This window comes from Paraburkholderia sp. RL17-347-BIC-D, from assembly GCF_046027915.1.
GTDB lineage: Bacteria > Pseudomonadota > Gammaproteobacteria > Burkholderiales > Burkholderiaceae > Paraburkholderia.
The window spans coordinates 1-57671 of sequence record NZ_JARESS010000046.1 but is presented as its reverse complement, the minus strand read 5'-3'; the positions used below and the strand labels follow the sequence as shown (position 1 = coordinate 57671).

General features: G+C 59.8%; 53 protein-coding genes and 2 pseudogenes (1 of these 55 running past the window's edge). 45 read left to right on the top strand and 10 right to left on the bottom strand.

What is annotated here, in order from left to right; translation table 11 throughout:
- From P0D96_RS37700 to P0D96_RS37675, 6 genes are all read left to right on the top strand, one after another.
- Positions 1 to 544: the 3' portion of an aromatic ring-hydroxylating oxygenase subunit alpha gene (locus P0D96_RS37700; protein ID WP_408318805.1), read on the top strand. It extends 779 nt beyond the left edge of the window; only the last 544 of its 1323 coding nucleotides appear in the window; the start codon falls outside the window, past its left edge; the stop codon is at positions 542 to 544.
- A complete protein-coding gene (locus tag P0D96_RS37695; protein WP_408318804.1) occupies positions 541 to 1017 on the top strand; it encodes an aromatic-ring-hydroxylating dioxygenase subunit beta in 477 nt (158 codons plus the stop codon). The genes P0D96_RS37700 and P0D96_RS37695 overlap by 4 nt, the downstream gene beginning before the upstream one ends.
- Positions 1018 to 1039: 22 nt before the next feature.
- Positions 1040 to 2284 carry an NAD(P)/FAD-dependent oxidoreductase gene (locus P0D96_RS37690; protein ID WP_408318802.1) on the top strand — a complete coding sequence of 415 codons (1245 nt, stop codon included), beginning with the start codon at positions 1040 to 1042 and terminating at the stop codon, positions 2282 to 2284.
- A gap of 24 nt (positions 2285 to 2308) precedes the next feature.
- Positions 2309 to 2632: a 2Fe-2S iron-sulfur cluster-binding protein gene (locus P0D96_RS37685; protein WP_408318800.1), complete on the top strand. Its 324-nt coding sequence runs from the start codon at positions 2309 to 2311 to the stop codon at positions 2630 to 2632.
- Between the two features lie 141 nt (positions 2633 to 2773).
- Positions 2774 to 3922, top strand: a complete 1149-nt coding sequence (locus tag P0D96_RS37680) for a porin (protein ID WP_408318798.1) — start codon at positions 2774 to 2776, stop codon at positions 3920 to 3922.
- Between the two features lie 177 nt (positions 3923 to 4099).
- The gene (locus P0D96_RS37675; RefSeq protein ID WP_408318796.1) at positions 4100 to 5572 is read left to right on the top strand and encodes a benzaldehyde dehydrogenase; all 1473 of its coding nucleotides are present in this window, start codon (positions 4100 to 4102) and stop codon (positions 5570 to 5572) included.
- Between the two features lie 81 nt (positions 5573 to 5653).
- Here P0D96_RS37675 and P0D96_RS37670 read toward each other — a convergent pair whose 3' ends face one another.
- Positions 5654 to 6472 (bottom strand): class I SAM-dependent methyltransferase, encoded by an 819-nt coding sequence (locus tag P0D96_RS37670; RefSeq protein WP_408318794.1) that lies wholly within the window; start codon positions 6470 to 6472, stop codon positions 5654 to 5656.
- Positions 6473 to 6583: 111 nt separating this feature from the next.
- Positions 6584 to 7414 (bottom strand): SDR family oxidoreductase, encoded by an 831-nt coding sequence (locus tag P0D96_RS37665; protein WP_408318792.1) that lies wholly within the window; start codon positions 7412 to 7414, stop codon positions 6584 to 6586.
- 98 nt (positions 7415 to 7512) lie between these two features.
- Between P0D96_RS37665 and P0D96_RS37660 the strand changes: the two genes are divergently transcribed.
- The 7 genes from P0D96_RS37660 to P0D96_RS37630 all read left to right on the top strand — a co-directional run bounded on the left by P0D96_RS37660 (position 7513) and on the right by P0D96_RS37630 (position 14384).
- Positions 7513 to 8442, top strand: coding sequence for a LysR family transcriptional regulator (locus tag P0D96_RS37660; protein WP_408318790.1), 930 nt, complete (start codon positions 7513 to 7515; stop codon positions 8440 to 8442).
- Positions 8443 to 8595: 153 nt separating this feature from the next.
- Positions 8596 to 9405 (top strand): helix-turn-helix transcriptional regulator, encoded by an 810-nt coding sequence (locus P0D96_RS37655; RefSeq protein WP_408318788.1) that lies wholly within the window; start codon positions 8596 to 8598, stop codon positions 9403 to 9405.
- 108 nt (positions 9406 to 9513) lie between these two features.
- Positions 9514 to 10551 (top strand): threonine aldolase family protein, encoded by a 1038-nt coding sequence (locus tag P0D96_RS37650; protein ID WP_408318786.1) that lies wholly within the window; start codon positions 9514 to 9516, stop codon positions 10549 to 10551.
- 148 nt (positions 10552 to 10699) lie between these two features.
- Positions 10700 to 11305, top strand: coding sequence for an FMN-dependent NADH-azoreductase (locus tag P0D96_RS37645; RefSeq protein WP_408318784.1), 606 nt, complete (start codon positions 10700 to 10702; stop codon positions 11303 to 11305).
- Positions 11306 to 11525: 220 nt separating this feature from the next.
- The gene (locus tag P0D96_RS37640; RefSeq protein WP_408318782.1) at positions 11526 to 13028 is read left to right on the top strand and encodes a DHA2 family efflux MFS transporter permease subunit; all 1503 of its coding nucleotides are present in this window, start codon (positions 11526 to 11528) and stop codon (positions 13026 to 13028) included.
- 412 nt (positions 13029 to 13440) lie between these two features.
- Positions 13441 to 13971: a helix-turn-helix domain-containing protein gene (locus P0D96_RS37635; RefSeq protein ID WP_408318812.1), complete on the top strand. Its 531-nt coding sequence runs from the start codon at positions 13441 to 13443 to the stop codon at positions 13969 to 13971.
- The gene (locus P0D96_RS37630; protein WP_408318780.1) at positions 13968 to 14384 is read left to right on the top strand and encodes a VOC family protein; all 417 of its coding nucleotides are present in this window, start codon (positions 13968 to 13970) and stop codon (positions 14382 to 14384) included. Before P0D96_RS37635 ends, P0D96_RS37630 begins: the two co-directional genes overlap by 4 nt.
- Before the next feature lie 44 nt (positions 14385 to 14428).
- Here the strand turns inward: P0D96_RS37630 and P0D96_RS37625 are convergent, their stop codons facing one another.
- Entirely contained in the window at positions 14429 to 14746 is a 318-nt protein-coding gene (locus P0D96_RS37625) for a LysR family transcriptional regulator (protein WP_408318778.1), read from the bottom strand.
- A gap of 157 nt (positions 14747 to 14903) precedes the next feature.
- Entirely contained in the window at positions 14904 to 15992 is a 1089-nt protein-coding gene (locus P0D96_RS37620) for an alkene reductase (RefSeq protein WP_408318776.1), read from the bottom strand.
- 104 nt (positions 15993 to 16096) lie between these two features.
- Between P0D96_RS37620 and P0D96_RS37615 the strand changes: the two genes are divergently transcribed.
- The 4 genes from P0D96_RS37615 (at position 16097) to P0D96_RS37600 (ending at position 18727) form a co-directional block, all read left to right on the top strand.
- Complete coding sequence (locus P0D96_RS37615; protein ID WP_408318774.1) at positions 16097 to 17008, top strand: LysR family transcriptional regulator; 912 nt, start codon at positions 16097 to 16099, stop codon at positions 17006 to 17008.
- Between the two features lie 204 nt (positions 17009 to 17212).
- On the top strand, positions 17213 to 17602 hold the full coding sequence (locus tag P0D96_RS37610) for a MarR family winged helix-turn-helix transcriptional regulator (protein WP_408179343.1): 390 nt from the start codon (positions 17213 to 17215) through the stop codon (positions 17600 to 17602).
- A 107-nt stretch (positions 17603 to 17709) separates the two neighbouring features.
- Positions 17710 to 18210, top strand: a complete 501-nt coding sequence (locus P0D96_RS37605) for a Cif family virulence factor (RefSeq protein WP_408179345.1) — start codon at positions 17710 to 17712, stop codon at positions 18208 to 18210.
- A 13-nt stretch (positions 18211 to 18223) separates the two neighbouring features.
- Positions 18224 to 18727: a YybH family protein gene (locus P0D96_RS37600; RefSeq protein ID WP_408283184.1), complete on the top strand. Its 504-nt coding sequence runs from the start codon at positions 18224 to 18226 to the stop codon at positions 18725 to 18727.
- A 419-nt stretch (positions 18728 to 19146) separates the two neighbouring features.
- Here P0D96_RS37600 and P0D96_RS37595 read toward each other — a convergent pair whose 3' ends face one another.
- Positions 19147 to 19746, bottom strand: coding sequence for a TetR/AcrR family transcriptional regulator (locus P0D96_RS37595; RefSeq protein WP_408318772.1), 600 nt, complete (start codon positions 19744 to 19746; stop codon positions 19147 to 19149).
- Between the two features lie 223 nt (positions 19747 to 19969).
- Between P0D96_RS37595 and P0D96_RS37590 the strand changes: the two genes are divergently transcribed.
- Positions 19970 to 21211, top strand: a complete 1242-nt coding sequence (locus tag P0D96_RS37590; RefSeq protein ID WP_408318770.1) for an NADH:flavin oxidoreductase/NADH oxidase family protein — start codon at positions 19970 to 19972, stop codon at positions 21209 to 21211.
- Positions 21212 to 21368: 157 nt separating this feature from the next.
- Here the strand turns inward: P0D96_RS37590 and P0D96_RS37585 are convergent, their stop codons facing one another.
- Positions 21369 to 21704, bottom strand: a complete 336-nt coding sequence (locus P0D96_RS37585; RefSeq protein WP_408318768.1) for a cupin domain-containing protein — start codon at positions 21702 to 21704, stop codon at positions 21369 to 21371.
- 284 nt (positions 21705 to 21988) lie between these two features.
- On the opposite strand from P0D96_RS37585, the gene P0D96_RS37580 reads away from it, so the two are divergent.
- From P0D96_RS37580 to groL, 3 genes are all read left to right on the top strand, one after another.
- Positions 21989 to 22843 (top strand): helix-turn-helix transcriptional regulator, encoded by an 855-nt coding sequence (locus tag P0D96_RS37580; RefSeq protein WP_408318766.1) that lies wholly within the window; start codon positions 21989 to 21991, stop codon positions 22841 to 22843.
- Positions 22844 to 23332: 489 nt separating this feature from the next.
- A complete protein-coding gene (groES, locus tag P0D96_RS37575) occupies positions 23333 to 23623 on the top strand; it encodes a co-chaperone GroES (RefSeq protein WP_007178996.1) in 291 nt (96 codons plus the stop codon).
- Positions 23624 to 23677: 54 nt separating this feature from the next.
- On the top strand, positions 23678 to 25318 hold the full coding sequence (groL, locus tag P0D96_RS37570) for a chaperonin GroEL (protein WP_132375877.1): 1641 nt from the start codon (positions 23678 to 23680) through the stop codon (positions 25316 to 25318).
- 162 nt (positions 25319 to 25480) lie between these two features.
- Here the strand turns inward: groL and P0D96_RS37565 are convergent, their stop codons facing one another.
- Positions 25481 to 26341 (bottom strand): hydroxymethylpyrimidine/phosphomethylpyrimidine kinase, encoded by an 861-nt coding sequence (locus P0D96_RS37565; RefSeq protein WP_132375876.1) that lies wholly within the window; start codon positions 26339 to 26341, stop codon positions 25481 to 25483.
- 290 nt (positions 26342 to 26631) lie between these two features.
- Between P0D96_RS37565 and P0D96_RS37560 the strand changes: the two genes are divergently transcribed.
- The 9 genes from P0D96_RS37560 to P0D96_RS37520 all read left to right on the top strand — a co-directional run bounded on the left by P0D96_RS37560 (position 26632) and on the right by P0D96_RS37520 (position 35337).
- On the top strand, positions 26632 to 26802 hold the full coding sequence (locus P0D96_RS37560; protein ID WP_006047743.1) for a rubredoxin: 171 nt from the start codon (positions 26632 to 26634) through the stop codon (positions 26800 to 26802).
- A 268-nt stretch (positions 26803 to 27070) separates the two neighbouring features.
- A complete protein-coding gene (locus P0D96_RS37555) occupies positions 27071 to 28483 on the top strand; it encodes a FimL-related protein (protein ID WP_408318764.1) in 1413 nt (470 codons plus the stop codon).
- A gap of 252 nt (positions 28484 to 28735) precedes the next feature.
- Complete coding sequence (locus P0D96_RS37550) at positions 28736 to 29314, top strand: YqgE/AlgH family protein (protein ID WP_007178990.1); 579 nt, start codon at positions 28736 to 28738, stop codon at positions 29312 to 29314.
- Positions 29311 to 29796 carry a Holliday junction resolvase RuvX gene (gene ruvX / locus P0D96_RS37545; protein ID WP_408318762.1) on the top strand — a complete coding sequence of 162 codons (486 nt, stop codon included), beginning with the start codon at positions 29311 to 29313 and terminating at the stop codon, positions 29794 to 29796. The genes P0D96_RS37550 and ruvX overlap by 4 nt, the downstream gene beginning before the upstream one ends.
- A gap of 224 nt (positions 29797 to 30020) precedes the next feature.
- Positions 30021 to 31148, top strand: a complete 1128-nt coding sequence (gene iscB / locus P0D96_RS37540; RefSeq protein WP_408318760.1) for an RNA-guided endonuclease IscB — start codon at positions 30021 to 30023, stop codon at positions 31146 to 31148.
- Between the two features lie 269 nt (positions 31149 to 31417).
- Positions 31418 to 31951: a bifunctional pyr operon transcriptional regulator/uracil phosphoribosyltransferase PyrR gene (pyrR, locus tag P0D96_RS37535; protein WP_408318811.1), complete on the top strand. Its 534-nt coding sequence runs from the start codon at positions 31418 to 31420 to the stop codon at positions 31949 to 31951.
- A 36-nt stretch (positions 31952 to 31987) separates the two neighbouring features.
- Positions 31988 to 33013: an aspartate carbamoyltransferase catalytic subunit gene (locus tag P0D96_RS37530; RefSeq protein ID WP_408318758.1), complete on the top strand. Its 1026-nt coding sequence runs from the start codon at positions 31988 to 31990 to the stop codon at positions 33011 to 33013.
- A 125-nt stretch (positions 33014 to 33138) separates the two neighbouring features.
- Positions 33139 to 34419, top strand: a complete 1281-nt coding sequence (locus P0D96_RS37525; protein ID WP_408318756.1) for a dihydroorotase — start codon at positions 33139 to 33141, stop codon at positions 34417 to 34419.
- Positions 34420 to 34491: 72 nt separating this feature from the next.
- Positions 34492 to 35337, top strand: a complete 846-nt coding sequence (locus P0D96_RS37520; protein ID WP_408318754.1) for a lysophospholipid acyltransferase family protein — start codon at positions 34492 to 34494, stop codon at positions 35335 to 35337.
- 49 nt (positions 35338 to 35386) lie between these two features.
- On the opposite strand, the gene P0D96_RS37515 is transcribed toward P0D96_RS37520, so the two are convergent.
- Positions 35387 to 36265, bottom strand: a complete 879-nt coding sequence (locus P0D96_RS37515) for a symmetrical bis(5'-nucleosyl)-tetraphosphatase (protein WP_408318752.1) — start codon at positions 36263 to 36265, stop codon at positions 35387 to 35389.
- A gap of 192 nt (positions 36266 to 36457) precedes the next feature.
- Here P0D96_RS37515 and P0D96_RS37510 point away from each other — a divergent pair, with 192 nt between their 5' ends.
- The 7 genes from P0D96_RS37510 (at position 36458) to P0D96_RS37480 (ending at position 44392) form a co-directional block, all read left to right on the top strand.
- Entirely contained in the window at positions 36458 to 37369 is a 912-nt protein-coding gene (locus P0D96_RS37510) for a GDP-mannose 4,6-dehydratase (RefSeq protein WP_408318750.1), read from the top strand.
- 465 nt (positions 37370 to 37834) lie between these two features.
- Entirely contained in the window at positions 37835 to 38896 is a 1062-nt protein-coding gene (gene rfbB, locus P0D96_RS37505) for a dTDP-glucose 4,6-dehydratase (protein ID WP_408318748.1), read from the top strand.
- A 10-nt stretch (positions 38897 to 38906) separates the two neighbouring features.
- Positions 38907 to 39800 (top strand): glucose-1-phosphate thymidylyltransferase RfbA, encoded by an 894-nt coding sequence (rfbA, locus tag P0D96_RS37500; protein WP_408318746.1) that lies wholly within the window; start codon positions 38907 to 38909, stop codon positions 39798 to 39800.
- Entirely contained in the window at positions 39785 to 40336 is a 552-nt protein-coding gene (rfbC, locus tag P0D96_RS37495; RefSeq protein ID WP_408318744.1) for a dTDP-4-dehydrorhamnose 3,5-epimerase, read from the top strand. Before rfbA ends, rfbC begins: the two co-directional genes overlap by 16 nt.
- Before the next feature lie 11 nt (positions 40337 to 40347).
- On the top strand, positions 40348 to 41244 hold the full coding sequence (rfbD, locus tag P0D96_RS37490; RefSeq protein WP_408318742.1) for a dTDP-4-dehydrorhamnose reductase: 897 nt from the start codon (positions 40348 to 40350) through the stop codon (positions 41242 to 41244).
- The gene (locus P0D96_RS37485) at positions 41241 to 42137 is read left to right on the top strand and encodes a glycosyltransferase family 2 protein (RefSeq protein WP_408318740.1); all 897 of its coding nucleotides are present in this window, start codon (positions 41241 to 41243) and stop codon (positions 42135 to 42137) included. The genes rfbD and P0D96_RS37485 overlap by 4 nt, the downstream gene beginning before the upstream one ends.
- Before the next feature lie 83 nt (positions 42138 to 42220).
- The gene (locus P0D96_RS37480) at positions 42221 to 44392 is read left to right on the top strand and encodes a glycosyltransferase family 2 protein (protein ID WP_408318738.1); all 2172 of its coding nucleotides are present in this window, start codon (positions 42221 to 42223) and stop codon (positions 44390 to 44392) included.
- Positions 44393 to 44851: 459 nt separating this feature from the next.
- On the opposite strand, the pseudogene P0D96_RS37475 reads toward P0D96_RS37480, so the two are convergent.
- Positions 44852 to 45839, bottom strand: a pseudogene (locus P0D96_RS37475) (IS110 family transposase).
- A 224-nt stretch (positions 45840 to 46063) separates the two neighbouring features.
- On the opposite strand from P0D96_RS37475, the pseudogene P0D96_RS37470 reads away from it, so the two are divergent.
- The 8 genes and pseudogenes from P0D96_RS37470 to P0D96_RS37435 form a co-directional block, all read left to right on the top strand.
- A pseudogene (locus tag P0D96_RS37470) lies at positions 46064 to 46831 on the top strand (IS110 family RNA-guided transposase); the annotation flags it as partial.
- Between the two features lie 314 nt (positions 46832 to 47145).
- Positions 47146 to 48342, top strand: coding sequence for an acyltransferase family protein (locus tag P0D96_RS37465; protein WP_408318736.1), 1197 nt, complete (start codon positions 47146 to 47148; stop codon positions 48340 to 48342).
- An 876-nt stretch (positions 48343 to 49218) separates the two neighbouring features.
- Positions 49219 to 50790, top strand: a complete 1572-nt coding sequence (locus P0D96_RS37460; protein ID WP_408318735.1) for a GT99 family glycosyltransferase N-terminal domain-containing protein — start codon at positions 49219 to 49221, stop codon at positions 50788 to 50790.
- A gap of 16 nt (positions 50791 to 50806) precedes the next feature.
- Entirely contained in the window at positions 50807 to 51055 is a 249-nt protein-coding gene (locus P0D96_RS37455) for a hypothetical protein (RefSeq protein WP_408318733.1), read from the top strand.
- A gap of 706 nt (positions 51056 to 51761) precedes the next feature.
- A complete protein-coding gene (locus P0D96_RS37450) occupies positions 51762 to 52811 on the top strand; it encodes an NAD-dependent epimerase/dehydratase family protein (protein WP_408318731.1) in 1050 nt (349 codons plus the stop codon).
- A 1-nt stretch (position 52812) separates the two neighbouring features.
- Positions 52813 to 53745: a glycosyltransferase family 2 protein gene (locus P0D96_RS37445; protein ID WP_408318729.1), complete on the top strand. Its 933-nt coding sequence runs from the start codon at positions 52813 to 52815 to the stop codon at positions 53743 to 53745.
- A 136-nt stretch (positions 53746 to 53881) separates the two neighbouring features.
- A complete protein-coding gene (locus tag P0D96_RS37440) occupies positions 53882 to 55741 on the top strand; it encodes a methyltransferase domain-containing protein (protein ID WP_408318727.1) in 1860 nt (619 codons plus the stop codon).
- Between the two features lie 239 nt (positions 55742 to 55980).
- On the top strand, positions 55981 to 57027 hold the full coding sequence (locus P0D96_RS37435; protein ID WP_408318725.1) for an acyltransferase family protein: 1047 nt from the start codon (positions 55981 to 55983) through the stop codon (positions 57025 to 57027).
- Positions 57028 to 57384: 357 nt separating this feature from the next.
- On the opposite strand, the gene P0D96_RS37430 is transcribed toward P0D96_RS37435, so the two are convergent.
- The coding region (locus P0D96_RS37430) for a transposase domain-containing protein (RefSeq protein ID WP_408318723.1) at positions 57385 to 57671 on the bottom strand (287 nt) is incomplete at its 5' end.

Here is a 57671-nt window from a genome sequence, read left to right as displayed (position 1 = left end):
CGAAGACGACCATCTCAAGCGTTCGGCCCTCTCCGACGACTACGACGAACTCGGCAAGTGGCAAAAAGACCTCAAGATGCACGACCCATCGATGCTCGAAGTGCCACTCGACCTGAACGACAACTACAAGACGACGATCCTCTCGATGTTCCCGACATTGATCATCGGACAAGTCGACAACACGTATGCAATTCGCCAACTCCGGCCTAAAGGTCCGAATGCAGTGGAACTGCATATCACGTACTTGGGGTTTGAAGATGATACGCCGGAGCAATTGCATAACCGCATGCTGTCTGTGAATCTGATCGGCCCAGGCGGCTACATTTCGCTGGAAGACGGCGAAGCGTTAAGGCGTGTGCAGGAAGGCGTCGTGTCGCGCAGGGGTGAGCATTCGGTGCTCGCGATGGGTGGGATCGGTGAATTGCGCGATACGGATCACCTGATTCAGGAAATCTCCATCCGTGGCTTCTGGAAACACTATCACAAGCTGATGAAGTTCCCCGAAGCGGGACAACAGCAGAACGACAAGAGGGGTGCGCAATGAGCGCGGAACTTCAACAGCGGGTCGAGCGCCTTTTTTTCGACTATGCGGACACACTCGATCAGAAGCGATTCTCCGATTGGCCCGTGTTTTTCACGCCAGAGGCGTGCGACTACCGCATCGTTTCTCGTGAGAACTTCGATGCCAACCTGCCCGCTCCGCTGATGGGTTGTTATACACATGGCATGGTCAAGGATCGGGTCGCGATGCTGATCGCCGACTCGCTCACGTATCAGAAGACCAACCAGCGCCGCTACGTTTCCAATGTGCGGGTCGATCGCCGCGACGATGGAACGATAGAGGCTCGCTCGAACCTTCTCGTCATGCAGTGCGATTTCGAGGGCAACCTCTCCACTTATATGGTGGGGCGTTGCGAGGATGTCATCGTTGAACGGGGGGAGGGGCTGACGTTCAATCGGCGCACGGTAATCGTCGACTCGTTCAGCATCGACAACGTGCTCGCCGTTCCGCTGTAACACGTTGAATAGGAGAGACAAGATGTCAGCCGGAGTCGTTATCGTCGGAGCCGGGCTCGCGGGGGCTGAAACAGCGCTCGCATTGCGCCAGTTCGGCTACATGGGAAAGGTTTGCGTAATAGGACGCGAGCCGTGGCTTCCATACGAGCGGCCGCCGCTGTCGAAGGCCTTTCTGAAGGACGCTCAGCGTTCCCCGCAAAGCCTTTTTATCCGGCCGCAGACTGTGTACGACGAGCATGCGATCGATATTAGGACGAGCGTGGAAGTCCTTTCGATCGATCGACAAGCCAAGCGCTTGTCGCTGTCGCATGGGAATAGCATCGACTACGAGAAGCTCGTGCTGGCGACAGGTGGCGAGGCGCGCATGGTCGATGTGCCGGGCGCCACACTCGCTGGTGTGCACACGCTCAAGTCGATCGACGACGTCGTTGCGCTATCGCCTCAGCTCCGTGCAGGAAGGAAAGTCGCGATTGTTGGGGGCGGATTCGTCGGTATGGAGTTTGCCGCAACCGCACGGTCTTTCGGGTGTCCAGTCACAGTGCTTGAGGCCCAGGATCGGGTGCTCGCCAGATCTCTATCGCCAGTCATTTCTCGTCACCTGGAATCCGTCCACGTTAGCCACGGCGTTTTTCTGCGCACCGGTGTCACCTTGCAGCGGATCGAGGGACGTGATCGCGTTAGCGGCGTGGTGCTCGGCGACGGTACGACGCTTGAGGCCGATCTTGTACTCGTGAGCGTGGGCAATCAACCCTGTGCTGAGCTCGGACCATTGCAAGACATTGTGCAGGGAGGCGGCGTCCTCGTCGATGCAGACGGATGTACATCGGACCCCGATGTGTACGCCGTTGGCGATTGCTGCGCGTCGATACGTGAAGGTTTCGATGTGCCGATTCGCCTCGAATCAGTTCAACAGGCCGTCGCTCAAGCGAAACGGGTCGCCGCGGGGATTGCGCGATATCCACGTCCGCCGGACGAGGTTCCATGGTTCTGGTCGGATCAGTACGACGTCAAGCTGCAAATGGCGGGACTGCCGACGAGAGGCACCCGCGAGATTGTTCGTGGTGAAACCAAATCCGGCAAATTCAGCGTGGTCTTCCTTGCGGGAAATCGGATGACATCGATTCAATGCGTCAATTCACCTGGCGACTTTGTCTGGGGGAGACGCTTAATCGGATTGCGACAGCCTCTTGCGCTCGAAGTGATGAAGGACGCGTCAAAGAGTCTGAAGCAGATTTACGCCGACATGCACGAACGTGTCGGGCAATAAGCCACTGAGTAGAAGGAGGTTGTGGTGTCCAACGTAAAAGTATCTGTCACGGACAGAATAGGTCAGGTCGTTCCGATCGAGGCGTCGGCGGGCACGACGTTGATGCAGGCCATGAAGGATCGTGGTTTGCCTGTCGCTGCTATTTGTGGCGGGGCGAAATCGTGTGCGACATGCCACGTGTTCGTGGAGGAGGGGTTGAGTCGCGTGGGTGTTCCCGACGAAGACGAAAGCGATCTCCTTTCGGAATCGTCGCACTACCGGGTGGGAGCGTCGCGTCTGAGCTGCCAGATCGAACTGCGCGAGGATCTGGAGGGGATAGCCGTGCAACTGGCGCCGGAAGAACGCTAATGGTTGCAATGCAATAGGCGTGGCGCACGGATCAGTCAGGTAGAACAGTGCAGTGAACGAACAGAGAATCACTGATTATTAAATTAGGATAACAAATAAAGTGGCTGCGCACGTTTGAAAAGGCTAGGCAAAGGAGGAGACATGTTTAGGGAAAACGCATCCGTCGCGCTCGTGACGGCCGGCATCTGTTATGCGTCGATTTCTGCTGTGCACGCTCAGAGCATGACGCTGTACGGAATTGTTGATACCGGTGTTGAATACATTAACCACGCCAACGCGGGCGGCAGATCTACTCTCCGAATGCCTGCTCTGACAGGTGAAATGCCTTCGCGCTGGGGCATCAAGGGCAACGAGCCGCTTGGTGGCGGATACGCTGCGATCTTCACACTCGAGAGTGGCTTTACGACCGGCACTGGCACGTTGAGTCAAGGAGGGCGTCTGTTTGGAAGACAAGCGTGGGTCGGCATCGATAGTCCGTACGGGACCGTCACGTTTGGACGGCAGTATTCGATGCTCTTATGGGCCTCATTGATCGCCGACCTATTCGGCCCCAACATTTATGCGACGAGTTCGCTCGACACATGGTTGGCGGCGCCGCGAAGCGACAACAGTCTTGCCTATAAGAAGACATTCAACGGTTTCACCATTGGCGCGAGTTACTCTTTTGGCCGCGACGCGTCACCGAATAATGGCTCGAATACGCCGGGCGAAGGCAATTGCGCCGGCAGCGTTCCCGGCAACGCGACGGCATGCCGGGAATGGTCGGCGATGTTCGAATACGATTCGAGTCACTGGGGGACGGCTGTGGCCTACGACCGGCAGAACGGCGGTCCGGGCTCAGCGGTCAGCCTGTTCAACGGCTTGACGCCGCTTCCATTTGCGAACAGCGGCGACCGCGACTCGCGATTACTGCTGGACGCGTACGTCAAATTCGACAAGTTTCTCGCCGGTCTGCTCTGGGTGAATCGCAATATCACGGTGAATTCGCCCACGGCGCGGACGATCGTTTCGAATCAGCTAGCGCTCGAAGCCCAATATCGGATAACGCCGGCGCTTTCATTGGAAGGCATGGCCCAGTACATCACCGCTCGTCCTCAGGGTACGCACGCTTTCATGGAGAACATCCGGATGACATACGCGGTGTCAGTGCGCACTGCCGTGTACGCGCAACTGGCATTTTTGCAGAACAGTCGAAACGCGGCATTCGATGTTAGCAGCGCCGGCGGGGCGACGCCGGGCAAGGGCATGAATCAGGCGGCTGCGATGTTGGGGGTGAAGCATAACTTCTGATCGTGTCGGGAGAAACTCATCGACTTCCGACTGCGCCGGAACCCGAACAGGTTTGCCGCGGCGACGTTCATTCGGCGGCCGTCTGCGGGCTGTGAGGATGTACTTATTTTTCGCGGGTGCGTTGATACCTATGCTCGGCGACGACCCGCCCAAACGAGCTTACGACTAGGAGTTGACATGAATGACAGTACTTCAGTGCAACTGATGGCCAGCGATGTCTGGCGCGCTCGGCTCTTCACCGGTGGCTGGTGCGCCGGCACCTCGGAAATCGACGTGAACGAGCCCGCCACGGGCAATCGGCTCGGTCGTATAGGCATGGCCGACGCGTCGCTTGTTGCGGCGTCCTGTACTTCTGCATATGAAGCCCAGCCGAACTGGGCAAGTCTGCCCTATGAGGAGCGCGCCGCGGTCATGCGCCGCGCTGCGGGACTGGCTGAAGCTCACCACGACGAGATAGTGGCGTGGATTGTGCGCGAAAGCGGCTCGACTCGCGCAAAAGCGTCGGCCGAAGTTTCGATCGCGGTCAAGACGCTGCACGAAGCCGCTGGTTTGCCGTCGCGTTCAGCGGGTGAGATTCTTCCGTCGGTACCGGGAAGGCTTTCGCTGGCGCGGCGTCGTCCGCTTGGCGTTGTCGGCGTGATCTCGCCGTTCAATGGCCCCTTGTTCCTTGCGATCCGTGCGGTCGCGCCAGCGCTCGCGCTAGGAAACGCCGTCGTACTCAAACCGGATCCGCGTACCGCGGTCTGTGGAGGTGTCGTGATTGCACGGCTGTTCGAACTGGCCGGATTACCTGCGGGTGTGCTTCACATGCTGCCCGGCGATGGTGCCACGGGGGCCGCGCTGACCAGTGACCCGCATATCGCGATGATCCAGTTCACTGGTTCCACGGCTGCGGGACGCAAGGTGGGCGAGGCGGCCGGGCGTCATCTCAAGAAAGTGAGCCTGGAGCTTGGCGGCAAGAACTCGCTAATCGTGCTCGACGACGCCGATCTTGACATCGCAGTGTCGAACGCCGCATGGGGTGCCTATCTGCATCAGGGCCAGGTCTGCATGGCGGCTGGCCGTTTGCTCGTCCAACGGGGTATCCACGATCGGTTTGTTCAGAAGCTGGTTGCGAAGTCCACCAGCCTGACGGTCGGCGACCCGGCCGAAGGCGATGTTGCCCTCGGGCCGCTGATTGACACCGTGCAGCGAGATCACGTCGCTCGCGTGGTTGCCGACGCTCTGCACGCCGGTGCCAAGCTCGAAGCCGGTGGCGGCTATCGCGATCTGTTCTTCGAACCGACCGTGCTGAGCGGCGTTACGCCAGACAATCCGGCGTTCAATGAAGAGATCTTCGGACCCGTAGCCGTCGTCGTGCCGTTCGATAGCGATGATGAGGCGATCGCGCTCGCCAACCGCACCGAGTACGGGTTGTCGATGGGTGTCGTGACGGCGAACGTCGGGCGCGCACTGCGGATCGGCGAGCGGTTGCGCACGGGGCTTCTGCACATCAATGATCAGACGGTTGGCGACGACGTCGTCAATCCGTTCGGAGGCGTCGGCGCGTCGGGCAATGGCACCAGCATCGGCGGTCCGGCAAACTGGGAAGAGTTCACGCAGTGGCAATGGATGACCATCAAGGGCGAAGCACCGCTCTATCCCTTGTAGTCCATGCAGCGAAGACTTCAGGTTTGACAGGTCGCTTCGGCCCGATCACAGCCATCAGACACCGCAGCAATGCCGGGCCTCTCAGCGCTGAGCGATGACCACGTGCGCCTGGATCTTTCCGTCGACCGGTCCCGTGCCGAATCGCTCGGCGATCGCAGTGGCGCACGCGGAGGTAGCGTTGTCCACACCGCCGCCAGAACGGGCCTCGATCTCACTGCGCAGAGGCGTTCCCTGGCAAAGGCCGACGGCTGGCACGCGGGCCGATGTCGCACGGCTACGCGCCGCAATCGTCTCGAAGTGCGGCGCCGCGCTGAAGCCCGCATCCGCGAGGTCGCGTGAGATCAGTTCCGTGTCGAAATAGCCGTGCGGCGTGCGCCTCATGAAAAGTGGAGGATCCGCGGGGAAGAGACCGGCAAGCGTTGCCGTGACGGTATTGGCAAAGTCGTTTTCCTCGATGCGATCCCAGACGTTGAACAACAGCACGCCACCGTTCCGAAGTACGCGCCGAGCTTCGGAAAACGCACGCGCTTTGTCCGGAAAGAACATGACCCCGAACTGGCAGACGACGACGTCGAAACTCGCGTCGTCGAACGGCAGCCGGGTCGCGTCTGCCTGTTGCCACTTGATCGGCCTTGGGGTGCCGATGGCCGCCGCACGATCCAGCATCGGCTGATTCAGGTCGGTCGCAACCAGTTCGACATTCAGGGGTAATGCATGCGCCATCGCGCGGGTCACTGCGCCAGTGCCGGCGGCGGTCTCAAGCACGCGTGACGGATGACGCCCGGCAACCCTGTTCGCGAGATCTGCGGCGTAAGGTTCGAAGAGCAGCGGAACAAGGTGGCTCTCATAGAGCTCGGGGATCGAGCCCATAAAGCGAGTATCGGTACCGAAGCTGTCCATACGCCTCCCTACTGCTATTGCGGTAATGGTAGGCGCAGCCGGACATATTGAACAGTCGTGATGCATCGCCTTCGCATCGCTCGCCTGTGCGGCCAGGATGCTTGCTGCGTTCTAAAACTGCTCCATGACTGACAACGCGACGTCCTTTTGCGATTCCAGTACCCTCAATCGGCCGAGGAGCGCCTCGCGTACCGAGTGGTAAGCGGACTGGCCCAAAGCCAGGCGCAACGGCGGATTCGGGCTGTCAATCGCGACGATCATCGCGTCCACCGTCTTCCCAGCGTCTCCGTAGCTGGCGAAGTTCCCCGACGCAATCGCATTCCGAATCTCGCCGGCGGGCGTAGGGTCATAGCAACTCAGCGGCGTCGCGCGATCGAGACCAGCGCCGAAATTTGTCCGCGTCGGACCGGGTTCCACGATCAGAAAATCGATGCCGAAAGATGAGACCTCCTTTGCAACCGCTTCGACAAAGCCCTCGATCCCCCATTTGGTCGCGTGATAAAGGCTGAAACTCGGATACGCAATTTGACCTCCTTCCGACGACACCTGAACAATGCGGCCACCGCCCTGATTCCGCAGGGACGGAATGGCCGCACGAATCACCTGAATCGAGCCGGTCAGATTGGTCGCGATCTGACGGTCGATCTGCGCGTCCGTCAGTTCCTCCGCGGCACCGAATAACCCGTAAGCCGCGTTGCTGACAACGACATCGAGCCGTCCCATGACTTCGAACGCCTCGGCGACAGTGGCCCTGACCGCGTTCACGTTGGTCACGTCGCACTCCACCACATGCAAACGCTCGCGATGCCGCGCCTGCAAATCGTCCAGCGCCCCTTCTTTGCGTATTGTCGCGACGACTCGGTCACCGCGCGGCAGCAGCCGCTCGGCGAGTTCGCGCCCAAGCCCGCTCGATGCGCCGGTAATCAACCAGTTCTTTGTCATGCTCAGCTCCTGTTGAGTTCTTGCCATTCATACTAGAGCGGTATGATTGTGATGAGAACCACCTTCAATTTGCACGATGAGGTGAGGAATTTTCACCAATGAACAAGCCGACTCTGGCCGACCTCCAGGCGTTCATGGAGGTCGCCGCAAGGCGCAGTTTCCGGCAGGCCGCCGACCAGCTGGGCGTGTCCCGCTCGGCTCTGAGCCACGCCATGCGCGGATTGGAAAACGACCTGGGTGTGCGTCTTCTGCATCGGACCACGCGCAGCGTCTCGTTGACCGACGCGGGCGAGCGTTTCCTGAAACGTCTCAATCCGGTGCTGGGCGATCTCGATGAAGTGCTGGAGGACGTCGCGCGCACCGATGGACAAGTGAGCGGAACGCTCAGAATCAACGGCAGTGAAGGGGCGATCAGGTTACTGTTGCAGGCGGTCGTGCCGCGCTTTCTTGCGCTCTATCCGGCGATGGAACTCGACCTCGTCGCCGACGGACGTCTAGTCGACATCGTTGAAGGTGGATTCGATGCGGGCGTCCGGCTTGGCGAGGCGCTGCACAAGGACATGATTGCAGTGCGATTCGGCGACGACATGCGCTTTCTGACGGTCGCGTCGCCGGGCTACCTTCGCCAACAAGGAAAGCCGGTCACGCCAGAAGATCTTCTTCGGCACCGGTGTATCCGGCAGCGTTTGCCGAGTGGCAAACGGTATCGTTGGGAGTTCTCGCGGCACGGACAGGAATTCACGATCGACCCGCCCGGTGCGCTGACACTGGATAGCAATGCGTTGACGATCGAGGCTGCGATCGACGGGCTCGGGATCGCCTACGTGCCCGAGATGTACGCACGCGCTGCGCTTGCCCGCAAGCGCCTCGTTACCGTGCTGGACGAGTGGTGTCCGCTCGTACCCGGTCTGTTCCTGTACTTTCCTGGCAATCGCCATATTCCCGCAGGGCTGCGGGCATTGATCGCTTTGTTGAAGGAGTCGACGGGAGGCACTTCCAAGGAGAAGCCTGCAATCGGATTACGCTAACGAATCGGCTAATCAACTCGGTCGGGAGATCACATGAAAGCGCGAAATCTGACAGCGTAAGTGCAGACCAAAGGAAGCTGGGATAATCAAGGCCTCACAGCGCAACTTTCGGGGCTAGTCTCCAAGGTGTCGGCGGCGAACCGGAGGTGAGTCATGCCCGAAGAAGTCCAATACAGTCACTCAGCCGACATCCCCGGTTTGATCCTCAGCACGGCTCGGTTTGCCGAGTTTCGCTTTGAGCCGCACTATCATCTCGACAGCCATATCGCACTCATTGCCAGCGGCGTGCAGCGTCAATCGTTCCGTGGGGAATCGCTGTTGCTCACGCGTGGCACCATTCAGCTCATGCCTCCGGGCGAGGTTCACGACGGAGTGGCCGATGCGGACGAGTCGTACACGCTTCAGACATTTCGACTATCGCCTGCGCTGCTGAATGGCTTCGGGGAGGAAATCACGGGCAAGCACTATTTCCCCTCGCAGGCCGCAGTGGTGCTGCAAGATAGCCGCCTCGCAGACCAGTTGCTCAAGATGCATTCAACCCTTCGGCAGGGGATAAACGATCCGATCATGAACGAGACCTACGTTCTGGAATTGCTGGAGTCGCTGTTCGCCCGTTTGAAGCAACCATCCCCCCAAACTATCGCTGGCGCTCTGTCGTCTCAGCAACTGCGACTTGTTCGGGAATTCGTCGAGGCGCATCTTGCCGACAAAATCGTTCTGGAAGATCTATCTCTTCTTGTTGGCCTCGCTCGATTCCGGTTCTTGAAACTGTTTAAACGCACTGTAGGCATGACGCCCCACGCCTGGTTACTGCGCATGCGGCTGGAAAAGGCGATGGCGTTGATCAACGCGAATAGGAACATGCCGATCACCGAAATCGCGCACGCCGTTGGTTTCTGTGATCAAAGCCATTTCACGCGGGCGTTTCGCGAGGCGTACGGCGTGACTCCCGCTCGCTTCTGACGGCGGGGCAGCAATTTTTTACAAGGCGTTTTGCAGACGGACCGGTAGCCTTCGGTTTTTGGCCTCGCGCCCATCTTGGGCGGCCTCCATTCAAGGCAGAAACACCGAATGACTACTTTCAGCTTTCTTGACGACTACAGCGAAGGCGCACATCCCGACATTCTCCGTGCCCTGACTGACTCCAACTACATCCAACAGGCACCTTACGGGGAAGACTCGTACTCTGCCGAGGCGACGACCCGGATCAAGGCTCGCCTGGGGGACACGTTCGACGGAGCGATCCACTATGTCGCAAGCGGGACCATGGCCAACATCGTTTCGATATCCAGCTGCCTGCGTCCGCACGAAGCCGTCATTGCAGTGAGCTCGGGACATATCGTAGTCAGGGAGGCCGGTGCCATTGAGGCAACTGGCCACAAGCTCATCGTCGTTCCCGCTGTAGACGGGAAGCTCACGCCCGCCAATATCGAGGCCGCGCTTGCCAGCAATGCTCATTTTCCGCACATGGCAAAGCCTCGACTTATCTATCTGTCGAATGCAACCGAAACAGGCACCGTCTACTCCCTCGAGGAACTGCGGCAGATCTCGGCGCTAGCAAAGCAGCGAGGCCTCATTCTATTTCTCGATGGCGCGCGCTTGGGCGCGGCGTTGGCGTCAAACAAGAGCGACGCGACATTGGCCGATATTGCTTCCCTCGTCGACATTTTCTGGATCGGTGGAACCAAGGTAGGGGCGCTTTTGGGTGAAGCCATTGTTGTTTGCAATCCGGCGTTGACGGAGGATTTTGCTTTCCACCTCAAGCAACGCGGCGGCATGTTAGCCAAAGGGCGGCTATTAGGCATCCAGTTTCAGGAGTTATTTGGCGTCAAGAATCTTTTCATCGAAAATGCAAAACACGCCAATGCAATGGCGGCCAAGCTCGCCTCAGGGATCGTGTCTGGCGGTTACGCGCTCGGCGCGGAAACGGCTACGAATCAAGTATTTCCAATCTTGCCCGATTCTGTCATTTCGGCTTTGACGCAGCACTTTGCTTTTTACGTTTGGAGAAAGTCGGATAACGATCATTCGGTGATTCGCCTGGTAACGTCCTGGGCCACGCAAGAACACCAGGTCGACGCCTTTTTGGCTCGGCTCGCCCAACATTGAAGGCACACTCAGCCTGCGTCACTCAGTGAGGTGGGTATCTACCAGAGCGATGGGTTTCATCTAGAAATATAGGCTATCCAGATCGAAGGTCAGAGCCTATCGTGCGGGTTTCCGGCATACGCATCGTCTGCCACTTCGGAGATTTCGCATGAAACTGCTACACGTAGATTCCAGCATCCTTGGGCAAGGCTCGGTCAGTCGTGATCTGTCGGCGGAGGTGGCCGCAACCTTCCGGGCCCGCCATTCCGACCTTGCTGTCACTCATCTCGACCTGGCCGTCACACCGATCGGCCATCTGACGGCCGCACACCTCGCGGCCGCGCAAGGCGCGCCGGTCGACGAGGCATTGAAGTCCGACGTCGCTGCGGGCCAGCTCGCGCTCGAGGACTTCCTCGCCGCCGACATCGTGGTCATCGGCGCACCGATGTACAACCTTGGCGTGCCTTCTCAACTGAAGGCCTGGATCGATCGCATCTCTGTCGCCGGGAAGACGTTCAGCTACGGGGAGCATGGCCCGGTCGGACTATGCGTCGGCAAGAAGCTGATCATCGCCTCGTCGCGCGGCGGCGTTTACAGCGAAGGCTCGCCTGCAGCCTTCTTCGATCACCAGGAAACCTATCTGAAGGCGGCCTTCGGTTTTCTGGGCATCACGGATATCACCTTCATTCGCGCGGAAGGCGTGGCGATGGGTGAGGAGGCACGCAATGGGGCCATTGCCTCGGCGAAGAAAGAGACCGCCGCGCTTGCTGCATGACGTAGCACCGCCATGTCCGTTCCACACTTGCCTACCTGCTTCCTGGGTCACGGTTCGGGTTCGTGGTCCTACATGGCGGACGCGTTGCGCCAGCAGTTTGCGATGCTCAGCAAGCGTTGATCGATACCGGAAGGGAACCGGTCATGCCGATGCCTTCTGGTGGTATCGGCATGGCCGGCATCCGCTTGCAGTTGTCTGACCAAGGCAAAGGAGTCTCTACATGACCCATTCCATCCACGGCAATAAACGCTGGCTAGCGCTGATCGTTCTGTGCCTCGGCGTGCTCATGATCGTGCTCGATACGACGATCGTGAACGTTGCATTGCCGTCGATCGCCGCGGACCTCGGCTTTACCGAAACCTCGCTGGTGTGGGTGGTCAACGCGTACATGCTGACCTTCGGCGGCTGCCTGCTGCTTGGCGGGCGGCTGGGCGATCTTTACGGCCACCGCAAGCTGTTCCTCGGCGGCATTACGCTGTTCACGCTGGCGTCGCTCGCATGCGGCATGGCTAATTCGCAAATCCTGCTGGTATGCGCGCGTGCCGTGCAGGGTTTGGGCGGTGCGGTCGTCTCCGCTGTTTCGCTGTCGCTCATCATGAACCTGTTCACTGAACCCGGCGAGCGTGCCAAAGCGATGGGCGTGTATGGCTTTGTTTGCGCGGGAGGCGGCAGCATCGGCGTACTGCTCGGCGGGTTGTTGACCAATCTGCTGAGTTGGCACTGGATCTTTCTCGTCAACTTGCCCATTGGCATCGCCGTCTATTCGCTGTGCGTCGCGCTCTTGCCGTCGGCACGCGGTCATGCGCATGGCGAACGGCTAGACGTGGCCGGCGCGGTGACGGTAACTGCTTCGCTGATGCTCGCCGTGTACGCAGTCGTGAACGGCAATGAAGCGGGTTGGACCTCGGCGCAGACGCTGGGCCTGCTGCTTGCCGCGCTGGCGCTGTTTGCCGTGTTTCTCGTTATCGAGGCGTGCGTGCAGCATCCGTTGATGCCGCTCGGCCTGTTCCGGTTGCGCAATCTCGCGACTGCCAATGTGGTCGGCGTACTCTGGGCGGCTGCGATGTTCGCGTGGTTCTTCATCTCCGCGTTGTATCTGCAGCGCGTGCTTGGCTACCGGCCCATGCAGGTCGGGCTCGCGTTTTTGCCGGCCAGTCTGATCATGGCGTTCTTTTCGCTGGGGCTGTCGGCGCGCGTGGTGATGCGCTTCGGTCTGCGCCTTCCGCTTGCCGTTGGGCTGCTCGTCGCGGCGTGTGGCCTCGCGCTGTTCGCACGGGCACCGATCACCGGCAGCTTCATGCTCGACGTGTTGCCCGGCATGATCCTGTTCGGCTTCGGTGCGGGCATCGCATTCAATGCCGTGCTGCTGGCGGCCATGAGCGACGTCGATCCGAGCGATTCGGGCCTCGCGTCCGGTATCGTCAATACATCGTTGATGATGGGGGGCGCACTCGGCCTCGCGGTGCTCGCAAGTCTCGCCGCCGCGCGCAGCGACGCGATGCAGGCTTCCGAAAGCGCGACGGTGGCGCTCAATAGCGGCTATCACGTGGCGTTTCTGGTCGGTGCGATCTTCGCGGCGGCGGCGGGAGTGCTGGGCGGTTTGTTGTTGCGCCCTGGGCAGCCGGGCGGCGCCGGCGCGCGACCGGTTGCTGACAGTCACGGCGTAACGACAGCGGGCCCCGCACCCACAACCGGCAACGCGGCAGCGACAGAGCACTACTGATCGAACACGAGCCGTGTCGGCAGTCGATCACGCCGGATCGCGAAACCGCAGGCGCGATCGAATGCGCCGGATCGCGGCTGGCGATGCATGGCTTCATGCAGGCGTCACTACCCGGACGTCTATATCGCTAGTCCCAAACCGTTTGTCTGAAGCAAGTCGACTGATGAGATACTGGTCAGCCTCGAACGGTTTTGTGTGCGGGTCCGGAATGCTACGATCACAGGCGGTCCGAACGCGTCGCACTTGTTCATCGATCTCATCGATGCCGCGCGTTGAACGCACGGACTTGCTCGAATAATTGGCAATCGTGCCGACCGATTCGCTCTAGCCGCAGACCGATGAAAGTATCGAGAGGTTCCGGAATCATTCTTCGATAGGCTGCCCTTGCAGCCAAGGATGCCGACCAATGATCATGGCCGAATTCAATCAGCCGCCTGCCTCGTCGCCAGCGCCGGCCGTCGTCGACCCGTTGCAGGATCCGGCCCTGCTGCGCCGCCTGCTACGCGCCAAAGACCGCATGGATGCCGCCTCGCACGAGGCCTGGCCCGTCGAACGCCTGGCCGCGGTCAGTGGCGTCTCCGAGGCCCATTTCGCTCGCTCCTTCAAGCGGGCCTTCGGCATCCCGCCGCATCGCTACCTGCTGACACGGCGCATCGAGCAGGCCAATACCCTGCTGCGCGACACTAGGCTCAGCATCACGGAAATAGCGTTCGCCACCGGTTGGGAGAGCCTGGGTACCTTCGGCCGCATCTTCCGCGACATCACTGGACGAAGCCCCAGCGCCATGCGCCGGGAGGCGCAGGCCGCCATGCAGCAGCTCGACCGCGTGCCCGCCTGCGTTCTGAAGGCCGCGCAGCGTCCCGATCTCACCATCGCAGTTTTGGAGAAGCGCCGCCGCGTGGCCAAAGGTACATTCCGGCCATCAACCAAGGAGGTGTCATGAACCAGGGTATTAGTGTGGTCGGCTTGTACGTCGACGATCAGGACGAAGCGCTCAAGTTCTACGTCGACAAACTCGGATTCCGCGTGCATACGGACGTGGTCAACGGTCCCTACCGGTGGCTCACAGTCCAGCATCCGGACCAGCCCTCGTTCCAGCTCGGACTGTTCAAACCCGGCCCGCCTATCCACGACGATACCACCGCGCAGACCCTGCGCGCGATGGTCGCGAAGGGGGCCATGCCGCCGCTCGTCCTCGTGGTGTCCGATTGCCGCGCCAGCTACGCCCGGCTAAAGGCTAGTGGCGTGGAATTCACCCAGGAGCCGGTCGATCGCTTCGGCAGCGTCGACGCTGGTTTCCGCGACCCCGCCGGCAACGGCTGGAAGATGATTCAGGAGCCGCGAAGCACGACGTGAGTAGTCACTCAAACGTCGTACGGCGCGGATAGCGGTCATCCGCCTCATTGGTCAACTGCACTGGTTTCCCGGTGAGCGGTTGGAGTGATATTGCGCTCCGCCTCGATATTTTCGAGGGCTTTTTGCGCCGCCAGTACGGCGTTGTACACGGCGCGGCAGCGTGCGTATAGCCGCTCGCCCGCGGGCGTGACATCCACGCGCCGGCTCGTTCTGGTGAGAAGTGATGCTCCAAGCGCCTGTTCCAGGTCGATGACGGCACGACTCAACGTCGACTTGCTTACGCGGACTTCCTTCGCGGCTGCGCTGAAGCTTCTGTGCTTGACTATGCAGGCGAAGTACACAAGGTGGTTTGCCTTGATCATGGTCGAGTGACTGCCTGTCTGTCGTGTGATGGTATGTCGGTTTAGCACTGACTCCGGGCTCATGCGCCGCCGTCGACCGGGACTGCCGGCGCGAGCCGCATCTTGCCAATGATGCGAAGCAGGCTCGCGTCCGGCGTGATTGGTAACGCGCACTCCCTCAGGGTTCGACGGCTTCGGCCAGCGCCGGATAGTCGATATAGCCGCGCCCGTCGCCGCCGAAGAAGGCATTGGGGTTCGCAGCGTTCATCGGTGCGCCGGTCTTCAGGCGCGCGACGAAATCCGGGTTGGCCAGCACCATCTGGCCATAGGCTTCCAGCTCGGCGAGCCCCGAGGCTACATCGGCTCCAAGCTCGTCGCGGGGGCGGCCCGGTCGGTTCAGGATCAAGACGCCCGTCCAAAGCTTGCGAATGTCAGCGACCAGCGGCTCATTGCCCTGATGCGTGATGTGCAGGTACGCCAGACCGAGCTCGTCCAGTTCAGCCACCAGATAGTGGTAGAGCGCCGGTCCTTCGGCGCTTTCGTCGATGCCCCACCGCGTCATGCCGGGTGACAGGCGAATGGCCGTCCTGTCAGCTCCGATTTCGTCGGCGATAGCAGTGGCCACCTCGCTGGCAAAGCGGGCGCGGTTTTGGATCGGGCCGCCATATTCGTCGGTGCGGGCATTGGCGCTTGGCGCGAGGAACTGATGGACCAGGTAGGCATTCGCGCCGTGGATTTCGACGCCATCGGCGCCGGCCTCGATCGCGCGGCGTGCCGCGAAGCGGAAGTCGGCCACGGTCTGGCGCACCTCCTCGGTCGTCAGCGCACGCGGTACCGGAATATCCTGCATCCCCTTGGCCGTGAACATCGGCGTAGCGGGCGCGATGGCCGAAGGCGCGACGCCCTGGCGATGATGCGGCGTGTTCTCCGGGTGCGACATGCGCCCCGCGTGCATGAGCTGGATGAAGAGATGGCCACCGCGATCATGCACGGCAGAGATGATCCTCTTCCATCCGGCGACATGCGCGTCGGAATAGATGCCCGGCGTGGCGAGATAACCCTGCCCATCGTCCGAGGGCTGAGTCCCCTCAGTCACGATCAGGCCGACGCTCGCGCGCTGCGCATAGTACTCGGCGGCCAACTCTCCCGGCGTGCCGTCGAACCCGGCGCGGCTGCGGGTCATCGGCGCCATGACCAGACGGTTCTTCAGTTCCAGCCTGCCGAGGCGAACGGGCGCAAGCAGTCGTTCAAGTGCGTTCGTAGTCACGATCAACTTCCTTTTCAAAGACGTGAGCGCTACTGTACAAAGCAGGAGATTGTTGAAAAAGTGGGTAAATCCGATAACTTTATCTACGTGGATAGATAATCGACATGGACCAACTGCTTGCCATTCGCGTGTTCGCCCGTGTTGTTGAAGCGGGCGCATTCACCCGTGCCGCCGACTCGTTCGAGATGCCGCTCGCCACGGTGAGCAAACTCGTGCGTTCACTGGAGCAGCATCTCGGCGTCAAACTGCTTCAACGAACGACGCGACGCGTCACCGTCACGGCCGAGGGTGCCGCGTACTACGAGCGCACCTCGCGCGTGTTGAAGGAACTCGAGGACATCGACTCGGGTTTCGCGAGCGCACATCAGCGTCCGCGAGGACGGTTGCGCATCGACATCGGCTCGGCGAACGCAAGCGGCGTGTTGATCCCGGCACTGCCCAACTTTATTGCGCGATATCCCGACATTCGTGTCGATCTCGGCGTGAGCGACCGGCAGATCGATCTCATTGGCGAGAACGTAGATTGTGTCGTCCGCGGTGGCAGCGTAGACGAGCCCTCGCTAGTCGCACGTCCGCTTGGCCGTGCATCGTGGGTGACATGCGCGACGCCCGATTATCTGAAGGAGCACGGCAGGCCGATGCATCCCGACCAGCTGAAAAGCGGCCATCGGATCGTGAGCTACGTTTCTGCACGGACGGGACGCGTGTTGCCGATGCGTTTTCAGAAGGGCAGCGAGCGAATCGAAATCGGCAGCTTACAAGGCATGGGGGTGAACGAGAGCAACGCCCATGTCGCGGCTGCGCTGGCCGGTCTCGGCGTGATTCAAACCTTCTCGTTTGCCGCGAGGGACGCGATCGCGCGTGGCGAACTCCTGCCTGTTCTGTCGACGTGGCAACCGGATCCATACCCTTTCTTCCTCGTGTATCCGCCAGACAGGCATATGAGCCAGCGGTTGCGCGTCTTTATCGAATGGGCGACGGAGCGGTTTGCACACAAGTTCGATCGGGCAACGTAGCCGTCGTTGCGAACGCGGCCGGCCAGGTGTGGGCTAAGCGAACTTCTGTGCTAATCGGCCGGCATGAACTCGCTTGACAATGGTCTTATATGCCCATAATATTTTCTCCAAGATCTTAACGTTTGATCCAACATGACTGCGTCTCGGCCGGCAATCAATCCTGGTGTATGTAACAACACCGCTCTGCGTAAAGCCGCGCGGCGCTTGACCCGCTTCTATGATGCCTGCATGGTGGAAACCGGTTTGCGGGCCACGCAGTACACGATCTTGAGTCTCCTTGCCAGCCGCGGGCCGACGACAATGGCCGCGCTTGCCGACGTGTTGTCGATGGATCGGGCAACGATGGGACACAACGTTCGCCCGCTCGAGCGCGACGGGCTGATCACGATTCAGGTCGGGCGCGAAGATCGCCGGGAGCGAGAACTAGCGTTGTCTACCTTGGGCGCCAAGATAGAGGCGCAAAGCAAACCATCGTGGCAGAAGGCGCAAGCACGCTTCGAAAAGGAATTTGGAACGGAGGACGCGTTGGCGATGCGGCGATTCATGGCTCGAATCGTGCAACTGGACCTGACCATGGATCAAGAGACTTTCTGAGGTCAAGGGCGCCACATCTGCATTGAGATCCCCGCGACATGCGGCGAGAGTATCCCGTTCTCTCGCCGCAAAAAAATTCCATATACGGGCATATGAGACTATATATCGTGGATATTCGATCGTTGGGTGTGCGCCGCAACCTCCTCTTTGCACTTTCCTTTTCATTGATGACTGCCGTGACTTCCGCGCACGCTGCCGAAGTTACCGCAAGCGATACGCAGGAGATTCATGACTTGTTCCTGCGTCAGGCCGCCGCCGAAACGGCCCATGACATCGACGCGCTCGACGGCACGCTGGCGCATGCCGTTCCAGGTCAGCCAGACCCTGTCTCGTTCGTGGCTCGCGCGTACCGGTTCTGGGGCAGGGATGCCGTCATGGAGCACTTCCGCAAGGCTTTCACGGGTACGTGGCGCGTTGAACCGGATCAGAGCGCCATAAGCATCATTCCGTTGAACGGCGACACGGTGCAGATCTATGCACCGACTCGCGTCACACTCGGAGCAGCCGGCCAACCCGCCAGAACGGCGACATTTCTGATCAACGAGTTTGCGATCCGGACGCCATCCGGTTGGAAGATCTCGGCGGTAATTCCCGTTCCTGCCGAGTGAATGGGAGATGCACATGCGCATACAGAAGACACTCGTTTCATTCTTCGCGGTTGTGATCCTTGCGGCCGCCAATGCGACTGCATACGCCGCCGCCACGCATCGTTTCACGGAGAAAGACAGGCAAGAGGTCAAAGACGTCTTTCTCCGGCAGGCAGCGGCCGCTACGGCGCATGACATTGTCGCGTTCGAGCGCGTACTGGCATCCGCGCCAGCTGGCCAACCCGACCCGATCGCGTTCGTGGCTCGCGCCTACCAGTTCTGGGGGAAGCCCGCGCTCATCGAGCATTTCAAGGAAACCTTCAAAGGGGTGTGGAAGTTCGAGCCGAACGTCGAGAGCATCAAGATTGTTCCCCTGACCGCAGACGTTGCCCAGTTGTACGCCCCTACGCAGATTACCCTTGGCGCTTCGGAAGCGTCAGCGAGGAGCGCTCCGTTCCTCGTCTATGAAGTCGCTGTCCGAACCCCGGAAGGGTGGCGGATTGCGTCGATCGTGCCTGTGCCGGCGCCTGCGCAGTAGATCCGATTTTCTCTGTCAACGAGCAAGAGAGACGGAAGCCGTCGTCTGCTCTCGGAATAGAGGGCCGCAGATCTTCCGTTATGAAGATGTCGCCGGCGCGGTCTGCGGGGCTGACGAAGTCCTGATACGCGTCGATGCGATCTCAATCGAGGGCGGCGATCCCGTCAATCGCAAAATCGGCCCGCTTGCCCGCGTACGGATTCTCCATTACGAACTCACGAGCCAACCAGGACTTTTGACGATTCGGCCATCAAGGCGTTGCTCGACGATGCTGTCTCGGAAGGCGCTTTTCACGGCATTGCGGCAATGGTGGTTCATCGCAGCGGCCCGCTGTTCCATCACGCCGCCGGCGAGGCAGGCCAGCACACGATGTTTCGCAACGCCTCGAATCCATCGCGGCTTGGAATCAGCGGAACGAATTAGAACTGACCGGCTTCGATGAGAACCATCATCTCGACGGCCGCGTTCCTCGCGCACGATGCAATTTCTTCCTCGCTTGCGCTCTTCACGCCAAACAGCGCCTCGTCGAAAAGCGTGGCCTTAAGGAGTGCCGCGAAGGTTGCCGCGGCACCATACTTGTCTTTGACTTTCCAGCCTGTGACAGGTAGCCATCGGTCAAGATAGCTCGCGAATAGCGCGTCGCGTGCCCCCGCAACCTGTTCGCGATAGCGGCGCGCGAGTTCGGGGAAGCGAGGGGCATCGCGGGTCACGACGCGATACAGCGCCAACTGTTCTTCCGAAAGCGCGTGCCGAAGATATTCGCCCCCCGCGATCGGCAACGCGACGGGCGGCGGTTCGCTAAACCAATCAGGCTCGCCAAGCTCTGCGACTCCCTCTGCCGAACCGGACTGCGTGCCGGTCGTCGAGCAGGCCGCTTCCATCACCGCACTGAACAGATCGTCCTTGCTCTCGAAGTGCCGGTAGAGCGTCTTGATCGATACGCCGGCTTCCTCGGCGATCCGGTTCACCGAGCTTTCCGCATAGCCATTCTCAAGGAACGCCCGCAGCGCGGCGTCCACGATCATCGTGCGCTTGCGCGACATCAGCGCGGCTTTCGGATTGTCATCCGACCAGGTCTTGACCATAACGTGTCCCTCTTTTATCTGCTTGACGCATCATACGACAGCGATCACTATACTACAAACGACAGCGATGACTGTCGCTAGACAGCCGAGCCGCCGCCCATGCTTTGCGACGGAAGGGCTTGGTCTTCATACAATTTTTCCCCTGAAGGACATTCGGATGAACAACGCCCTTTCACAGCCGCTCCGGTTACCCAGCGGCGCGATCCTGGCAAACCGCCTGGCCAAAGCGGCCATGAGCGAAGGCATGGCCGATACCAACAATCATTCGACGCCGCGTCTCGAGGCGCTGTACCGGCGCTGGGCGCATTCCGGCGCAGGCCTTCTGCTTTCCGGCAATATCCAGGTCGATCGGTGGCACCTCGAGCGCCCGGGCAACATCGTCATCCATGACGATAGCGGACAGGAGCAACTGGCGCGGCTCGCGACGGCAGGAACATCGGAAGGTGCGCATTTCTGGGCTCAACTCAGTCATACCGGACGACAGGTGCAAGACGCGATCAATACATCGCCACTGGCGCCGTCCTCCGTGGATATCGATGTGATGCGGGGCGCCGGTTTTTCGTTTGCCACGCCGCGTGAAATGACCGAAGAGCAGATCCAGCAGGCCATCGGGCAATTCGCCTTCGCGGCGGGGAAAGTCCGCGAGGCCGGTTTCACGGGTGTCTCGCTGCATGGAGCACACGGCTATCTGATTTCGCAATTCCTGAGCCCGCTCGCCAACAAACGCACTGACCGTTGGGGCGGTTCGCTAGAAAACCGTTCGCGTTTCCTGCTCGAAGTGTTGGCGGCGGTCCGCTCCGCCGTTGGACCCGACTTTCCCGTTGCGATCAAGCTCAATTCGTCGGACTTTCAAAAGGGCGGCTTTACGAATGCCGAGTGCATCGAGTTGGTGAAGAAGCTCAACGATTCGACACTCGATCTGCTCGAACTTTCGGGCGGCTCGCTCGAGCAGCCGAAGATCGCCGGCCTCACATTGAAGGACGAAGGAGAAGACGCGCCGCGCGAAAGTACCGTCAAGCGCGAAGCATTTTTCGTGGATTTCGCGGCCTCGGTTCGTGCCGCGGCGACGATGCCCGTGATGGTGGTAGGCGGGTTCCGCACGACGGCCGCCATGGTCGAATCGCTGGAGCGCGGCGAACTGGACGTCATCGGACTCGGGCGCCCAATCATCGCCGATCCTGAAGTTCCGAAGCGCATTCTCTCGGGCGAAGTCGATCGTGCGTCCAGTCCTGAAGCCATGCTCCATCCGTTCCATCTTCTTCCATGGAACAACATGCAACTCGAACGTCTGGCGGATGGGCTCGACGCGGATCTGACGCTAGATGGCGCTGATGCCGTGGCCCAGTTCACCGAACTCGAGACCCGCAACATGAACGCACTCTTGCAGCGGCGGGCTTAAGCTATGTCCGGACCGCAGCGAATTCCGCGGCGGCCACCGGTCGAACTGGCGACTTCAAGTCGTCAGTCCCGTCGAGCGTGTGCCGTGGCCCACGCTCGTGCCGTCTGCGTTAGTGTCACCCTGATCGGGTTCCAGGACGTCTCAATCAGACGCGCTGCTATTTGTATTCGACGAGCACCTCGCGGTATGGGTTGCTTCCCTCGTTGCGCGCCTTGTGCGTCGCAGGGACCTTCGCGCCCTTGCCGATCTCGGACAGGACTTCCAGATATCCGTCCTCGCATTTGAGGGAATAAATCGCGCCCGTTGGCACGTCGAAGATGCCGAGGTCCCCGCCGTTTTCGTCGAAGATATGCAAGGGGGCACCTTCGATCGCGTACCACATGTAGGAATGCGTATGGGTATGTACCGGTGTTTCCTCGCCCGGAGCGAGGACGAAATTCCATACGATGACCTTGTCATTCTCAAACACCTTTTCACTGCCGACACCAGCCATGATCGTCTCCTTGATTTGCGAATGTCACGGGAGGCGTTCTGCATCGCAGCAGACGCCATTCACGTTCGGACTTCGAAGCGTGTTGATTGGCCGCTGGACCGTACTTCGATAGCGGCGAACCTATCCGCCAGAGTAGGCGAATTTCCCACTTGTCCTTGTCCTGGCCGTATGCAAACTTGTCACGGACGGGGCCGATTTATCATTCTGGATGATGATTTTTTGCGCGAAGCGGCTGAGCGAATAAGAGCGCTTTGAATTCATCGGGACGGCAGGAGCCAATCACCATGTCGGAACCTTTGCGAATCATTCACGGGCCGTTTGGAAGAGTGGCGTTGCTCATGCTGGACAAAAGCATGGTCTTGCACGCACACCGGGTTTCTCACGTTATCTTCAAGGAGGGCGGTCCGGACATCCAGTTCGGAATCCGCAATCGTGAGCACGTTTTGTCGGACAGGAACGTGTTGCTCGTGAATGCGTGGGAGCCGCACTTCTATGAGCATCGCCCACAATCGGAGCCGACTGTGCTGCTGGCCCTTTACCTGGAGCCGGACTGGTTGAGGGAGGTCGACCGGCGCTTCGCTTACAGCATTCATCCCCGGTTTTTTTCGAGGCCGTCCGTAGCGTTGCAAGGGAAGCTTGGCCGCCTTCATACTGACCTGCTCGACATCCTGACCGACCGTGAGGGCCAGTCGCTTCAAGCGCTCCAAGGGCTGATCGCCGACATGACCGGCGAACTCGTCGGTGTATTGCCCCAGAGGAATGAGCTGTCAGCGGCCGGATCCGTTGGTGGAATCGCTTATGACATCAGAATTCGTCGCGCGATCGAAGCGATGAAAGAGGTGCGGGGCATCGCACCCGACTTCGATGATCTTGCACAAACGGTTGGGCTATCGCGTCCACATTTCTTCCATCTATTCCGCAAGCAGACAGGCATGACGCCGGCGACATTCGGCAGCATGCTGCGGATGGATCTGTCGATTCAAAGTGTTTCGCAGCAGGAAATGGCACTTCAGGATGTTGCGCTCAATTTGGGCTTTGACTCGCCTGGGAACTTCACGCGCTTCTTTGCTCGTCAGCAAGGGGTGACACCGAGCCAATACAGACACAACGTACAATTTGTCTCTGGCGCAGCGCGATGACCGCCGCGCGTGTCGAGCTGACTGTCAATTCCATCCTCAGTTGGGTGGGGAGATAGAGTTAGGTGCTGGCAGAGGCCGAAACATGTCTTCGATCTGCCGGAACGTCACTGACGATTGCACTTGGGGCGGGGTTTTCCCCTGGATTTGGTGTGAGTCACCCGGACGCGCGGACTGATGCCGTCAGAAAAAGCCGGGCGGTCGCACTGCACTCGGGGCATTGTGGAACAGCTGGTTTTACAATAACCCGTTGTTTCAAAATGATATTTCCTTTCCTGATGGCGACCGGGGGCGGCTCGGGCGCTCAGACTTAAGTGGACAAAGTCCAAAGTTGAGTGAATCTCACCCAACAGCAGCATCCCTTCTTGAATTTGTCACCACCCGTCCATATAATTAGCACTCGCTGCACGAGAGTGCTAACAACATCGCCGGTTGGCTCAGCCAGCCGGGTTTTCTCAGCGTTCTTCAGTCTCAATCAAGAGAGGAGTATGTATGAACCTTCGTCCTTTGCATGATCGCGTGATCGTCAAACGTCTGGATCAAGAAACCAAGACCGCGTCGGGCATCGTGATCCCCGAAGCCGCAGCAGAAAAGCCGGATCAAGGCGAAATTCTGGCAGTCGGCCCGGGCAAGCGTGACGACAAGGGCGCTCAAATCGCGCTCGACGTGAAGGTTGGTGACCGCGTCCTGTTCGGCAAGTACGCAGGCCAGACCGTTAAGGTCGACGGCAACGAACTGCTCGTGATGCGCGAAGAAGACATCATGGCCGTGGTGCAAAAGTAAGCGCTGGTCGCTACTTTTCCCGGTCATATCTTAAAGAATTCAAGGAGTTAGAAGATGGCAGCTAAAGACGTCGTATTCGGTGATTCCGCCCGTGCCAAGATGGTTGAAGGCGTGAACATCCTCGCGAACGCTGTGAAGGTCACGCTGGGCCCGAAGGGTCGCAACGTTGTCCTGGAACGCAGCTTCGGCGGCCCGACGGTCACGAAGGACGGTGTGTCGGTCGCGAAAGAGATCGAACTGAAAGACAAGCTCCAGAACATGGGCGCGCAAATGGTCAAGGAAGTTGCTTCCAAGACCAGCGACAACGCAGGTGACGGCACCACGACCGCAACGGTTCTGGCTCAGTCGATCGTCCGCGAAGGCATGAAGTACGTCGCATCGGGCATGAACCCGATGGACCTGAAGCGCGGTATCGACAAGGCTGTGTTCGCAGCGATCGAAGAACTGCGCAAGATCAGCAAGCCGTGCACGACCAACAAGGAAATCGCCCAAGTCGGCGCGATTTCGGCAAACAGCGACTCGTCGATCGGCGATCGTATCGCTGAAGCCATGGACAAGGTCGGCAAGGAAGGCGTCATCACCGTTGAAGACGGCAAGTCGCTGCAAGACGAGCTGGACGTGGTCGAAGGTATGCAATTCGACCGCGGCTACCTGTCGCCGTACTTCATCAACAACCCGGACAAGCAAGTTGCCGTGTTGGACAACCCGTTCGTGCTGCTGCACGACAAGAAGGTGTCGAACATCCGTGATCTGCTGCCGGTACTGGAGCAAGTCGCCAAGGCTGGCCGTCCGCTGCTGATCATCGCAGAAGACGTCGAAGGCGAAGCACTGGCAACGCTGGTGGTGAACAACATCCGCGGCATCCTGAAGACCGTTGCTGTCAAGGCTCCGGGCTTCGGCGATCGTCGTAAGGCCATGCTGGAAGACATCGCGATCCTGACCGGCGGTCAAGTCATCGCTGAAGAAACCGGCCTGACGCTCGAAAAGGCAACGCTGGCTGAACTGGGTCAAGCGAAGCGCATCGAAGTGGGCAAGGAAAACACGACGATCATCGACGGCGCTGGCGAAGGTGCGAACATCGAAGCACGTGTGAAGCAAGTCCGCACGCAAATCGAAGAAGCAACGTCGGACTACGACCGTGAAAAGCTGCAAGAACGCGTTGCCAAGCTGGCAGGCGGCGTTGCAGTGATCAAGGTCGGCGCTGCGACCGAAGTCGAAATGAAGGAAAAGAAGGCACGTGTCGAAGACGCACTGCACGCAACGCGCGCAGCTGTGGAAGAAGGCATCGTTGCTGGCGGCGGCGTCGCGCTGATCCGCGCACGTACGGCAATCGCCGGCCTGAAGGGCTTGAACGCCGATCAGGATGCAGGTATCAAGATCGTGCTGCGCGCGATGGAAGAGCCGCTGCGCCAGATCGTCACGAACGGTGGCGAAGAAGCCAGCGTCGTGGTGGCAGCTGTTGCTGCTGGCAAGGGCAACTACGGCTACAACGCAGCAACCGGCGAGTACGTCGACCTGGTTGACGCAGGTGTCGTGGATCCGACGAAGGTGACGCGCACGGCGCTGCAAAACGCAGCTTCGGTGGCGGGTCTCCTGCTGACGACCGACGCAGCTGTCTGCGAACTGCCGAAGGAAGATGCTCCGATGGGCGGCGGTATGCCCGGCGGCATGGGCGGCATGGGCATGGACATGTAATTTCAGTTGGGCCTCGTTACGAGGTCCAGTTGGAAGCACATGGGGGGAGTGCGCCGCGAGGCGTGCTTCCCAAAAGAAAAAACCCGCAGAAATGCGGGTTTTTTTATGGCGCTTGCTGCGGGCTGAAGCGCCGGGAAAGCGATCGGCGCTTCGCGCCAGCTATCAGTGCCGTGCTTCGCCCGGCGCCGCATCTTTGCCGGCTGTCGGCGGCGTATCGTCGTCGCTGCTGCGCGCCCAGAAGAACCGGTCCGGCATATACGCGCCCATGCCCGGCCGGAAAGCGTTGCGCAGGGCCTGGTACAAATATTCCTGCGCCTCGCGCACCGCCTCAGCGGGCTCCTGGCCGTTGGCCAGCAACGCGGCGATCGCCGAGCCCAGCGTATCCGTCAAGCCCATGATCCGATGGCTGCCGCGGTCCCACATGTCCTGACGCAACTGGCCGTCTTCGCTGAACAGCGTGTTGACGTGCCGGTGTGTGCCGGTCTCCGTCGACAGAATGTATTCGCAGCCTTGCGACAGCAGATGCGAGATGGCGGCGTCGAGGCTCGGCGCTTCGGCGTCGCCGTCCGGTTGCGCGAGCGCGAGCAGCGTGGCGGAATCGGCGACCAGCAACGTGGTTTGCGGCGCGAGCAGATCGGCGATCGCTTCGCGCAGTTCGTCGGCGGACAGCACGTGCTCGTCGTCGAGTGTGAAATCGGGGGCGAGAATCAGCGGAATGTCGTCGTAATCGGCGACGACTTCGGCAATCGCGCTCACTACTTCCGCGCGGGTGCAGGCGCCGACCTTGAACGCGGCGATCGGCATGTCTTCGAGCAGCATCCGCGCCTGGGTCGCGACCACTTCAGGGTCGAGCCCGGTGACTTCGTCGCAGCTCGCCGAGTCGCGCACGGTGTAGCCCGTGAGCACGGAGACGCCATGACAGCCCATGCTGGCAAGGGTCATCAGGTCGGCTTGCAGGCCGGAGCCGCCAGTGGGATCGGAAAGGCCGAAGGTGAGGACGATCGGAGGCGTGTCGCTGGGCATGAAGATTGACAGAAAGGAGCTAAATTTAGGCGCAGAGAGTGCGCAATCGACTCAATTATGCGGCCTAAACCGTCGCGAGGGCGTTTTTTCGCATCTCGCGATGCATTGCAGCAAGCCAGCCGCGGCCGGCGCGCGGCATGGCGCCGCAACCACCGTGCCGGCCGACGCAAACTGCATAGCCAAAGGCCGTAGCACGCTACGATTGCGCGTTTCTGATTGCTAGGCATTGGGGCGGCAACACGGTACCATCATGGCTCCCGTTTCCACGGACTCTACGACGCGACACAAGAATGGAATATCAAAGCTGGATGTGCCTGATTTGCGGCTGGATTTACGACGAAGAAGCCGGTTTGCCGGACGAAGGCATTGCGCCGGGCACCCGCTGGGAAGACGTCCCCATTAACTGGACCTGCCCGGAGTGCGGCGCGCGTAAGGAAGACTTCGAGATGGTCCAGATCTGAAGTCCGGGAGCAGCCGGCATGCCGGCTGCAGGCCGTGCCGCATGCCTGCGGCGCGGCATTGGCATGGTGTTTCGCAGCCGGCGTGGCGCGCCGGATCGAACGCACCCGGTGCGCTCTGAAGTTTGCCCCAACGCGTCGACGCGGAACGTCCTCGGCTGTGCCGTGTCGCAACGTTAGTCTGTCATTGTCCTGTTGCCGGTTCGCGCGTTAGCCGATCAGTCTGCGTGCGGCGCGAGGCGACGGCCCGTCAGCTTCGTGTCGCCTGCCCATGACTCTTCGATCCGCTGCACCCGTTTCCTTCGATGCCTTGCCGAACCCGCGCGGCGGCGCTGTGCGTCCCGCCGAACTGGCGCTGGCCGAGGCGCTGCTGGCATTCGAACAGCACAGCGAGAGCACCTCGGCGTTGCTGCGTGCGTCGCACGCATTGCGCGGAGCCGGTTGGCTGAGCGCGCAGCGCTTTGCTGACGCGCTGGTGCGGCTGTCGCCGCTCTTGGAGGGCGACCCGGCAGATGCGGTCAACGCGCGGCCCGTGTTCGGCGCGGCCTTGCGCGACTTCCGCGCCGCGCTCGAACGCCACAATCTGCGCGAGCTGTCCTGCTCGCCCGTATTGTTCAACCATTACCGGGCGCTCTGCACGCATCTGTCGGAGCACACGCCCGGTTCCACCGTCGCGTTCGAAGATCTCGCGTTGACCGCGCGGCCGGTGCCACCGGTCTCGCTGCACGCGCAGTCCGCCGATCAATTGGCTCATCTGCGGGCTCGCTATGAGCGCGCGCTGCTGCCGGTGCTGCGCTCGCAGGCCGATTCCGGCAGTGCGGCGGCGCTGGCCGTGACCAATGCGGCGCTCGACGAACTGGACGCCGTTTTCAGTGAACTCGCCGGCCCGGACCCTTACGATTTCTGGCGCCTCGCCAAGGCCTGCGCCAAGGCTTTGCGGGTCAGCGGCCGCGCCACCGGGGAAACCGACGCGCGGCGTTTCTACGCCCGTTGCAACCTCGCGCTCGCCGATCATGCGCGCGGCATCGAACTTGCGCCGCGCTCCCTCGTGCGCGCGACGCTTGCGCTGCTGTGGCGCGACTACGCGTTATTCGGCGCCGCAGCGGAAGACGCCGACCAGGTGGAAGTGCTGCACGACTACGGCTTGACCGTCGACTGGCACGTCGCGGGCACCCAGGCATCCGAAATGCTTTGGGAAGCGGGCGCGGTGCAGGCCCAGGCGATCAGCGCCACCCGTGGCGCACTGACGCGCGAGTTGGGCGTGCTGGCGGTTAACGCAAACGCGTACGAAGATTTTCTGCAAACCGCGGACGCCTCGATTTCCGCATTGACCGAGCACGCCCGCGCCGCCGACCAGCCCGAAAAAGCCGATCCGAGCGAAGCGCTGCAGGCGGGCGATGCCGCCTACCGGCTCGGCTCCGCCGCGTGCGCGCTGGGCCTCGGCCACGTGGCGCTGCTGGCCGACGCGCTGGGGCTCGCGTGGCGCCGTCGCGCGCATGCCGGCGTGTCGACGCCCGCGGTGCGCGCGCATGTGATAGTCGGCGCGCCGGCGGCGAGCACGCTCGAGCAGGCCGCCGAAGCTTTGCGTGCCACGCTTCACAAAGTCGCAGCGGGCGTCGCGCCGCCCGGCGGCAACACTGCGCTGGCGGCCTTGACGCGCTCGATCGAGCAGGGCGGCGCGTGAACAATACGCGTGGCGGATTCGGCCCGCTGGACCGTCTGCCGGCCGGACGCAACGGGCCGCAATGACATATCCCGGCGGCACGCAATACGCGTGCCGCGAAACCCTGCGAACCTGCACCGTGGCGAGCGCCCGCGTGCGTGATAGAGTGCAACTTGAATCGCCGTCGATGGCTCGCGGCACGCTCCATGGCACACATCGCGGTTCCACGCTCAAAGCCCGCCATCCTGCATCGTCTTTGCTAAAATCCGAACTATGTCCAAGAGTACCGATCGCATCAATCTGACCAACCAGTTCCTGATCGCCATGCCGAACATGGCGGATCCGACGTTTTCAGGAACGGTGGTCTACCTTTGCGATCACAGTGAGCGCGGTGCGCTCGGCCTCGTGATCAACCGGCCGACCGATATCGACCTGCAAGCGCTCTTCAGTCGCATCGATCTCAAGCTCGAGATCGAACCCCTTCTCCATGTGCCCGTTTATTTCGGCGGCCCGGTGCAAACCGAGCGTGGCTTCGTGCTGCACGATCCGAAAGACGGCAACGCGTACACCTCGTCCATGTCGGTGCCGGGCGGTCTCGAGATGACCACCTCGAAAGACGTGCTCGAAGCGGTGGCAAGCGGCACGGGTCCCGAGCGTTTCCTGCTCACGCTCGGCCATGCCGGCTGGGGCGCGGGCCAGCTCGAAGAAGAGATTTCGAAGAATGGCTGGCTGACGGTCGAAGCCGACCCGAAAATCGTCTTCGACGTACCCGCCGAAGAGCGTCTCGAAGCCGCGCTGGCCTTGCTCGGCATCAACCTGTCCATGCTGTCGGGCGAGGCGGGTCACGCATGAGCCTGCCGGCCGGACGTGAGGCGACGCTGCTTGCGTTCGACTACGGTGAAAAACGCATCGGCGTGGCGGTCGGCAATTCGCTGACGAAGAGCGCGCGGCCGCTCGTGATCGTGCAGAACCGCAGCCGCGAATACCGCTTCGAGGCGGTTGGCAAACTGATCGCCGAATGGAAACCGGACGCGCTCGTGGTCGGCTTGCCGATGCATCCGGACGGCACGCCGCACGAAATGACGCAGCTCGCGAAGCGCTTCGGCAATCAGCTGAACGGCCGCTTCAATCTGCCTGTCACGTGGATCGACGAACGCTATTCGTCGGTCGAGGCGAAGGCGGAAATCCGCGCCGGCAACGGCCGCGCCGACATGCTCGACGCCGAAGCCGCCAGCATCATCCTCCAGCAATACCTGGACGGACTTTCCGACGATCGTCAATCACCCCACCATAACGGTGGAACTTGTGGAGGCAAAGACACGAGTTCGGGTTGACCAGGCAAAGCGGTAACGAGCCCGCTACGTTGCACATAGGTTAAAGACCGACGTTGGGATGCTTCCTCAGTCCCAACCTCTCGAAGCCACGGTTGCAGACACGCGACAGGGTAAGCACGAAACGGATCGGGGCAGATAGCCGGTGCGCAACATTGCCGAGGGGAGACATCCAGCGATGGATGCGTTACTAGGCCCGTAAGGGCGATGTTTATGGGATTCATACGTTGGCTGCCTTTGTACTGGACCGAAACGGCAAACCACTGATGCCGTGTACAGAAAAGCGCGCTCGCTTATTGCTCGTGCGCCGTCGCGCGCGCGTGCATCGAGTCGTACCGTTTACGATTCGGATAATCGATCGCGATATTCGTACGAGCGATGTGCAGCCGCTACGCATAAAGCTCGACCCGGGTAGCAGGGTGACCGGCATCGCGCTGGTGCGTGACTTCACTTTTTCCGACGGTCTGCGCGGCGCGACCGTACTGAATCTTTTTGATCTGATTCATCGGGGCGCGCAGATATCAAAAATGCTCACTGCGCGGCGGGCGATGCGTCGCGCACGCAGATGTAGGAAGACACGCTACCGCGCCGCGCGTCTCAACAACCGCCGTCGCTCGGCAGGATGGCTGGCGCCCAGTCTACGTCACCGTCTCGAGACTACGATAGCGTGGGTCCAGCGCCTACGGAGGTTCGCGCCCGTCGTCGCGATCAGCACTGAACTCGTCCGCTTTGACATGCAGGCGATGGAGAACCCCGATATCCGAGGTGTTGAGTATCAACAAGGCACTTTGGCGGGCTACGAACTGCGTGAATATCTGCTTGAGAAATGGGGACGTCAGTGCGCTTACTGCGACGCGACCGGGCGGCCGCTGCAGATTGATCACATCAAGGCACGCGCGTTGGGTGGCTCGAACCGAGTTTCCAATCTCACTCTCGCCTGCAAAAGCTGCAACCAAGAGAAGCACCGTCTGCCATTAACGACGTTCCTACGCTACGACGTGAGGCGCGCGGCCCGAATTCTTGCGCATGCGCGTGCACCACTACGCGACGCGGCGGCTGTCAACATGACACGTTGGGCGTTGTTCGGCGCGCTCAAAGCTACGGGGCTGCAGGTCGAGCCGTCCACGGGCGGTCGTACAAAGTTTAATCGCGCTCATCTCTCTGTACCGAAGACGCATGCGCTAGATGCAGCGTGTGTCGGCGAAGTCGACATGCTACGGCATTGGCGACGTCCAACGTTGGCGATTCGATGCACGGGAAGAGGCGCGTATCGGCGCACGCGGCTTACCGCATCCGGTTTTTCCTCGCGGCTACCTGATGCGCCAAAAACGTGCATGCGGGTTTCAGACCGGTGACCTTGTCCGCGCCAAGGTGCCGCGCGGCAAAAAGACCGGCACATATGTCGGCCGCGTCGCGATTCGCGCGAGTGGATCGTTTAATATCCAATGCGCCGCGCAAGTAATTCAAGGAATCTCACATCGATACTGCTCAGTGATGCAGCGCGGTGACGGGTATGGATATTCGTTCGTAGCGCAATTTCCAAAGGAGAGCGAGAACTGGGGCGACGCAACGCGTCGTGCGCTATCCCTCCCAGCCTGAAGGCTGATTTTTCTCGCAGCAAATGATGAGTTCCATTGACGCCGAGGCGTTGTATCGCGCCGTCCTCGATCAGATTCGTGCGACTTATGGCGCGGAACTGGCCAGCCCGGACGGCGCCGTCGTGCTGGCCGGCATCTACAGCGGAGGCGCGTGGCTCGCCGAGCGTCTCGCCCGCGACCTGAAGGTGCCGAGCTTCGGCGTGGTGAACGTCGCGCTGCATCGCGACGACTACGCGAAGAAAGGCCTGCACTCGCAGGCGAGCCCGACCTCGCTGCCGTTCTCGGTGGATAACCGCCGCATCGTGCTCGTGGACGACGTGCTGTACACCGGCCGCACGATTCGCGCGGCGTTGAACGAGCTATACGACTACGGCCGGCCGGCATCGGTTGAACTAGCAGTACTCGCCGATCGCGGTGGGCGCGAGCTGCCAGTGGCGGCTCGGTTCGTCGGCGGCGTGGTGCAAGTGCCCGCCGAGGCGATGCTCGTGCTGGCCCGCGAAGAGGGCGCCGCCGACGGCAATCAGCGTTTCACCTTTCACACAGAAGCGCGCGTTGATTGAACGCGGCTTTGCGCATTGAGCAACGACAGGTACACCATGAACACCGCCTCCCAGGCTCCCAAGGATTCCGCCGATAGCGCCACCGAGCGCTTCCGTTATGGCTTCCTGAAGGGCAACCCGCAGCTCACGAAAAACGGCGAGCTCAAACATCTGTTGTCGATCGAGGGCTTGCCGAAGGCGATCGTCAATCACATTCTCGACACCGCCGACCAGTTCGTCAGCGTGACCGATCGCGAAGTGAAGAAGGTGCCGTTGTTGCGCGGCAAGTCGGTGTTCAACCTGTTCTTCGAGAACTCGACGCGCACCCGCACCACCTTCGAGATCGCCGCGACGCGTCTGTCGGCGGACGTGCTGAATCTGAACATCAATGCGTCGTCGACCAGCAAGGGCGAGTCGCTGCTCGACACGATCAACAACCTCTCGGCGATGCATGCCGACATGTTCGTCGTGCGCCATGCATCGAGCGGCGCGCCTTATCTGATTGCCCAGCATTGCGCGCCGCATGTGCACGTGATCAATGCCGGCGACGGCCGTCATGCGCACCCCACGCAGGGGCTGCTCGACATGTACACGATCCGCCACTACAAGAAGGACTTCACGAGGCTGCGCGTGGCGATCGTCGGCGACATTCTGCATTCGCGGGTCGCCCGCTCGGACATTCATGCGCTGACCACGCTCGGTGTGCCGGAAGTGCGCGCGATCGGTCCGCGCACGCTGTTGCCGGGCGGCCTGGAACAGATGGGCGTGCGCGTGTTTCACAACCTCGACGAAGGTCTGAAGGACGTCGACGTGATCATCATGCTGCGTCTGCAGAACGAACGGATGAGCGGCGCGTTGCTGCCGTCGGCGCAGGAGTATTTCAAGAGCTGGGGCTTGACGCCCGAGCGTCTCGCGCTCGCCGCGCCCGACGCGATCGTGATGCACCCGGGCCCGATGAACCGCGGCGTCGAAATTGATTCGCAAGTGGCCGATGGCCCGCAATCGGTGATTCTGAACCAGGTGACCTTCGGGATCGCGGTGCGCATGGCGGTGATGGGGATCGTCGCGGGCAACCACGATTGATCTTGCAAGATGCAGCGCGGCGTCGATCGTGAATGGCACGGCGCGCGCGTCGCGAAAGCACAGTACGAACACGCGGCATATTGCGCGGAACGTAGCTGAACGTTAGGTTGAACATAAGGCAGCGCATGAAGATTCATATTCAAGGCGGCACGCTGATCGATCCGGCAGCGGGCACCGAACAGCAGCAGGACATTTTTATCGAAGCGGGCAAGATCGTCGCCATCGGCAACGCGCCCGCGGAGTTCAACGCGGCGAAGACGATCGACGCCAAAGGCCTGTGTGTCGTGCCGGGTCTGGTCGATCTCTCGGCGCGTTTGCGCGAGCCGGGCTACGAACACAAGGCGACGCTCGAATCCGAAATGGCCGCGGCACTCGCCGGTGGCGTGACGAGCCTCGTGTGTCCGCCGGACACCGATCCGACGCTCGATGAACCGGGCCTCGTCGAGATGCTCAAGTTCCGCGCGCGCAATCTGGATCAGGCGCACGTGTATCCGCTCGGTGCGCTGACGGTCGGCCTCAAGGGGCAGGTCATCACCGAGATGGTCGAGTTGACCGAAGCGGGCTGCATCGGCTTTTCGCAGGCCGACGTGCCGGTGGTCGACACTCAGGTGCTGATGCGCGCGCTGCAATACGCGAAGACCTACGGTTACACCGTGTGGCTGCGTCCCGTGGACGCTTATCTCGGCAAGGGCGGCGTGGCCGCGAGCGGCGCGCTGGCGTCGCGGTTGGGGCTGTCGGGCGTGCCGGTGTCGGCGGAAACCATCGCGCTGCACACCATCTTCGAACTGGTGCGCGTGACCGGTGCACGGGTGCATCTGTCGCACGTGTCGTCGGCGGCGGGCGTCGCGCTGATGCACGCGGCGAAGGCCGAGGGCCTGCCGGTGTCGTGCGACGTCACCGTGAATCACGTGCATCTGATCGACCTCGACATCGGCTACTTCGACGCGCAGTTCCGGCTCGACCCGCCGTTGCGTCAACAGCGCGATCGCGAAGCGATTCGCGCGGGTCTGGTCGACGGCACGATCGACGCGATCTGCTCCGACCACACGCCCGTCGACGACGACGAAAAGCTGCTGCCCTTCGCCGAGGCCACGCCCGGTGCGACCGGGCTGGAGCTGTTCCTGTCCCTGACGGTGAAGTGGGCCGACGAAGCAGGCGTGCCGCTCGCCAAGGCGCTGAACCGAATCACCACGGCGCCGGCCGATGTGCTCAATCTGGACGCGGCCGGTCGTATCGCCGTGGGCGGCGTGGCCGATCTTTGCGTGTTCGACCGAAATGCTTACTGGCGCGTCGAGCCGCGCGCGTTGAAGAGCCAGGGGCACAATACGCCGTTCCTCGGCTACGAATTGCCGGCGCGCGTGCGTGCGACCATCGTGTCCGGGCACGTCGCGTTCGAACAGCGCTGATCGCCGCGGTGTTGCTACTCTCGTCGTCCCGCTCATAAGCCAGTTCGTGGCCCAATCAGGAACGCTCCGACCATGAAGCTCGCGTTACGCAAGGCCCGTCTCGTCGCCCATCTGCTGCACGGCATGTGGATCGTGGCGACGCGCTTTCCCAAAGCCAGCGCCCATGTGCGTCACACGCTCAATCGCGAATGGTCGCTGAAGATGTTGCGCCTGTGCGGCATGCGGCTCGTCGTGCATAACGACAGCGCACGGCTCGATCGCGGCGCGCTGGTGGTCGCCAACCACATCTCGTGGATCGACATCTACGTGATCAATGCGTGGCGGCCCACACCGTTTGTCTCGAAGGCCGAGATCCGGCGATGGCCGGTGGTCGGCTGGCTCGCGCAGCAACTGGACACAGTGTTCATTCAGCGCGAAAAGCGCAGCGACGCGAAGCGGATCATGCATGAACTGTCCGACCGCCTGGGCGCGGGCGAATTGATGTGCGTGTTTCCCGAGGGCACCACATCCAACGGTCTCGCGCTGCTGCCGTTTCACGCGAACATGTTTCAGGCGGCCGTGTCGGCGTCGGCGGCGGTGCAGCCGCTGTGCATCATGTATGAGGACGCGCAGGGCCGGCAATCCACCGCGCCTGCCTATATCGACGATCTGTCGCTCGCCGATTCTCTGAATCTGCTGCTGCGCGGCGGATCGCTCACCGCGCATATCTATGTTTGCGCGCCGCTCGCGCCAGGCGCGGACCGGCGCACGCTGGCGGCAGAAGCGGAAGGTGTGATTGCGGCCGCATTGCAGGCGATGCAAAGTGGCACCGCGATAACTGGCGCGGTGATGGCGGAGCAGGCCGCCACATCCGCCGCCGTGGCAACGCTGATCGAAGAACCAGTCGATCAGGTCGACCAGTCAGGGCGTTCGGCCTAACATTTGGGCTGACCTCGGGCCTTTCATCCGGCCGCGTCACCGCGGCGAGCTAGTTGCCGCCGCCCGGCGCGCGGCAGTTTTCGCAATCGACCTGCGTCAGCGTGCGTTCCGCGGGCTTTTGCGCGAGACGCACGGCGGACAGTTGCTCGCCCCACACGCAGCCTGAGTCGAGTCCGATCAGGTTGTCACGCAAAATCAGGCCGAGCGCGGCCCAATGACCGAACACCACCGTCACATCGGCGGTCTTGCGCGACGGGACATCGAACCACGGCATGCAACCCGGCGGCGCCGCGTTCAGGCCACCGCTGCTGCTGAAATCCATCACGCCTTCGGCGTTGCAAAAGCGGATGCGCGTCAACGCGCTGCACGTCAAACGCAGCCGCTCGATGCCCTTCAGTCCCGGTTTCCAGCGGTTCGGCTCGTTGCCGTACAAACCGGCGAGCGTCTCTTTCCAGTTCGGCGCGCGCAGGGCGCGCTGCAATTCGTCGGCGAGTTCGAGCGTCAGGTTCACATCCCACTGCGGCAGCACGCCCGCATGGACCATCAGCATGCCGTTGTCGAAGTGCGCGATCGGACGGTGGCGGATCCATTCGAGCAGGTCGGCGGCATCCGGCGCGGCGAGAATCTCGTCGATCGTGTCGCCTTTCTTCGACTTGCGAATCCCCGCCGACACCGACAGCAGATGCAGATCGTGATTGCCCAGCACCGGCACCGCCTGCTCGCCGAGCGCGATGACGTCGCGCAATGTGGCCAGCGACTCGGTGCCGCGGTTGATCAGGTCGCCCGCGAACCACAGCGGCGTACCGGTCGGCGGCGCGGCCTTGGCCAGCAGCTGCTGGAACGGCGTGCGGCAACCTTGCAGATCGCCGAAAGCGAGCGGGAGTGGGGACGGATCGGAAACAGCGGAAGACGTGGTGGACGGTGTCATCAAGGAAATGAGTGCGGTTTGATACACGCTGTTACGCACGAGGCGTGCCGCGTTGGGCAATGCAACATATTAGCGTGACATAATAGCCCGTTTGAAGGGTTGATATCGCGTCAGGCGCGGCTGGCAAGCGTCCTGGTGCAGGACCCCGCGATATTGCGACACAACAGGATGACTTTCATGAACGGAGAAAGCATGTCGTCTTTTCATGCAGAGCAACCTATCCGTACGCTCGTCACCGGGGCGAGCGGCTTCACTGGCCGCTATCTGGTCGATAACCTGCTCGCTCGCGGCCACACTGTGATCGAAACGGTCGCCGGGCGCGACGAGCCAGAAACGCCGACGCGCCTGAGGCTCGACATCACGTCGCCGGATGCCTGCCGGCGCGTGATCGAAACCGCGCGCCCCGACTACATTGTCCATCTGGCCGCGATCAGCTTCGTAGGCCATAACGATCCGCTCGACTTTTACCGCGTCAACGTAATCGGCACGCTGAATCTGCTGGAGGCGTGCGCCGCAGTCGGCCATACGCCCCGCAAGCTGCTGATCGCGAGCAGCGCGAACGTCTACGGCAACGTGACGAGCGACGCCATCGACGAGAGCTTTCCGGTCACGCCGGTCAATCACTACGCGGCCAGCAAGGCGGCGATGGAAACCATGGTGCGGACCTGGTTCGACCGCCTGCCGATCCTGATCGTGCGTCCGTTCAACTATACCGGCCGCGGCCAGGCGTCCAACTTCCTCGTGCCGAAGATCGTCGAGCACTTCGCGCGCCGCGAACCGTCGATCGAACTCGGCAATATCGACGTTGCGCGCGATTTCTCCGACGTGCGCTACGTGGCGAACGCCTATGAAGCGTTGCTCGACTCCGAGGCCGCTTCGGAAACGGTCAATGTTTGCACCGGCACGCCTTTCACGTTGCGCGAAATTCTCTCGGCGGCAAGCAATCTGACGGGGCATGAGCTCGAGATTCAGATCAATCCCGCCTTCGTGCGACAAACCGATGTAAAGATGCTGGCCGGTTCGCCCGCCAAGCTGCGCACGCTCGTGCCGAAAGTCGAGGCCATTCCGTTCACGGATACGCTGCGCTGGATGCTGGCGGCATAATCGGCCGCACCCGCGCGGCAATCCGCCATCTTTTTGGGTCATGGTGACGCGCGGCTTTCGATCGCGTATAAACAATCATAATGCTTCGCATTGCATGCTGATTTGTTCAGATGTGTGCGGCGTTTGCCTCCCGTTTTGCCGGTGCGTCGCGTTGAATCAGGCCGCTAGCCGTTCCATCGGCGCGGCGCTCCATCATGCCTGCGGCCGTTCACAGCGACATTTATCGTGAAAGTGACGGCGGGATTAAATGATGGAAACCAAACTTGTCAAGCTGTTTCAAGTTGTTAGGGTTCTAGTTTTTGCCTTAGGCGGCTTTATAATCGGGGCTTCATAAGATTGGCGTTTGAGCGCCCGCCCGCAATGTCAGGGCGGCGGCGGGCGTCGACAAGATTCCGACACCACAACGCGTGGGAGCAGGTCAGTCAGCCTATTCGACCTGCTACCAAACATCTAGAAGGGAATTTCATGATTCTGGTAACGGGCGGCGCCGGTTTTATCGGCGCCAATTTCGTGCTCGACTGGCTCAATGCGTCGGACGAAGCGGTACTGAACGTGGACAAGCTGACGTACGCCGGCAATCTGGGTACGCTCAAGTCGCAACAAAACAATCCGAAGCACATTTTCGTGCGCGCGGATATCTGCGATCGCGCCGCGCTCGACGCGCTCTTTGCCGAGCACAAGCCGCGTGCCGTGCTGCATTTTGCCGCCGAGAGCCATGTGGATCGTTCGATCCATGGCCCGGCTGATTTCGTGCAAACGAACGTGGTCGGCACCTTCACGCTGCTCGAGGCGGCCCGCCATTACTGGAATGCGCTCGGCGAGGCCGACAAGGCCGCGTTCCGCTTCCTGCACGTGTCGACCGACGAAGTGTTCGGCTCGCTTTCCGCTACCGATCCGCAATTCTCCGAGACTACGCCGTACGCGCCGAATAGCCCTTACTCGGCCACCAAGGCGGGTTCCGACCATCTGGTGCGCGCCTACCATCATACGTATGGCCTGCCGGTGCTCACCACGAACTGCTCGAACAACTACGGTCCGTACCAGTTCCCCGAGAAACTGATTCCGCTGATGATCGCCAACGCGCTCGGCGGCAAGCCGCTGCCGGTCTATGGCGATGGTCAGAACGTGCGCGACTGGCTGTATGTCGGCGACCATTGCAGCGCGATCCGCGAGGTGCTCGCGCGCGGCACGCCGGGCGAGACGTACAACGTCGGCGGCTGGAACGAGAAGAAGAACCTCGAGGTCGTGCATACGCTGTGCGACCTGCTCGATCAGTTGCGTCCGAAGGCGGGCGCGTCATACCGCGATCAGATCAGCTATGTGAAGGATCGTCCGGGCCACGACCGCCGTTATGCGATCGATGCGCGCAAGCTCGAACGCGAACTCGGCTGGAAGCCTGCGGAAACGTTCGAAACGGGCCTCGCGAAAACGGTGCAGTGGTATCTGGACAATCAGGAGTGGTCGGACGAAGTCGCCTCCGGCGACTATCGCAAGTGGGTTGAGACCAACTACGCGCAGCGCGCGTAAAGGCACGGCAATGGCGCGCAAAGGCATTATTCTCGCGGGCGGCTCGGGCACACGCCTGTATCCGATCACGCATGTGGTCTCCAAGCAGTTGCTGCCCGTGTACGACAAGCCGATGATCTACTATCCGCTCTCCACGCTGATGGTGGCGGGCATTCGCGACGTGCTGATCATTTCGACGCCGCAGGACACGCCGCGCTTCGAAGCGATGCTGGGCGACGGCAGCCAGTGGGGCATGAATATCCAGTACGCGGTTCAGCCGTCGCCGGATGGGCTCGCGCAGGCGTTCATCATCGGCCGGGATTTTGTGGGCAACGATCCGTCGGCGCTGATTCTTGGCGACAACATTTTCTACGGCCACGATCTCGCGAAGCAGCTTGAACGCGCCAACGGGAAAGCGGAAGGCGCCACGGTCTTTGCGTACCACGTCCACGATCCTGAACGTTATGGCGTGGTCGAATTCGACAAGCAGTTCCGCGCGCTGTCGATTGAAGAGAAGCCGACCAAGCCGCGTTCGAACTACGCGGTCACAGGTCTGTACTTCTACGACAAACAGGTCTGCGACATTGCCGCGGACATCAAGCCGTCACCGCGTGGCGAACTCGAAATCACCGATGTCAACTCGCGTTATCTCGCCAACGCCGCGCTCAATGTTGAGATCATGGGCCGTGGTTACGCGTGGCTCGATACCGGCACGCATGATTCGCTGATCGAAGCGGCCACGTTTATTGCTACGCTGCAGAAGCGTCAGGGCCTGGTGGTCGCGTGTCCGGAAGAGATCGCCTACCGGCAACAGTGGATCGACGGCGAGCAGTTGCAGGCGCTCGCCAAACCGCTCGCCAAAAACGCCTACGGGCAATATCTGCAAAACATTCTTACGGATCAAGTGGCATGGCCATCCAAGTAACCGCTACCGCGTTGCCTGAAGTCAAGATCATCGAGCCGAAGGTGTTCGGCGATGCGAGAGGTTTTTTCTTCGAGAGCTTCAACGCGAAGGAGTTCGCCGAGCAGGTCGAGCCGGGCGTCGAGTTCGTGCAGGACAACCATTCGCGCTCCGCGAAGGGCGTGCTGCGTGGATTGCATTACCAAGTCCAGAATGCGCAGGGCAAGCTCGTGCGCGTCGTCGAAGGTGAGGTGTTCGACGTCGCTGTCGACATCCGCAAGAGTTCGCCGAATTTCGGCAAATGGGCCGGCGTGGTTTTGTCGGTCGACAACCACCGCCAGTTGTGGGTGCCGCCCGGTTTCGCGCACGGGTTCGTGGTGCTGTCCGAGTCCGCGCAGTTTCTCTACAAGACCACCGACTACTGGTATCCCGAGCATGAGCGCAGCATCGTCTGGAACGATCCGGCGATCGGTATCGACTGGCCGATCGACGTCGAGCCGCTGCTGGCTGCGAAAGACGCGGCGGCCAAGCGTCTTGCCGATGCTGACGTGTTCGAGTAAGGGGCGGGAGCATGAGCGCACATGATGCCAAGCGGACGATCCTCGTCACCGGCGTAAATGGCCAGGTGGGCTTCGAGCTCGCTCGTACGCTGCAAGGGCTCGGCACGGTGGTCGCGGTGGACCGCGCCGCGATGGATCTGTCCGATCCGGATCAGGTGCGTGCCGTGGTGCGCAACATCCGGCCGACGCTGATCGTCAATCCCGCAGCGTATACCGCGGTCGACAAGGCGGAAGAGGAACTCGATCTCGCCATGCGCATCAACGGCGAAGTGCCCGGCATGCTCGCTGAAGAAGCGAAAAAGCTGGGCGCGGCGCTGGTCCATTATTCGACCGACTACGTGTTCAACGGCGAGAAAGATGGTGCCTACGTCGAAGACGATCCCACCGATCCGCAAAACGCGTATGGGCGCACCAAGCTGGCCGGCGAGCAGGCCATCGCCGCGAGCGGCTGCGCGCACCTCATTTTCCGCACGAGCTGGGTGTACGGCACGCGCGGCAAGAACTTCCTGTTGACGATGCTGCGCCTCGGCGCGGAGCGCGATGAGCTTAGCGTGGTCGCCGACCAGGTCGGCGCGCCGACCTGGTCGAAAACGATTGCGGCGCTCACTGCGAACGTACTCGCGCAGGCAGCGGCGCCGGGCCAGAGCGACTGGTGGCAGCAGCATTCGGGCGTTTATCACCTGACCGCGACGGGTTCGGCATCGTGGCACGGTTTTGCCGAGGCCATTTTCGAACTGTCGGGTCTGGCGAAAACGCCGACCGTCAAACCGATCCCGGCTGCGTCCTATCCGACGCCGGCGAAGCGGCCCGGCAACTCGCGCATGTCGAATGACAAGCTTGCACGGACGTTCGGCGTGCAGGCGCCGGACTGGCGCGATGCCTTGCAACTTTGCCTGGCCGAGCGTTGAGCAGCACGCCGCTGACATCGCGTACGGGGGCCGTCGTTGTTTTCTACAACCCCGATGCGGCCTGTATCGAGCGGGCCAACCGGCTCGCCGCACGGATGCACTGCGTGGTGGTCGACAACACGCCGGACGTGCGCCCAGCGAGCGAGCTGGGACTAGCCGGCGCGATCGAGTACCTGCCCAACGGTGAGAATGCGGGCATTGCGACAGCGATCAATCAGGGCGTCGAAGCGCTGATTCGCGGCGGCTTCGACATGGCGATCATCTTCGATCAGGACAGCAAGCCGCCCGCGTCGCTGTTCACGGAGTTGCCGAAGGTCATCGACGCGGCCAACGCTTCAGGAGAGCGCGTCGCGCTGGCGGGCCCGGCCTACGAAGATGCGCGCCTGCGCGGCCTCGCGCCGTTCGTGCGCTTCAAGTGGGGCATGCTGGAGCGGATCGTGCCGCAGGGCGATCAGCCCATCGAGGTCGACTTCCTGATTTCGTCGGGGTCGTGCATCAATTTGCGCTGGTGGTCGAGCATCGGTCCGATGGACGACGCGCTTTTCATCGATTTTGTCGACCTGGAATGGTGTGTGCGTGCCAAGCAGAAGGGCTATCGTGTGCTGGGCGTGCCATGGGTACACATGAGCCATGAACTCGGCGGCGAGCCGGTCCGCGTACTGGGCCGCGCGTATCCCATGCATAGCCCGTTGCGCCACTACTACCTGTTCCGCAATGCCGTTGTGCTGATTGGCCGTTCCTATGTGCCCTGGACGTGGAAGTCGTCCGAACTGGTCAAATTTCCCGTGCGGCTCGTCATCTATTCATTGATGCCCTCGCAGCGGATGGCCCATTTGAAAATGGCGTTGCTTGGCATGTGGGACGGCATTCGCGGGCGGTTGGGCAGGCTTTAGAACGCGGTGCGGCGGTAGTCAGTGCCATTGGTCAGGAACCTACGAGCAGCAGTCAGCTCGTCGGATGAGCAGGAAGGAAATGCATGAACACAAAATTTGGTGAGCATCAGCAGGATGTAGTCAGTCAGGACGTCTCCCAAGATGAGCCGTTGTCGCATGGTGCGGAGGATATGCGCCATCTTCAGGGGCGTGTGGCACTGCTCGAAAAACTGCTTGATGATGCGCTGCGCGATGGCGAGTCGATCGCGAAGCTGAACAATCGGATTCTGAAACTGGAAGTTGAGAATGCCGCTTTAATCAATTCGACCTCGTGGCGGGTGACGGCGCCGCTGCGCTCGCTTGCCCGCGCCGTGCAGGCGGTGCGCCTCGCGTTCAGCACCATTAGCCGCCAGGCCGAGGTCAGGGGCGGGCTGGGTAGCGCGCTGGGCTACTACGCGTCGACGATCCGGCGCGAAGGTCTGCCGGGCGTCGTGGCGCGCGTGCGCCGGCTCAAAAGCGGCCGCGGTTTCGCCGACGGTCCGCCGCGTGACGAGGTCTACCACGAGTGGATTGGCCTGTACGACACGGTCACGCCGACCAGGAAACTCGAAATCGAAGCGGATATCGGCCGCTTGGCGCGTAAGCCGCTGATCTCCGTCGTCGTGCCGACGTTCAATAGCGACGAACGTTTGCTGCGCGAAATGGTTGCCTCGGTTCAGGCGCAGATCTATCCGCATTGGGAGTTGTGCATCGCGGACGATGCGTCGACCCAGCCACAGGTCAAGGTCGTCCTGCAGGAGCTGGCCGCTGCCGACAGCCGCATCAAGGTCGTGTTCCGCGAGACGAACGGCCACATTTCCGAAGCCAGCAATAGTGCGCTCGCGCTTGCAACGGGCGAATACGTCGCCTTGCTGGATCACGACGACCTGCTGCCGCCGCACGCGCTGTACATGGTGGCGCGCTACATCAATCTGCATCCGCAAGGCCGGATGTTCTACAGCGACGAAGACAAGCTCACCACCGAGGGCAAGCGCACCACGCCTTACTTCAAGTGCGACTGGAACCCGCAAATGTTCCTGACCCAGAACATGTTTTCCCATCTGGGCGTATTCGAGACGAAGCTGGTTCGGGAAGCGGGCGGTTTCAGGAAGGGCTTCGAAGGCAGCCAGGACTACGACCTGGCGTTGCGCTGCGTGGAGCTTGCCGGCGACGACAGCGTGATCCACATTCCACATGTGCTGTATCACTGGCGCATCGTGCCCGGCAGCACGGCGGGCAGCGGCAGCGAGAAGCCTTATGCGTTGATCGCCGCGATTCGCGCGTTGGAAGATCACCTGAAGCGGGCCAAAGTCAGCGCGACGGTCGAGCATCCAATCGAAACGCTCGGCGTGCTGCGCGTGCGCTACACGCTGCCGAGTCCGCAGCCCAAAGTGTCGATCATCATTCCGACGCGCGATGGGCTCGCGCTGCTCGAGCAATGTCTGGAGAGTATTTTTGCGCGGACGCTTTATCAGAACTTCGAAATCGTCATTGTTGACAACGGCAGCGTGAAGCCGGAGACACTGAGATATTTCGACGAAGTGTCGCAGCGTCCTAATGTGCGCGTATTGCGCGATGAATCGCCGTTCAATTTCTCGGCTCTGAATAATCACGCGGCGCGCGTGGCGACCGGCGAATTCCTGTGTCTGTTGAATAACGATATCGAGGTGATCTCGCCGGACTGGTTGAATGAAATGGTCAGTCTGGCCAATCTGCCGCGCGCCGGCGCGGTGGGCGCCTGTCTGTGGTATCCGAATGATGCGTTGCAGCACGGCGGCGTGGTGCTCGGTCTCGGCGGGATCGCCGGCCACATGCATCACATGATGCAGCGTGGACACTACGGGTACTTCGGCCGTGCGGTGGCGATGCAGAATCTGTCTGCGGTGACCGCGGCCTGCCTCGTCGTCAAGAAGTCGGTGTACGACGAAGTGGGGGGCATGGAAGAAGAACTGGCGGTCGCCTTCAACGACGTGGACTTCTGCATGAAGCTGCTGAAGGCGGGCTACCGCAACATCTGGACGCCGTATGCCGAGTTGTACCACCACGAATCGGCCACGCGTGGCTCGGACCATGACCCCGTGAAATACGAGCGCTTCGTCAGTGAGATTCGCCGCATGGAGGCACGCTGGGAGGGCTGGTACGAACGGGACCCGGCATACAACCCCAATCTGTCACTCAGCGCCGAGGTTCTGCCGTTTACGCTGGCGTCGCCGCCGCGCATCGGTCAGTTCGAATAGCCGTGCGGCTCAGGCGGCCTGACGCCTGCACGAAGGGCCTTGCGGCGCGCAGCGCCTGATTTGACTAGGTTCAGTCCGCTACTTCAGAGAGCCTGGTTAAGATGGCGGCGGCTGTATCCAGAAATATTCATTACGTTCCGGCGCGCCTGTCAACGCGCCGCCGGAATTTTTTGGCACCGATTGCATCGGTTCGGACAATCGAAACGCAGACGATTTGTCGGAATCTATCAACGCAAATTTCTGTTCTGCGGCATCGGTCGCTCTTGCGGGACTTTGTCCGCCGTGGTCCTTGCGACTAAATTCCGTGGTTCGGCGCTCGGCCCCGTGTGGATGATCGTTACGCCAATCCTCACTTTGCTGGTCTATCTCTTTGTTTTTAGCGTCGTGTTTAAGGCGCTGGGCCGGCGAAGGGTTAAACAGTAAGGCGTCCGCGCTGATTCTTTTCAGCGGACTGATTATTTATACGTAGTGAGCAACTGTCTTGACAGTCAAGCCGTGTGGATGGTTTTCATCCCACGGCTTTCCTGTTTTTGCGATGGCGTTGAGGATAGTTAGCAGCTTTCGCATGCAGGCGACCAGAACAACCTTGTTCGGCTTACCGGTAGCGACAAGTCTCTGATAGAAGTTCCCGATAACCGGGTTGAAGCGAACAGCCGCTAATGTCGCCATGTACAGCATGCGCCTGACGGCTCCACGTCCACCGAAGATCATTCGTTTGCCGCGAAACGCTCCTGAGTCGCGGTTGAATGGGGCTACGCCGATCAATGCGCTAACCTCACGTCGCGTCAGCTTGCCAAGTTCCGGCACGTCGGCGATCAGCGTGGCGACAGTAGCGGGACCAACTCCACGAACGCTGGACAGCAGTTCGACAAGGCCGGCGTGATGCGCCTTGACATGTTTTGCCAAGGCTGCTTCAACGGCCTTGAGCTGACCTTGAAGAACTTCAATGACGGTGGCTATACTTCCGCGCACGGCCTCGTGGCTGATTCCAAGTCGTTGCCGCTCAGACGGCAGCAGCGTGACGAGCTGGCGTCGGCGGGCAACGAGGGCCTGAAGCTCCTGTTGCAGTGGCGAAGGCAGGATTTTGACTATCTTGTCCCTGTCAGTTCGCTGCGCAAGCACCTGAGCAAGCTGCGCCAAAGCGCGTGCATCGATCCGATCGGTTTTTGCGAGATTTCCCATTGCCTTCGCGAAGTCGCGGGCTTGCCGCGGATTCACGATAACAACTGCGTAGCCGGCGCCTTGTAACGCACAACCAACCGCCATCTCATAGCTTCCGGTCGCTTCCAGTACCACAAAGGTCAACCTGGCAACCAGTAAGGGCGGCGAGAAGCTCTTCGTGGCCTCCTGGCGTGTTGGGATAGGTAGCAACGATACCGGTTGCTCCGAATGCGATATCAAGGGTGGCTTTTGCGACATCAATTCCGACGGCGATTTTTCCAGACATTGTTCTCCGGCTCCCATTCTTGTGAATGCGAATTTGAATTCAAGCAACTGTTCGGGCTTATCGAAGAACGGTAGCGGTCACGCGCCGAATGCTCATTAACGGGCTTTCAGGCCCATGATGGTTATCAGGCTGCGTGACCGCCGTCCGTAAGCAGAATACAAGATGGTCACCCCACCCTTTGCGCAAATATCGCTGTAGGGTGTTCTCTTTCACCGGGGGCCATCATGCAAAACGTAACGCTGGTTGGAGTCGATCTCGGCAAACGTTCACTTCACCTTCACGGTCAAGACGAGTGCGGAAAGCTTGTATTTCGCAAGAAGGTGAACCGCAAGCAACTCGTCGAGTTCTTCGCTACGTTTCACGCCTGCACCGTGGTCATGGAGGCGTGCGCAGGCGCCCACTACATGGCGCGCAAGCTAGCGACGTTCGGACATCAGGTTAAACTCATCTCGCCCCATTTCGTGCGTCCGTTCGTGAAGGCCAACAAGAATGATTTTGTCGACGCGGAAGCGATCTGTGAGGCGGCATCACGTCCTTCGATGCGCTTCGTCACGCCGAAGACTGAATCGCAACAAACGCTGTCAGCCTTGCATCGCGTGCGCGAGTCGTTGACTCGTGATCGCACGAAGACCATCAATCAGATTCACGGCTTTCTGCTCGAATTCGGCCTGCCGATCGGTCTGACAGGCATCGCGCACTTGCCGGCCGTGCTCGCAGAACGCTCGCTGCCCCCCCCCGGACTGGTTGCTATCCTTGAACGTTTACACGTCCATTTCAAATACCTCAGCAAACAGATTGTCGAAATCGATAAGGATATAAAGATGCAGCTTGCCGACGACGACCTCGGCCAGCGTCTGTTGAGCGTTCCTGGTGTGGGAGACCCATCACGGCTAGCGTGCTCGCCATCCGAGATGGGAGACGGCAAGCAATATGGCTGCAGCCGCGACTTCGCAGCTTCTGTCGGACTGGTTCCCGGGCAATACAGCACAGGTGTGATCGAAGGATTCGAACACCTTCGTCCTGAATGCCTCTTCGGTCGTCAGTGCTTCAAAGGCGTCGTTTTCCTCGGCGTTATCCCGAAAAACGCATCTCAATGGGCGGCTGTGGGAATTCGTGCGGATGAAAAAAAACAGCGCTAAGGCGGTTATCGAGCGCTACGTGGTGTTGCCAACCGTCGCTAGGCCATTCATTTGATTATGTTTTTCCGAAAAACAACTTTACTGTAAGGAGTTGCATGCATCGATATCAGCTATCCCTTACAAAATCTTGTTGTAGACTGCGCTCAATTTTGTTTTCATGTGACGTGATGAAGACCACGAACACCAAAAATCTATCCCTCGAAGGCCTGCGCGGTCTGGCGTGCGTTAGCGTCTTCAGTTGCCATTTTCTCTACGTATTCTTCCCGTATCTTGCGCGCGGCCGCGCTCTCGATCAGGCCGGTTTCGTCCTGGTCTGGCACTGGGAAACTTGGCTATCGAGCGCTCCGTTCACCCTGCTCTACAATGGGGACTTCGCGGTGTCGGTGTTCTTTGTACTCAGCGGCTACGTCCTTACGCGCAAATTCTGGAAAACGGGTGATATCGCATCGCTGACAGCTGGCGCAGTGAAACGCTATCCGCGCCTGATCTTCCCGGCCGCCGCCTCCATCGCGTTCGCGCTTCTATTGATGCGCCTTGGCTGGATTCGTGCATCGGATATACCGGATGCATCGTTCGCGGGGTGGGCGCGCGCGACGTATCAGCATGTGCCGAGCATCCGCGCTGCCCTGCATGCGGCATTCGTCGGCGTCGCATTTAGGGGTGATCCTGCCACTCTTGCCTGGAACGGGCCACTATGGACGCTAGCGATTGAGTTCTGGGGATCGATTGCACTATTCGCAGCCTTTGCGCTGTTCCCACGCCACAAGGCTGTCGCAACGATTGCCTTCACGATCTGGGCATGCATCTCGCCATCTACAGTCTACTTCATGCCATTCATCGCGGGTGCGCTACTCAATGGCGCGATAGACTGGTTGAAGAAGCGCAGCGGCGTGTCGACGTTGCTGTTCATCATCGGCATGGTGCTCGGTAGCTACGACTACACCGGATGGTATGACTGGATGACGGCCATTGTGCCGGCGCATCTTGATCATCGGGCATTCTGGTACGCGTTTGGCGCAATGTTCACGGTCGCGGGTGTACTAGGCTCACGGCCGATCGATGCGTTCTTCGGGTCAAATATTCCCGTCTACTTCGGGCGTATCTCGTTCTCAATGTATCTGCTGCACTGGCCCCTCGTATTCTCATTCTCGATCTGGGCCGTCGAGCGATACCAACTGCTGGGAATTTCTTACATGCCAGCAGTATGGGCCGCATATCTCTCATCAGCGCTGTTGCTGGTTATGCTGTCGGAGGCGTTCTATCGGATCGTCGACAGGCCTTCGATGCGCGCTGCTGACGTTTTGTCGGCATGGGTGCTGGGCACACCCAATCGCCGCGTAAAATCATTAATACATGAGGGGTAAGGTGTGGTTAATTGGCTAAGGGAATTTACGCGTAGGCCAGAAGAGACGATCGATCGAAGCGCCGCGATATTTAAGAAGGGCAGCACGATTTCAAGCGAGGGGTGAAGGCCTGCCCCTATACCCCACAGTCCGGAGCGCACCTGCTGCGGGACTCAGGCTGGAAAGAAGAAAACATACAGGTACAGTACGATCGAGCGTGGTGATCTAGTGGTAGGGAACCGTGCTGCGGGACTTGGGCGAAGTGAGTGCTGCCATACGGTCAGTTGCATGCAAGGAAACTGGCTGCGTCGGTCAACATCGGGATGCGGAATGCGTTCCCTTCCGGTCCGATTTTTCGACAAAAGCATGGACATCCGGTACTATCCTGGCCTCAGACGGGTGGGGCGGCCATCTACGCAGCCTTTGATTGGCTCGCACCACGGCACGGGCAGAACCTGTGTCCCAGACAAGTTTGCCACTGACAAAAAACTAATCGGACTCGGAATGGCTTCTGAAGACGCAACAGTCGATTGGCTTTACGAGACAGAAGTATTCGCCTGATGCGCTATTTTTTTTTAACACACCGTGGAATGATAGCCACCCGTTGGCGTAATCGCAGTCTCGTCGAAGTGACCATCAGGCGGAAAGTCATTGGCCTCTATCGTGGCTCCGTCAGGGGATTCCATGGTCGCTCTTCAACCCGCCGTTCATGCTGACATTGCTTATCAATGGCGGAGATTACCTGCTTCACTGCGGGCTTCCGACGCTCAAGTAAGGCAAGTGCAAAGAATTTGATCAGCGCCGGCAGGTCCGGCCGCTCAAATTCTGGTCGCGTAAACTGACGGCGTGATACATGCGCCAATCACGGTCCTATCTTCTAGGTGATCAGGGATTGCAATGCTGGCTGCTTTTTTACCGCCTTACCCATTTCGCGGCGTGCGCGCCCCTTACCTCTGGCTTTACTACCGATTGTTGACCGAGTGGGCCGGCGAATCCGCGCTGTTCATTACGGGGCGGGACTATGTGCGCCCGTCGCAAGAGTGGAAAAATCGCTGGGAGTGCGATCCTGACATGCAATCGCGGCTTGGTTACAGTCTGCCGGACGATCCTCTGCTTCCAGATCATCATTATGCGTGGCTGGACGAAAGCCGTTTTGAGCAGTGGGTCACAGCTGCCGGACAAAATCCGATTGCCGCCTTCCGCCGGTTTTTAACGGAGCGCGACAGTGAGTTCGAACAGGAACTGCGTCGGCTGCTGGCTGCGGCGCCAGCACCTGTTGAAGCGATCGCGACCATCTGCAACGTTCCCGCGCTGGAAGCGGTGTGCGCAGATCTGGCCATCCCGGTCATCCACGTAGAGTTGGGCGCATTGCGTGGCCCCATCTTCTGGGAGACCAGCTACTTGGATTTTCAGGGCGTGAACGGCGATACCGAGAGTGCGAGCCGCTACGACGCGTTTGAGGGCTGGTCTTTGTCTCTCGCGCGAAGCGATCTACTCCGGTTCTTCACTCGGGCATGGTCGTTCCTGCAGTCCGACGACCGTCAGCCCGACCATGAATTGGGCACGGTGCTACAGGTCGAGGACGACTCTAATCTGGTTGCCTTCGGCAATGGCATGGACAACATCGGATTGTTGACCATCGCAACACAGCAGATGGCTGGGGATGGTGAGTGCCCGCTGGTGCGCCCACACCCCGGCAGTTCCTTCTCCATTCGGAGCGGCCGCTTCGACGTCGACGACTCGCCTAATAGCCTGTCCTTTATTCAACGATGCCAGCGCATTATGACCATCAATTCCAGCGTCGGGCTGGAGGCGATCTTGCTGAACAAACCGGTTAATGTATTTGGCGAGAGCTCGTTCAATTTCATCTTGGCGGCACGGGATGAGCGCGAGTTAATCAGGCGGCTTGGTTTCTATCTTTTCGCCTATCTCGTGCCCTTTTCGTTACAGCTTGCCCCAGAATATTTGCGCTTTCGCTTGAGCAAGCCCGCCGAAGAATCGATTGTTCTCTATCACTTAGATGAATACTTGAAGCAAAGAAACTTGGATACGAAAATGTTTGCAGACTCTTCTGGTGCAGAGCGCGTGGAGCTTTCGGTATTGATTGCCAATCAAGCCAAGGTTTATGAAGAGGCGCTGGCCGAGCGCGCTGGGCAGATTTCCACTATGACGCAGGCACTGGCTGAGCGCGATGGGCAGCTCTCCGCTCTGACGCAGGCGATGTCTGAGTGCGATGGACAGCTCTCTGCTCTGATGCAGGCGGTGTCAGAGCGCGATGGGCAGCTCTCCGCGCTGACGCAGGCGCTGGCTGAGCGCGATGGGCAGCTTTCCGTTCTGACGCATGCCGTGTCTGAGCGTGATAAAAAAATCGAGGCTTTACTTTCGTCCACTTCCTGGCGTATGACTAAGATAGTGCGCTTCTTCGGGAGATTGCTGCGGGGAACTGCACGCCGCACTTCATCCGGCTGATGGTGCCGAGCGGCAGATGCTGTTCGAGGCGCTGGACGTGCTGCAACCGCACACCGATCTACTTCTGCTCGATCACGCCTATATCGGCAAGACCATGGTGGCCGCGCTGGCACAGCGCGAGATTCCCTTCTGCATGCGCGTCAATGCACACTTAACTGGAAACGCGTCACCGCATTCGCTCGCAGCGGCGAGGCCGAGCGCATGGTGGCGCTGGAGGCGCCACACCACCAGGATGCCCGCGATTTCGAACTGGCACGCGCGCTGAGCGCCTGATCCGCGACGTCACGCCCAGCAGGCGAGTGCGTGTGCTGATGACTTCGCTGCTCGATGGCAGCGTCATCCCGCCGCGTCCTTCGGTTGGCTGAAACAAAAACGCCTTCAGGCACCTGCTGCCATCCGTTATGGAATCAGGCGCCGAGGTGATACCGATCACCGAGAGTAGCAATACGCCAAAGGTGTCATCTAGCACGCGCTGGCGCAACGGAGTGACGACCGGTTGAGAGGAGGTCATGATGCCGCTATTGAAGAAACGAGACGGATCGCCTCACTCGCCAATCTACGGAAACAGCGCGGCGAACCCCTTGCAGACCGCCAAGCTTAGCCAGAACCCCTCTATCGCGCGAGCGGTTTCGTTCCTTGCCCGGTAGCCCACGCTTCTGTTTAGGTACTGAACATACAACGCGTACCACGCGAAAGGCGAAGCTGACGCGTTGATGCAAGCAGACCACGCGCCCACTCTTTTGGTCGTTAAAAGACCGCACCTAAGAGGGACGTAGTGCGTCAATTTCGTACATCAATCGCACAACATTTCATCAAGAGAATAAAAGTGGGGTTTTTAAAGATGTGTAACGCATGGCCTGCGCTTGGTTTGACCTTTTGGTGAGCTTACCGAGCGTGTCCCGCCCGTGTAAAATTCTACCGAATATTTCTGAAGCTTACGAATCCTCCTTCTAGATTACTCGGGACAAGAAATGGCTAGCAGTTGTTTGGTAACCGGCGGAGCCGGGTTCATTGGGTGCGCGCTGTCGCAGCACCTGAGCCTGCGGTTTGATCGTGTTGTTATTCTCGATAGCCTGCATCCGCAGATTCACGCTTCGCGGGCCCGGCCGATTGGCCTAGATGCCAAATGCGAGCTGATCGAAGGAAACGTGACCGACGCCGCTGTTTGGGAAAGGGTACTTGACGGTTTCACCCCGGATGTCGTAATTCACCTTGCGGCTGAAACGGGCACGGGCCAGTCATTGTCCGAAGCAACGCGGCACGCGCACACGAACGTTGTTGGGACAACGGTAATGCTCGACGCATTTTTGCGCCGCAACGCCGTTCCGAAACGCATTGTGTTGACCAGCAGCCGAGCGACGTATGGCGAAGGCGCATGGATATCGCCCAGCGGAAGTTTGTTCTATCCCGGCCAACGAAGTGTGCAGCAACTGAGTGAGGCGAAATGGGATTTCGATGGCAAGCCGGCAGCAATGGATGCTCGCCAGGTCAAGCCTGCACCGGTAAGTGTCTACGGCGCAACGAAGCTCGCTCAAGAAAACATTTTGTCGTCATGGGCTAACTCCGTGGGCTGCGAGTACGTCGTTCTGAGACTTCAAAACGTCTTCGGCCCGGGCCAGTCGCTAATTAATTCGTACACAGGGATCGTCTCTCTTTTTTGTCAGCTTGCTCGCCGCAAGGAAAGCATTCCTTTGTACGAAGATGGACTGGTACAGCGAGACTTCATCTTGATTGATGACATCGCATCGGCAATCATGCAGGCCGTGAAGAAGGACGGGGTGTCTGGCGAAGTGTTTGATATCGGATCTGGGGTCGCAACGACGTTAATCGAACTGGGTAACGCAATTGCTGAAATTTACAGCGCGCCTAGTCCGCACGTTGTAGGCAAGTTTAGATTCGGCGATGTTCGTCACGCTTTCAGTGACTCATCGCACGCACACACCAAGCTCGACTGGCAGCCGCAGTTCAGTTTGCAAGCGGGACTTTTGGAGCTTATAAAGTGGATCGAGGCGCAGCTCTAACATGACAACAAACGCGATAGAGAAGGTCGCTCAAGGTCTGCCCGTTTCCGTACAGGTGCAATCGATCCTATACCACAATGAGCCGGTCGCCATTGAGCGCGCTGTCACGAGCATGGCTCGTTCGGCCGAGTTAGCTGTTCGCGCAGGCGCTTGCTCTAGAGTGCGAGTGCGTTTGGGTGATTGCTCCCCAGTGCCAATTTTTAGCGCGGGCGATATCGAGCGGTTGGGCAATCAAATCGGTTCCGCGCTGGAGTTGGAGTATCGATTTTTTGACGGTAACCTAGGGTCAGCGAGAGGGCATAACTGCCTCGCTGAACAAACGGATCTGGACTTCGTCGTCATCCAGAATCCCGATGCTGTAGCTTCTCCTAGGCTGCTGGAAAGAATGATTGGTTGTTTCAAAGCGGCCCGGACAGGAATGGTCGAGGCTAAGCAACTGCCGATCGAGCATCCAAAGGAATATGACACCACGACAGGCGAAACTCTATGGGCTTCGACGGCCTGCGCTATGATTCCAACCTTTTTGCTCAAGCAACTGGGTGGATTTGACGCGGACTCGTTCTTTTTGTATTGCGATGATGTGGATTTTTCGTGGATGGTGCGAAACGCTGGATATAGGGTTATTTTCCAACCGGCAGCATTCGTATTTCACGATAAGCGCCTAGCCGACGACGGCGGCTGGCCGACATCTGCGGCAGAGCGTTACTACTCGGCTGAGGCGGCGATGATTCTCGCCTATAAGTGGTCAAGAAAAGATCTGGCGGAATCCATTTGCGCGTATTTCAAGTCCAATGGCGCTGATCACGAAAGAAAGGCGGCGCTAGAGTACGAAAGGCGTCGTGATGCGGGGCTCTTGCCCGCACAACTCGACCCGAAGCACAAGATCGGCTATTTCGTTGATCATCTGTACAGCAAGCATCGTTACGCGCTGTAGGCGAATATCGCACGCCAAAACGACGAGCGACGGTGAGTTATATCCGGGTCCCGCGCGTTTAACATTGTGCGGATGTCGAAATGCACCCTTTGGCAGCAAATGCTGGTGCGACGATACAAACAACAGAGACGCGTAAATGCAGTCCAAAAAATATCACGAATACGATAATCAATTTGTTCATACTAATGTATATGGGCACGCATTTGATCTCTTGGTGCGCAACAGGTCGTCATCGCAAGTCGGAACCGAGGTAATTCATCTCGATATTGGTTGCGGTTTTGGCAGAATTGCGGAACCGCTGGTTGAGGCGAATGACATCTCGTACGTCGGCGTGGATCTTGAAGAAAGCGGACTAGTATCGCTTCGGGAGCGAGGCTTTGAGGCGCATCGTGTCGATTTAAACGACAAAGACCTCGCGGATAACCTGCTATCGATCGTCGGAAATCGGAAGATTGCGTCGATCTCTTTATTGGACACACTGGAGCATTTGAGCAACGGAGATCATGTCCTCTCGGTGCTCAGTGATTTGGCAGCGCAATACAAAGCGCTAGTCGTTATTAGTGTCCCGAATGTTGCTCACCGTGACATTGGATTCAAATTGGCATTTGGCCGATGGGACTACACGGCGGCGGGCTTGCTGGATTATACGCACGTACGCCTTTTCAGCGCCCAGGTCCTCGACCGTGTCTTGCGCCACGCCGGACTTCATTCCGTCGCTCAGTATCACGTGAGGGCGACCAAAAGCGACCAAGCGTTTCCATCTTCACACCCGGCACTGGCTAACGGTACGATGCTGAACGGATTGCTTCAGTCGATGCGAAGTAAGGTCGACGACAACGCAGATGTTAATCAGTTTGTGCATGCATGTCTCGCTGGGCCCAAAGTCGCCAACGATATCTACGTCGAAAGGAAAGAAGATAGACCGTTTCTTTCAATCGTAACCAGGACGCAGGGAAAGCGAATTCACTGCCTAGAGGAATTGGGCGTTACTCTCGCAGGACAATCTTGCATTGATTTCGAATGGATTATTACCGGTCACCACTTAAACGTAGAACGGCAGATTGCGGTAGAGCAGGTCATCGAAGACCTGCCCAAGTGGTTGCGAGACAAGACTCGGTTGCTGTTAGTTAACGACGGAAATCGTACACGCCCTCTCAACGAGGGTTTCTCGGCCGCAAGTGGTCATTATATTTCCATTATGGACGACGACGACGTTCCGCTTGGACATTGGGTCGAGACGTTCAGAAAAATGGCGGAAAGTAAGCCGGGATGCTTGTTGCGCGCGGCACCCGTTCGACAGGAAGCGGAGACTGTCCTCATCAATGGTGTGCAGGGGTTACGGTCAACAAGCAGCTTCGATAAGTGTTTTCCTTCGGAATTCCAGCTTTTCGATCACCTTCGGGTAAATCGAACTCCTAACATGGCTCTGGCGTTTCCGCGCGGCGTATTCCATGACCTGCACATCAAATTTGATGAAACCCTGACTACAACTGAAGATTGGGACTTTATTATGCGGGTAGCTGGCGTAGTGGGCGTGGCTTCGAGTCCGACGATCACGTCTGTTTATCGCTGGTGGGGTGCCGAACATTCGTCGCGAACTGATCATCCGCAAGAAGAGTGGGAGCTAAATTATCAGCGGATTCTCCAAAAAATGGACAGCGAAATGGTGCTATTCCCAGTTGGAACTGCACGACGCATTCGGGAAATTTGCGATGCTAGAGATGCTGCTCAAGGCAGCGCGTCGCCAGGTAGTAGTATTGCACTGCAGAAACTGTTTGAAGTGCGAGATTTACTGCACTCGACCTCGTGGCGCGCAACCGCTTTCGTGCGCGTTCTTCGCCGGCTTACAGGTGCTCGGCCGATTTCGCTCGGGGCATGTCTGGGAATGACGGCGGAACAACTCGAAGGTGTCAAGCGCGCAATTTTGTCATCGCGCTCCTGGCGGATTGCAAGGCCTTTGCGAGCCATAAAATTGATGCTTACGGCTAAGCGGTGAGGACCGCAGAGCCGGTATCAGGGGCAGCGTTGTCGAAAAGAAACTGTAGGATCGAGCGATCGTCGCGGTGCGAATTTACTCACAGCGATGGCTTCAAGTTAGTTATCGATACCGAACCGGTTTCAAACTTCGAGATCATCGCTACCAGCCTATGCTTGTCCTTTCGTTGGCCGGTTACATCGGCTAGCCTAGTACTGGGAGCATAGCGACTCTCGAACAAAATCAGGGCAGCGGAAACCATGAAGCACAACCAAAATTTCGATTTCTTGCGCGTTCTCGCCGCCTTGATCGTTATCGTTGGCCATTCGTATTCTCTCGTTGGCCTCACTCAGCCAACCATTTTCGGGATGACGCTGGCAAGTTACGGAGTCACCATTTTTTTCTGCATTAGCGGATACCTGATCTCCGGAAGCTGGATGTCTGACCCGTCTGTGTACCGCTACCTGGCCAAGCGGTTTCTTCGAATTTTCCCTGGACTTATCACGGTAGTCCTCGTGACTGTATTCATTGCAGGGCCGCTACTCACGACAGTGTCGATGCGCGACTATTTCGCTAGCCAGGACACAGGCAGATATCTTCTTAACGCGGTCATGTACATAAACTACCGTCTTGACGGGGTGTTCGAACACAATCCCTATCCCTACGCCGTGAACGGTTCATTGTGGAGCCTGCCTGCCGAGTTCGCGATGTACCTCATTGTGCCGCTTGCAGCCGGAATACCCTTCCGGAAGTCCGCAACTGTCGGGCTAATGATTCTCTTTTGCATCGTGTACGTGTCGCTCGGTCACCGCAATCAAACAATAATGATTTACGCGACGGAGTTGAAAAGCGCAGCAGCGATGGGTTCGTATTTCATGGGCGGCGTTCTCCTGAAAATGTTAGGCGCACAAATAAGGTTCACATTGCCGCGCGCTGCCATTGCATTCGTTGCATTCGCTCTGCTAAGTCAATTTTCGACAGGCCATGTGCAGTATTTGAGCGCGATCGGAGCCGCGTTTGCGGTGCCTTACGTCGTGGTCGCAGTTGGTTTGTCGAACAGGCTGAAGCTGCCCAATCTAGCGAAATACGGAGACTTCTCTTACGGCCTCTATCTATATGCTTTTCTGATCCAGCAGACTCTTACAATGGTCTTCCCGGGTATCCATCTCGGCCTCGAAATCGCGTTGGCGATTGCGTTCACTCTCCCGTGCGCGGTCGTATCTTGGAGCTTTGTAGAAAGGCGCGCGCTTCGATTTAAGCCCAGCCGTCCAGGCAAGCGACAGGTCAGCCTGTTTATGCCGCCCTAACCAGACTTTCAGTGTTTCAAGAGCACAAAAAGTTATACGCATGCTCTGCCGCTCGATTGCCCGTCCTCACTTCAACAATTGGGACTACCGGAGCCATCTATGCAAGCAGATCACGCAATGCTGCCTCTCACATTGACCCGCTAACTATTGTCCAACCACCGCACTTTGGCGTGGATTTCTGCCGGACTACGGTTCTTGTCATCAGCGGGACCGGCATGTATGCCGGCCCCGCGGTTTACTACAACCCTCTGTCGCTACGCGTCCCGAGCAAGCGCTTGTTGCCGTCGACCATTCGTAAGCGCGCGATTTAGCACACCGAGGTTGGAAACGTGCGCGAGGGTAGATGTGTCGGGCAGATCAACCTCGAGGAGTGATGGTGGCGGTGAGCTTTGCGAAGTTGAACGGCAAGAGGTCAGTCACGTCGGCATCCGGTGCACGCTTTGGTAATTCGGTAAGTACGTGCACGAGATAGGCGTAGGGTTCGACGTTGCAGGCCCTGCAGGTCAGCATAAGGCTGTAGATCATGGCGCTCGCCTTCGCGCCGGCAACCGTGTCACTGAACAGCCACGAAGCCCTGCCTGTACAGAATGGGCGGATGTCGCGTTCGATGACATTATTGTCAACTGGGGCTCGCCCATCGCTCG

Bases quoted from the DNA above. Each gene is read 5' to 3' on its own strand.
- P0D96_RS37695 (WP_408318804.1), top strand. From the start codon at position 541: ATGAGCGCGGAACTTCAACAGCGGGTCGAGCGCCTTTTTTTCGACTAT.
- P0D96_RS37690 (WP_408318802.1), top strand. From the start codon at position 1,040: ATGTCAGCCGGAGTCGTTATCGTCGGAGCCGGGCTCGCGGGGGCTGAA.
- P0D96_RS37680 (WP_408318798.1), top strand. From the start codon at position 2,774: ATGTTTAGGGAAAACGCATCCGTCGCGCTCGTGACGGCCGGCATCTGT.
- P0D96_RS37675 (WP_408318796.1), top strand. From the start codon at position 4,100: ATGAATGACAGTACTTCAGTGCAACTGATGGCCAGCGATGTCTGGCGC.
- P0D96_RS37670 (WP_408318794.1), bottom strand. From the start codon at position 6,472: ATGGACAGCTTCGGTACCGATACTCGCTTTATGGGCTCGATCCCCGAG.
- P0D96_RS37665 (WP_408318792.1), bottom strand. From the start codon at position 7,414: ATGACAAAGAACTGGTTGATTACCGGCGCATCGAGCGGGCTTGGGCGC.
- P0D96_RS37660 (WP_408318790.1), top strand. From the start codon at position 7,513: ATGAACAAGCCGACTCTGGCCGACCTCCAGGCGTTCATGGAGGTCGCC.
- P0D96_RS37655 (WP_408318788.1), top strand. From the start codon at position 8,596: ATGCCCGAAGAAGTCCAATACAGTCACTCAGCCGACATCCCCGGTTTG.
- P0D96_RS37650 (WP_408318786.1), top strand. From the start codon at position 9,514: ATGACTACTTTCAGCTTTCTTGACGACTACAGCGAAGGCGCACATCCC.
- P0D96_RS37645 (WP_408318784.1), top strand. From the start codon at position 10,700: ATGAAACTGCTACACGTAGATTCCAGCATCCTTGGGCAAGGCTCGGTC.
- P0D96_RS37640 (WP_408318782.1), top strand. From the start codon at position 11,526: ATGACCCATTCCATCCACGGCAATAAACGCTGGCTAGCGCTGATCGTT.
- P0D96_RS37635 (WP_408318812.1), top strand. From the start codon at position 13,441: ATGGCCGAATTCAATCAGCCGCCTGCCTCGTCGCCAGCGCCGGCCGTC.
- P0D96_RS37630 (WP_408318780.1), top strand. From the start codon at position 13,968: ATGAACCAGGGTATTAGTGTGGTCGGCTTGTACGTCGACGATCAGGAC.
- P0D96_RS37625 (WP_408318778.1), bottom strand. From the start codon at position 14,746: ATGATCAAGGCAAACCACCTTGTGTACTTCGCCTGCATAGTCAAGCAC.
- P0D96_RS37615 (WP_408318774.1), top strand. From the start codon at position 16,097: ATGGACCAACTGCTTGCCATTCGCGTGTTCGCCCGTGTTGTTGAAGCG.
- P0D96_RS37600 (WP_408283184.1), top strand. From the start codon at position 18,224: ATGCGCATACAGAAGACACTCGTTTCATTCTTCGCGGTTGTGATCCTT.
- P0D96_RS37590 (WP_408318770.1), top strand. From the start codon at position 19,970: ATGAACAACGCCCTTTCACAGCCGCTCCGGTTACCCAGCGGCGCGATC.
- P0D96_RS37585 (WP_408318768.1), bottom strand. From the start codon at position 21,704: ATGGCTGGTGTCGGCAGTGAAAAGGTGTTTGAGAATGACAAGGTCATC.
- P0D96_RS37580 (WP_408318766.1), top strand. From the start codon at position 21,989: ATGTCGGAACCTTTGCGAATCATTCACGGGCCGTTTGGAAGAGTGGCG.
- groES (WP_007178996.1), top strand. From the start codon at position 23,333: ATGAACCTTCGTCCTTTGCATGATCGCGTGATCGTCAAACGTCTGGAT.
- groL (WP_132375877.1), top strand. From the start codon at position 23,678: ATGGCAGCTAAAGACGTCGTATTCGGTGATTCCGCCCGTGCCAAGATG.
- P0D96_RS37565 (WP_132375876.1), bottom strand. From the start codon at position 26,341: ATGCCCAGCGACACGCCTCCGATCGTCCTCACCTTCGGCCTTTCCGAT.
- P0D96_RS37560 (WP_006047743.1), top strand. From the start codon at position 26,632: ATGGAATATCAAAGCTGGATGTGCCTGATTTGCGGCTGGATTTACGAC.
- P0D96_RS37555 (WP_408318764.1), top strand. From the start codon at position 27,071: ATGACTCTTCGATCCGCTGCACCCGTTTCCTTCGATGCCTTGCCGAAC.
- P0D96_RS37550 (WP_007178990.1), top strand. From the start codon at position 28,736: ATGTCCAAGAGTACCGATCGCATCAATCTGACCAACCAGTTCCTGATC.
- ruvX (WP_408318762.1), top strand. From the start codon at position 29,311: ATGAGCCTGCCGGCCGGACGTGAGGCGACGCTGCTTGCGTTCGACTAC.
- pyrR (WP_408318811.1), top strand. From the start codon at position 31,418: ATGAGTTCCATTGACGCCGAGGCGTTGTATCGCGCCGTCCTCGATCAG.
- P0D96_RS37530 (WP_408318758.1), top strand. From the start codon at position 31,988: ATGAACACCGCCTCCCAGGCTCCCAAGGATTCCGCCGATAGCGCCACC.
- P0D96_RS37525 (WP_408318756.1), top strand. From the start codon at position 33,139: ATGAAGATTCATATTCAAGGCGGCACGCTGATCGATCCGGCAGCGGGC.
- P0D96_RS37520 (WP_408318754.1), top strand. From the start codon at position 34,492: ATGAAGCTCGCGTTACGCAAGGCCCGTCTCGTCGCCCATCTGCTGCAC.
- P0D96_RS37515 (WP_408318752.1), bottom strand. From the start codon at position 36,265: ATGACACCGTCCACCACGTCTTCCGCTGTTTCCGATCCGTCCCCACTC.
- P0D96_RS37510 (WP_408318750.1), top strand. From the start codon at position 36,458: ATGTCGTCTTTTCATGCAGAGCAACCTATCCGTACGCTCGTCACCGGG.
- rfbB (WP_408318748.1), top strand. From the start codon at position 37,835: ATGATTCTGGTAACGGGCGGCGCCGGTTTTATCGGCGCCAATTTCGTG.
- rfbA (WP_408318746.1), top strand. From the start codon at position 38,907: ATGGCGCGCAAAGGCATTATTCTCGCGGGCGGCTCGGGCACACGCCTG.
- rfbC (WP_408318744.1), top strand. From the start codon at position 39,785: ATGGCCATCCAAGTAACCGCTACCGCGTTGCCTGAAGTCAAGATCATC.
- rfbD (WP_408318742.1), top strand. From the start codon at position 40,348: ATGAGCGCACATGATGCCAAGCGGACGATCCTCGTCACCGGCGTAAAT.
- P0D96_RS37480 (WP_408318738.1), top strand. From the start codon at position 42,221: ATGAACACAAAATTTGGTGAGCATCAGCAGGATGTAGTCAGTCAGGAC.
- P0D96_RS37465 (WP_408318736.1), top strand. From the start codon at position 47,146: ATGAAGACCACGAACACCAAAAATCTATCCCTCGAAGGCCTGCGCGGT.
- P0D96_RS37460 (WP_408318735.1), top strand. From the start codon at position 49,219: ATGCTGGCTGCTTTTTTACCGCCTTACCCATTTCGCGGCGTGCGCGCC.
- P0D96_RS37455 (WP_408318733.1), top strand. From the start codon at position 50,807: ATGCTGTTCGAGGCGCTGGACGTGCTGCAACCGCACACCGATCTACTT.
- P0D96_RS37450 (WP_408318731.1), top strand. From the start codon at position 51,762: ATGGCTAGCAGTTGTTTGGTAACCGGCGGAGCCGGGTTCATTGGGTGC.
- P0D96_RS37445 (WP_408318729.1), top strand. From the start codon at position 52,813: ATGACAACAAACGCGATAGAGAAGGTCGCTCAAGGTCTGCCCGTTTCC.
- P0D96_RS37440 (WP_408318727.1), top strand. From the start codon at position 53,882: ATGCAGTCCAAAAAATATCACGAATACGATAATCAATTTGTTCATACT.
- P0D96_RS37435 (WP_408318725.1), top strand. From the start codon at position 55,981: ATGAAGCACAACCAAAATTTCGATTTCTTGCGCGTTCTCGCCGCCTTG.